Annotated in this window: 54 protein-coding genes (2 of these 54 cut by a window edge); 37 read left to right on the plus strand and 17 right to left on the minus strand. The window is 67.2% G+C overall.

The genetic code is table 11. The annotated features are described in order from the left end of the window. The 13 genes from IM760_RS04035 to IM760_RS04095 form a co-directional block, all read left to right on the plus strand. A protein-coding gene (locus IM760_RS04035) for a flavin reductase family protein (RefSeq protein WP_204427241.1) crosses the window boundary here: on the plus strand, positions 1-587 show its 3' portion. Its footprint begins 43 nt before the window's first position; only the last 587 of its 630 coding nucleotides appear in the window; its start codon lies beyond the left edge, outside the window; the stop codon is at positions 585-587. Beyond that, positions 584-1,432, plus strand: a complete 849-nt coding sequence (locus IM760_RS04040; protein WP_204427242.1) for an IclR family transcriptional regulator — start codon at positions 584-586, stop codon at positions 1,430-1,432. The genes IM760_RS04035 and IM760_RS04040 overlap by 4 nt, the downstream gene beginning before the upstream one ends. 17 nt (positions 1,433-1,449) lie before the next feature. Next, positions 1,450-2,136, plus strand: a complete 687-nt coding sequence (locus IM760_RS04045; protein WP_204427243.1) for a fumarylacetoacetate hydrolase family protein — start codon at positions 1,450-1,452, stop codon at positions 2,134-2,136. Further along, entirely contained in the window at positions 2,133-2,879 is a 747-nt protein-coding gene (locus IM760_RS04050) for a fumarylacetoacetate hydrolase family protein (protein ID WP_204427244.1), read from the plus strand. Before IM760_RS04045 ends, IM760_RS04050 begins: the two co-directional genes overlap by 4 nt. Further along, positions 2,879-3,682: a 2-oxo-hept-4-ene-1,7-dioate hydratase gene (hpaH, locus tag IM760_RS04055; RefSeq protein ID WP_204427245.1), complete on the plus strand. Its 804-nt coding sequence runs from the start codon at positions 2,879-2,881 to the stop codon at positions 3,680-3,682. Before IM760_RS04050 ends, hpaH begins: the two co-directional genes overlap by 1 nt. 11 nt (positions 3,683-3,693) lie before the next feature. After that, positions 3,694-4,491 carry a 4-hydroxy-2-oxoheptanedioate aldolase gene (gene hpaI, locus IM760_RS04060; protein ID WP_204427246.1) on the plus strand — a complete coding sequence of 266 codons (798 nt, stop codon included), beginning with the start codon at positions 3,694-3,696 and terminating at the stop codon, positions 4,489-4,491. Between the two features lie 44 nt (positions 4,492-4,535). Beyond that, positions 4,536-4,979: a tripartite tricarboxylate transporter TctB family protein gene (locus IM760_RS04065; protein ID WP_204427247.1), complete on the plus strand. Its 444-nt coding sequence runs from the start codon at positions 4,536-4,538 to the stop codon at positions 4,977-4,979. Between the two features lie 4 nt (positions 4,980-4,983). Beyond that, positions 4,984-6,495, plus strand: a complete 1,512-nt coding sequence (locus IM760_RS04070; protein WP_204427248.1) for a tripartite tricarboxylate transporter permease — start codon at positions 4,984-4,986, stop codon at positions 6,493-6,495. A gap of 6 nt (positions 6,496-6,501) precedes the next feature. After that, positions 6,502-7,932, plus strand: coding sequence for an aldehyde dehydrogenase family protein (locus tag IM760_RS04075; RefSeq protein ID WP_204427249.1), 1,431 nt, complete (start codon positions 6,502-6,504; stop codon positions 7,930-7,932). A gap of 93 nt (positions 7,933-8,025) precedes the next feature. Continuing rightward, positions 8,026-8,685: a DUF2238 domain-containing protein gene (locus tag IM760_RS04080; RefSeq protein WP_204427250.1), complete on the plus strand. Its 660-nt coding sequence runs from the start codon at positions 8,026-8,028 to the stop codon at positions 8,683-8,685. Beyond that, positions 8,682-9,008, plus strand: coding sequence for a thioredoxin family protein (locus IM760_RS04085; RefSeq protein ID WP_204427251.1), 327 nt, complete (start codon positions 8,682-8,684; stop codon positions 9,006-9,008). The genes IM760_RS04080 and IM760_RS04085 overlap by 4 nt, the downstream gene beginning before the upstream one ends. Before the next feature lie 75 nt (positions 9,009-9,083). Next, entirely contained in the window at positions 9,084-10,745 is a 1,662-nt protein-coding gene (locus IM760_RS04090) for a VRR-NUC domain-containing protein (RefSeq protein WP_204427252.1), read from the plus strand. Then, positions 10,742-13,057, plus strand: a complete 2,316-nt coding sequence (locus IM760_RS04095; protein ID WP_204427253.1) for an ATP-dependent DNA helicase — start codon at positions 10,742-10,744, stop codon at positions 13,055-13,057. Before IM760_RS04090 ends, IM760_RS04095 begins: the two co-directional genes overlap by 4 nt. Here IM760_RS04095 and IM760_RS04100 read toward each other — a convergent pair. The 3 genes from IM760_RS04100 to IM760_RS04110 form a co-directional block, all read right to left on the minus strand. Continuing rightward, positions 13,054-13,743 (minus strand): haloacid dehalogenase type II, encoded by a 690-nt coding sequence (locus tag IM760_RS04100; protein ID WP_204427254.1) that lies wholly within the window; start codon positions 13,741-13,743, stop codon positions 13,054-13,056. The two genes, IM760_RS04095 and IM760_RS04100, sit on opposite strands and share 4 nt — an antisense overlap. A 65-nt stretch (positions 13,744-13,808) precedes the next feature. Continuing rightward, positions 13,809-15,332: an AMP-binding protein gene (locus IM760_RS04105; protein WP_204427255.1), complete on the minus strand. Its 1,524-nt coding sequence runs from the start codon at positions 15,330-15,332 to the stop codon at positions 13,809-13,811. Between the two features lie 28 nt (positions 15,333-15,360). Beyond that, entirely contained in the window at positions 15,361-16,140 is a 780-nt protein-coding gene (locus IM760_RS04110; RefSeq protein WP_204427256.1) for a crotonase/enoyl-CoA hydratase family protein, read from the minus strand. Positions 16,141-16,279: 139 nt separating this feature from the next. Here IM760_RS04110 and IM760_RS04115 point away from each other — a divergent pair, with 139 nt between their 5' ends. Continuing rightward, positions 16,280-17,062 (plus strand): PaaX family transcriptional regulator C-terminal domain-containing protein, encoded by a 783-nt coding sequence (locus tag IM760_RS04115; RefSeq protein ID WP_204427257.1) that lies wholly within the window; start codon positions 16,280-16,282, stop codon positions 17,060-17,062. Between the two features lie 43 nt (positions 17,063-17,105). Here the strand turns inward: IM760_RS04115 and IM760_RS04120 are convergent, their stop codons facing one another. From IM760_RS04120 to IM760_RS04140, 5 genes are read right to left on the minus strand one after another with little or no spacing between them, the layout of a single operon-like run. Continuing rightward, a complete protein-coding gene (locus IM760_RS04120) occupies positions 17,106-18,398 on the minus strand; it encodes an MFS transporter (RefSeq protein WP_204427258.1) in 1,293 nt (430 codons plus the stop codon). Next, complete coding sequence (locus IM760_RS04125) at positions 18,399-19,532, minus strand: thiolase family protein (protein WP_204427259.1); 1,134 nt, start codon at positions 19,530-19,532, stop codon at positions 18,399-18,401. Between the two features lie 16 nt (positions 19,533-19,548). Further along, complete coding sequence (locus tag IM760_RS04130; protein WP_204427260.1) at positions 19,549-20,946, minus strand: MATE family efflux transporter; 1,398 nt, start codon at positions 20,944-20,946, stop codon at positions 19,549-19,551. A gap of 10 nt (positions 20,947-20,956) precedes the next feature. Further along, positions 20,957-21,388, minus strand: a complete 432-nt coding sequence (locus IM760_RS04135; protein WP_204427261.1) for a PaaI family thioesterase — start codon at positions 21,386-21,388, stop codon at positions 20,957-20,959. After that, complete coding sequence (locus IM760_RS04140; RefSeq protein ID WP_204427262.1) at positions 21,385-21,993, minus strand: TetR/AcrR family transcriptional regulator; 609 nt, start codon at positions 21,991-21,993, stop codon at positions 21,385-21,387. The genes IM760_RS04135 and IM760_RS04140 overlap by 4 nt, the downstream gene beginning before the upstream one ends. Before the next feature lie 237 nt (positions 21,994-22,230). Here IM760_RS04140 and IM760_RS04145 point away from each other — a divergent pair, with 237 nt between their 5' ends. After that, the gene (locus IM760_RS04145; protein WP_204427263.1) at positions 22,231-22,614 is read left to right on the plus strand and encodes a DoxX family protein; all 384 of its coding nucleotides are present in this window, start codon (positions 22,231-22,233) and stop codon (positions 22,612-22,614) included. Between the two features lie 70 nt (positions 22,615-22,684). Here IM760_RS04145 and IM760_RS04150 read toward each other — a convergent pair whose 3' ends face one another. Together IM760_RS04150 and purT are read right to left on the minus strand one after the other, a co-directional pair. Beyond that, a complete protein-coding gene (locus IM760_RS04150) occupies positions 22,685-23,086 on the minus strand; it encodes an NINE protein (protein WP_204427264.1) in 402 nt (133 codons plus the stop codon). Between the two features lie 81 nt (positions 23,087-23,167). Continuing rightward, positions 23,168-24,349, minus strand: coding sequence for a formate-dependent phosphoribosylglycinamide formyltransferase (purT, locus tag IM760_RS04155; protein WP_204427265.1), 1,182 nt, complete (start codon positions 24,347-24,349; stop codon positions 23,168-23,170). Positions 24,350-24,546: 197 nt separating this feature from the next. On the opposite strand from purT, the gene tadA reads away from it, so the two are divergent. Then, complete coding sequence (tadA, locus tag IM760_RS04160; protein WP_204427266.1) at positions 24,547-25,029, plus strand: tRNA adenosine(34) deaminase TadA; 483 nt, start codon at positions 24,547-24,549, stop codon at positions 25,027-25,029. A gap of 117 nt (positions 25,030-25,146) precedes the next feature. Here the strand turns inward: tadA and mltF are convergent, their stop codons facing one another. Next, entirely contained in the window at positions 25,147-26,583 is a 1,437-nt protein-coding gene (mltF, locus tag IM760_RS04165; protein WP_204427267.1) for a membrane-bound lytic murein transglycosylase MltF, read from the minus strand. A gap of 267 nt (positions 26,584-26,850) precedes the next feature. Between mltF and purL the strand changes: the two genes are divergently transcribed. The 3 genes from purL (at position 26,851) to IM760_RS04180 (ending at position 31,931) form a co-directional block, all read left to right on the plus strand. After that, a complete protein-coding gene (purL, locus tag IM760_RS04170) occupies positions 26,851-30,738 on the plus strand; it encodes a phosphoribosylformylglycinamidine synthase (protein ID WP_204427268.1) in 3,888 nt (1,295 codons plus the stop codon). A 128-nt stretch (positions 30,739-30,866) separates the two neighbouring features. Beyond that, positions 30,867-31,574 carry a PaaI family thioesterase gene (locus tag IM760_RS04175; RefSeq protein ID WP_204427269.1) on the plus strand — a complete coding sequence of 236 codons (708 nt, stop codon included), beginning with the start codon at positions 30,867-30,869 and terminating at the stop codon, positions 31,572-31,574. Positions 31,575-31,607: 33 nt separating this feature from the next. Continuing rightward, positions 31,608-31,931 (plus strand): YqfO family protein, encoded by a 324-nt coding sequence (locus IM760_RS04180; RefSeq protein ID WP_204427270.1) that lies wholly within the window; start codon positions 31,608-31,610, stop codon positions 31,929-31,931. Between the two features lie 114 nt (positions 31,932-32,045). On the opposite strand, the gene IM760_RS04185 is transcribed toward IM760_RS04180, so the two are convergent. Together IM760_RS04185 and IM760_RS04190 are read right to left on the minus strand one after the other, a co-directional pair. After that, a complete protein-coding gene (locus tag IM760_RS04185) occupies positions 32,046-36,263 on the minus strand; it encodes an InlB B-repeat-containing protein (protein ID WP_204427271.1) in 4,218 nt (1,405 codons plus the stop codon). A 194-nt stretch (positions 36,264-36,457) separates the two neighbouring features. Continuing rightward, on the minus strand, positions 36,458-37,024 hold the full coding sequence (locus IM760_RS04190) for an NUDIX hydrolase (protein WP_204427272.1): 567 nt from the start codon (positions 37,022-37,024) through the stop codon (positions 36,458-36,460). Between the two features lie 172 nt (positions 37,025-37,196). Between IM760_RS04190 and IM760_RS04195 the strand changes: the two genes are divergently transcribed. The 4 genes from IM760_RS04195 to rssA are packed head-to-tail and all read left to right on the plus strand — an operon-like array spanning position 37,197 to position 39,525. Beyond that, positions 37,197-37,778, plus strand: a complete 582-nt coding sequence (locus IM760_RS04195) for a CoA pyrophosphatase (protein WP_228233391.1) — start codon at positions 37,197-37,199, stop codon at positions 37,776-37,778. Next, positions 37,775-38,311: a gamma carbonic anhydrase family protein gene (locus IM760_RS04200; RefSeq protein ID WP_204427273.1), complete on the plus strand. Its 537-nt coding sequence runs from the start codon at positions 37,775-37,777 to the stop codon at positions 38,309-38,311. The genes IM760_RS04195 and IM760_RS04200 overlap by 4 nt, the downstream gene beginning before the upstream one ends. After that, a complete protein-coding gene (locus IM760_RS04205; protein WP_204427274.1) occupies positions 38,292-38,513 on the plus strand; it encodes a DUF1289 domain-containing protein in 222 nt (73 codons plus the stop codon). The genes IM760_RS04200 and IM760_RS04205 overlap by 20 nt, the downstream gene beginning before the upstream one ends. Positions 38,514-38,523: 10 nt before the next feature. Then, positions 38,524-39,525: a patatin-like phospholipase RssA gene (gene rssA / locus IM760_RS04210; protein ID WP_204427275.1), complete on the plus strand. Its 1,002-nt coding sequence runs from the start codon at positions 38,524-38,526 to the stop codon at positions 39,523-39,525. Here rssA and IM760_RS04215 read toward each other — a convergent pair. Beyond that, positions 39,522-40,781 (minus strand): HlyC/CorC family transporter, encoded by a 1,260-nt coding sequence (locus IM760_RS04215; protein WP_204427276.1) that lies wholly within the window; start codon positions 40,779-40,781, stop codon positions 39,522-39,524. The two genes, rssA and IM760_RS04215, sit on opposite strands and share 4 nt — an antisense overlap. A gap of 72 nt (positions 40,782-40,853) precedes the next feature. Beyond that, positions 40,854-41,654, minus strand: a complete 801-nt coding sequence (locus tag IM760_RS04220) for a cytochrome C assembly family protein (RefSeq protein WP_204427277.1) — start codon at positions 41,652-41,654, stop codon at positions 40,854-40,856. A 165-nt stretch (positions 41,655-41,819) separates the two neighbouring features. Here IM760_RS04220 and ffh point away from each other — a divergent pair, with 165 nt between their 5' ends. From ffh to rplS, 5 genes are all read left to right on the plus strand, one after another. Continuing rightward, the gene (ffh, locus tag IM760_RS04225; protein ID WP_204427278.1) at positions 41,820-43,268 is read left to right on the plus strand and encodes a signal recognition particle protein; all 1,449 of its coding nucleotides are present in this window, start codon (positions 41,820-41,822) and stop codon (positions 43,266-43,268) included. A 147-nt stretch (positions 43,269-43,415) separates the two neighbouring features. Then, positions 43,416-43,676, plus strand: coding sequence for a 30S ribosomal protein S16 (rpsP, locus tag IM760_RS04230; protein ID WP_161383670.1), 261 nt, complete (start codon positions 43,416-43,418; stop codon positions 43,674-43,676). A gap of 2 nt (positions 43,677-43,678) precedes the next feature. Further along, a complete protein-coding gene (rimM, locus tag IM760_RS04235) occupies positions 43,679-44,209 on the plus strand; it encodes a ribosome maturation factor RimM (RefSeq protein WP_204427279.1) in 531 nt (176 codons plus the stop codon). 2 nt (positions 44,210-44,211) lie between these two features. Continuing rightward, positions 44,212-44,979, plus strand: coding sequence for a tRNA (guanosine(37)-N1)-methyltransferase TrmD (gene trmD / locus IM760_RS04240; RefSeq protein WP_204427280.1), 768 nt, complete (start codon positions 44,212-44,214; stop codon positions 44,977-44,979). 32 nt (positions 44,980-45,011) lie between these two features. Further along, the gene (gene rplS / locus IM760_RS04245) at positions 45,012-45,368 is read left to right on the plus strand and encodes a 50S ribosomal protein L19 (protein ID WP_204427281.1); all 357 of its coding nucleotides are present in this window, start codon (positions 45,012-45,014) and stop codon (positions 45,366-45,368) included. 201 nt (positions 45,369-45,569) lie between these two features. On the opposite strand, the gene IM760_RS04250 is transcribed toward rplS, so the two are convergent. Then, positions 45,570-45,821, minus strand: a complete 252-nt coding sequence (locus IM760_RS04250) for a GlsB/YeaQ/YmgE family stress response membrane protein (protein ID WP_204427282.1) — start codon at positions 45,819-45,821, stop codon at positions 45,570-45,572. 127 nt (positions 45,822-45,948) lie between these two features. On the opposite strand from IM760_RS04250, the gene xerD reads away from it, so the two are divergent. The 7 genes from xerD (at position 45,949) to IM760_RS04285 (ending at position 54,610) form a co-directional block, all read left to right on the plus strand. Then, a complete protein-coding gene (gene xerD / locus IM760_RS04255; RefSeq protein ID WP_204427283.1) occupies positions 45,949-46,881 on the plus strand; it encodes a site-specific tyrosine recombinase XerD in 933 nt (310 codons plus the stop codon). Between the two features lie 67 nt (positions 46,882-46,948). After that, positions 46,949-47,686 carry a DsbC family protein gene (locus tag IM760_RS04260; protein ID WP_204427284.1) on the plus strand — a complete coding sequence of 246 codons (738 nt, stop codon included), beginning with the start codon at positions 46,949-46,951 and terminating at the stop codon, positions 47,684-47,686. 130 nt (positions 47,687-47,816) lie between these two features. Continuing rightward, positions 47,817-49,007, plus strand: coding sequence for an alanine transaminase (alaC, locus tag IM760_RS04265; RefSeq protein WP_262730358.1), 1,191 nt, complete (start codon positions 47,817-47,819; stop codon positions 49,005-49,007). Positions 49,008-49,022: 15 nt separating this feature from the next. Continuing rightward, positions 49,023-50,324, plus strand: a complete 1,302-nt coding sequence (locus IM760_RS04270; RefSeq protein ID WP_204427286.1) for a homoserine dehydrogenase — start codon at positions 49,023-49,025, stop codon at positions 50,322-50,324. 95 nt (positions 50,325-50,419) lie between these two features. After that, positions 50,420-51,514 carry a threonine synthase gene (gene thrC / locus IM760_RS04275; protein ID WP_204427287.1) on the plus strand — a complete coding sequence of 365 codons (1,095 nt, stop codon included), beginning with the start codon at positions 50,420-50,422 and terminating at the stop codon, positions 51,512-51,514. A gap of 269 nt (positions 51,515-51,783) precedes the next feature. After that, positions 51,784-52,932 (plus strand): putative porin, encoded by a 1,149-nt coding sequence (locus tag IM760_RS04280; protein ID WP_228233383.1) that lies wholly within the window; start codon positions 51,784-51,786, stop codon positions 52,930-52,932. A gap of 109 nt (positions 52,933-53,041) precedes the next feature. Continuing rightward, positions 53,042-54,610: a BCCT family transporter gene (locus IM760_RS04285; RefSeq protein ID WP_204427288.1), complete on the plus strand. Its 1,569-nt coding sequence runs from the start codon at positions 53,042-53,044 to the stop codon at positions 54,608-54,610. Between the two features lie 85 nt (positions 54,611-54,695). On the opposite strand, the gene IM760_RS04290 is transcribed toward IM760_RS04285, so the two are convergent. Then, positions 54,696-55,922, minus strand: a complete 1,227-nt coding sequence (locus IM760_RS04290) for a serine hydrolase domain-containing protein (protein ID WP_204427289.1) — start codon at positions 55,920-55,922, stop codon at positions 54,696-54,698. 120 nt (positions 55,923-56,042) lie between these two features. Between IM760_RS04290 and IM760_RS04295 the strand changes: the two genes are divergently transcribed. Together IM760_RS04295 and IM760_RS04300 are read left to right on the plus strand one after the other, a co-directional pair. Then, positions 56,043-56,360, plus strand: coding sequence for an Mpo1-like protein (locus IM760_RS04295; RefSeq protein ID WP_204427290.1), 318 nt, complete (start codon positions 56,043-56,045; stop codon positions 56,358-56,360). Beyond that, positions 56,357-56,395 carry the 5' end (the start) of a globin family protein gene (locus tag IM760_RS04300; RefSeq protein ID WP_204427291.1) on the plus strand. 390 nt of this gene lie beyond the right edge of the window, so only the first 39 of its 429 coding nucleotides appear in the window; it begins with the start codon at positions 56,357-56,359; the stop codon falls past the right edge of the window. The genes IM760_RS04295 and IM760_RS04300 overlap by 4 nt, the downstream gene beginning before the upstream one ends.

A 56,395-nucleotide genomic window follows, 5' to 3' on the forward strand; every position in this document is an offset into this window, starting at 1 on the left:
GCCTGATCAGCGGCATCGTGGTGCCCAGGCCGATTGCCTGGATCACCACCCGGTCCCCGGAAGGCGTGGTCAATCTGGCGCCTTTCAGTTGCTTTACCTTCGTGTCCAACAGCCCGCTGATGGTGGGCATCAACATCGGTCGCAAGGCCGGTCGCGAGAAGGACACCGCCCGTAATATCCGTGCCCTGGACCAGTTCGTGGTCAACATCGCCGACTGGACCATGGTCGAGGACGTGCACGCCAGCGCGGTGGAATACGAGGCCCATGAAAGCGAGGTGGAAAGCCTCGGCCTGACGGTACTGCCCTCGGTGACGGTGGCCCCGCCCCGTCTGCAAAAGGCGCCCATCAGCCTGGAATGCCAGCTGCACAGTGTCACCGGCTACGGCGACACCGGCGCCGAGTTCTTCGTCGGCCGGGTGACCCGCATCCACGTCAGCGACCGCCTCTACGAGGACGGCCGCATCGACACCCGCGCCCTGCAGCCGGTGTGCCGCATCGCCGGCGCCAACTACGCCACCCTGGGCGAGATCCGCCAGCTCAAACCGGTGGCGCAGACGCCCAAGAGCGTCATCGAGCCGGGCTCATGAAGGGCGACGACGGCCTGCCGCCGGACACCGGGGTGATGGAACCGCCCCGTGGCGAAGCCGGCGAGGGCGGCAAGACCCTGGGCGCGCGCAGCATCCGCCGGGCGGTGGCGATCCTGCGCATCCTCGCCACCGGCCAGGAACACGGCGTGCGGATCACCGACATCGTTCACCAGACCGGCCTCAACCGGCCCACGGTGCACCGCATCCTGCGCGTGCTGATCGAGGAAGAGGCGGTGGAGCAGGACCCCAACACCCGCCGCTACATGGTCGGGCCGGAAGTATCCCTGCTGGGCCTGTCCCGGGCCGCCCGAGTGCCGGTGAAATCGGTGGCGGAGCCCTACCTGCGGCACATCGCCGAGCAGTGCGGCGACAGCGTCTTTCTCACCATCCGCAGCGGCTTCGACTCCATCTGCGTGGACCGCAAGACCGGCAATTACCCGGTCAAGGTGCTGTCCATCGAGGTGGGCGCGCGCCGGCCGCTGGGTGTCAGCGTGTCCGGCCTGGTGCTGTTGGCCTTCGCCGAGCCGGACGACAGCGAGGAAGTGCTGCAGGGCAACGAGCAACGCCTGGTGAGCCACGGCCTGAAGCTGGACGAAGTGCGCCGCCGCATCACCGAAACCCGCTCCCTGGGCTACGCCTACAGCGAAGTGGGCGTGGTGCCCGGCACCCGCGCCCTGGCGCTGCCGGTGTTCGACGCCGACCAGCAGCTGGTGGCGTCGGTGGCGGTGTCGGCCATGGCCGACCGCCTGAGCCCGGAGCGCCTGGCGATTCTGGTGCCGCTGATCCGCCGCCAGACCGAGCTGATTGCCCAGCGGCTCAGTGAAATTCATACCCGCCGCCGTTAACGACTTCAGGAGAAACCATGACATCCGTGACCCTGCGCCCCGGAGGGCGCCCGCTGAGCGGTGCCGTTTACGGCTGCCTGCTCAACGTCCAGGACGAACTGGACCGGCTCGGTGACGCCATCAACGAGGCGCCCTACAACGGCGCCCCCACCGGCCCGGTGATGTACGTGAAAACCCCGAACACCCAGGTGGCCGACGGCACCCCGGTGGTGCTGTCCGCCGACGTGGACCAGGTGCGCGTGGGCGCCACCCTGGGCGTGGTGATCAAGGACACCCTGACCCGCGCCAGCGCCGACCAGGCCCGCGCCGCCATCGCCGGTTACACGCTGGTCAACGACCTCACCGTGCCCCACGACAGCCTGTTCCGGCATCCGCTCAAACAGAAGTGCCGGGACGGTTTCTGCCCCATTGGCCCGTGCCTGGTGGACGCCGCCGATCTGCCGGACCCGGACGGTCTTACCGTGCGCGCCCTGATCAATGGCGAATGCCGTCAGCAATGGAGCCTGGCCGAACTGGTGCGCCCGGTGGCCACGCTGCTCGCCGACATCTCCGATTTCACCAGCCTCTACCCCGGCGATCTGATCCTGGTGGGTATGTCCCCGGACGCGCCGCTGGCCGGCGCCGGCGACACCGTGGCGGTGGAAATCGACGGCATCGGCCGTCTGCAAAATACGCTGGTGGCGGAAGGGGAGAGCGCCCGATGAAACAAGCACGTATCGCCTTTGAAGGCCGCGTACAGCAGGCCTGGGAAGACCACGGCAAGGTGCGGCTGGCGGATGGCCGCCGCCTGGACGAACGCGAAGTGACCTGGCTGCCGCCGGTGACCCCGGGCGCCATTTTCGCCCTGGGCCTGAACTACGCCGACCATGCCGCCGAGATCGCGTTCAAGGCACCGGAAGAGCCGATGGTATTCCTCAAGGGCGCCAACACCCTGGTGGGCCACCGCGCCTTCACGCCGCGCCCCACCGACGCCACCAACATGCACTATGAGTGCGAGCTGGCCATCGTGGTCGGCAAGCCGGCGCGCAACGTGGCCAAGGCCGACGCCTACCACTACATCGCCGGCTACACCGTGGCCAACGACTATGCCGTGCGCAATTACCTGGAAGGGTTTTACCGGCCCAACTTCCGCATCAAGAGCCGGGACAACTGCACCCCCATCGGCCCCTGGCTGGTGGACGCGGCGGACATTCCCGACCCCATGAATCTGCGCCTGACCACCCGCGTCAACGGCGAAACCACCCAGGAAGGGTCCACCAAGGACATGCTCTTCGACGTGCCCTTCCTGATCGAATATTTCAGCGCCTTCATGACCCTGCAGCCCGGCGACGTGATTCTCACCGGCACCCCCAAGGGCACCGTCAACGTGATGCCCGGCGACGAAGTGGTCACCGAGATCGAGGGCATCGGCGCGCTGCACAACACCATTATCGAGAGGAAGGCCTGATGCTGGACGATGCCGCCATTCGTGACGCGGCGGAGCGGCTTGACCGCGCCGAACGCGAACGCACCCAGATCGACCATCTGACCCTGCAATACCCGGACATCGGTTTCCCCGAAGCCTACGCCATCCAGCGCCAGTGGGTGGACATGAAGGTGGCCCGGGGCCGCCGGGTGATGGGCCACAAGATCGGCCTCACCTCCCGGGCCATGCAGATGTCCGCGCGCATCGATGAACCGGACTACGGCGTGCTGCTCGACGACATGTTCTTCGAGGACAACGCCGAGATCGAAGTGGACCGCTTTATCGTGCCGCGCCTGGAAGTGGAGCTGGCGTTCGTGCTGAAAGAGGACCTCAGCGGTCCCGACTGCACCGTGCTCGACGTGATGCGCGCCACCGAATACGTGATTCCGGCGCTGGAGATCATCGACGCCCGGGTGCGCCAGGTGGACCCGGCCAGCGGCGCGCCGCGCAAGGTGTTCGACACCATTTCCGACAACGCCGCCAACGCCGGCGTGGTGCTGGGCGGGCGCACCATCCGCCCGTTCGACATCGACCTGCGCTGGAGCGCGGCGGTGTGCAGCCGCAATGGTCTGGTGGAGGAAACCGGCGTGGCCGCCGGGGTGCTCGGCCACCCGGCCAAGGGCATCGCCTGGCTGGCCAACAAGCTGGCTCCCCACGGCGTCACCCTGAAAGCCGGCGAGATCGTGCTGGCCGGTTCCTTCACCCGTCCGGTGGCGGCGTCCGCCGGCGATACCTTCCACGTGGACTACGGCCCGCTCGGCGCGCTGGGTCTGCGCTTCGTCTGACAGGAGGCGTCATGGATCTTCCGGTCAATACCTTCAAACAGGCGCTGGTCGAAGGCCGCACCCAGATCGGTTTGTGGTGCGCCCTGGCGGATGCCTACGGCACCGAGATCGGCGCCGCCGCCGGTTTCGACTGGCTGCTGATCGACGGCGAGCACGGCCCCAACGATGTGCGTTCGATCCTGGCGCAACTGCAGGCGGTGGCACCGTACCCGACCCATCCGGTGGTGCGTCCGGTGAACGGCGACGCGGACACCCTTAAACCGCTGCTGGACGCCGGCGTGCAAACCCTGCTGGTGCCGATGGTGGAAAGCGCCGACCAGGCGCGGGCCATCGTCCAGGCCACCCGCTACCCGCCCCACGGGCGCCGGGGCGTGGGCGCCGGTCTGGCACGGGCCTCGCGCTGGGGCCGGGTGCCGGACTATGTGCATCGCTGCCACGAACAGCTGTGCGTGCTGGTGCAGGTGGAAAGCCGTGCCGGCCTGGACCACCTGGACGAGATCGCCGCCGTGGACGGCGTGGACGGTGTGTTCATCGGCGCCGCCGACCTGGGCGCCGATCTGGGCTATCTGGGCCAGCCCGGCCATCCGGAGGTGAACGCGGCGGTGCTGGACGCGTTCCGGCGCATTCAGGCGGCGGGCAAACCCGCCGGCGCGCTGACCGTCAACGAGGACCTGGCTCGCGAGCATCTCGCTGCCGGCTGCCGGTTCCTGGCCGTGGGCGCCGATGCCGCCCTGCTGGCCCGTGCCACGGACGCGCTGTCGCGCCGCTTCAAGGACCATTTGTCGCCGTCCCAGGCCGGCGGTTACTGACTCTGTTCTCACTACGCGCGTTGCGCCTCGGAGGAGAATAATAAATGGCACGTTCCATTAATTGGTTGCAGGTGTGCGCGGCGCTGCTGCTCGGCCTGCTTGGTCTCTACGTGATTGTCCAGGGCAGCGGCTACGACATGGGGTCGTTGCGCCGCATGGGCCCGGGTTTCTTCCCGGTCATGATCGGCTCGGTGCTGGTGCTGTTCGCCGTGCTGCTGGTACTGGAAGTGTGGCATTCGGAGAAAGAAAAGAATTTCTGGATTCCACGGCCGATTCTCACCATTACCGCCGGTTTCGTGGCCTTCGCCGCGTTGCTGGAGCGGGCCGGGCTGGTGCCCGCCACGGTGGCGCTGGTACTGCTGGTGTCGCTGGCGGAAAAGCCGGTGCGGCCGGTGGCGGCGGTGGCCACCGCGGTGGGGCTGAGCGTGCTCGGCGTCCTGGTATTCGTTTACGGCTTCGGCATTCCGGTGTCGGCGTTCGAGTGGTGATCTGATGGATATCCTTCACAATCTGGCGCTCGGCGCCGAGGTCGCGTTTTCCTGGCAAGGCCTGCTGTTCTGTTTCGTGGGCGTGCTGGTGGGTACCTTCGTGGGCGTGCTGCCCGGCATCGGGCCGCTGGCGGCCATTTCCCTGGCCCTGCCGATGACCTATTACCTGTCTCCGCCGATCGCGCTGATCATGCTGGCGGGGATTTTCTACGGCGCCCAGTACGGCGGCTCCATCGCCGCCATTCTGCTTAACCTGCCGGGCACGGCGTCGGCGGCGGTGACCTGTATCGACGGCAATCAGATGACCAAGCAGGGCCGCGCCGGCGTGGCCCTGTTCACCGCCGCCATCTCGTCGTTCTGCGGTGGCATCGTGGCGATCTTCATGGTGCTCGGGTTCACGCCCATGATCGCGTCCTTCGCCATGGACTTCGGCTCGATGGACTATTTCTCGATCATGCTGCTGGGCCTGGTGGCGGCGTCCACCCTGTCGGTGGGCTCGCCGCTCAAGGGCATGACCATGGTGATGCTGGGCATCGCCCTGGGCCTGGTGGGCACCGACGACACCTCCGGCACCGAGCGCTTCACGTTCGGCGCGCTGGCCCTGTCCGACGGCATCAGTCTGGTGGCCCTGGCCATGGGCCTGTTCGGGGTGGGGGAGATCCTCGCCAATCTGGGCCAGGAGAAGCGCGCCCCGCTCAAGGCCAGTGGCCTGACCTTCAAATCCATGCTGCCCAAACGGCACGAATGGCAAGGCCTGTGGAAGACCATCCTGCGTGGTTCCGGCATCGGTGCCTTCGTCGGCGCGCTGCCCGGTTCCGGTCCGGCGATTGCCGCCTTCATGGCCTATGCCTCGGAAAAGAAACTGGCCAGGAACCCGGAGAAATTCGGCCAGGGTGAGCTGCGCGGCGTGGCCTCCCCAGAGTCCGCCAACAACGCGGCGGTGCAGGCGGCCTTCATTCCCACCCTGAGCCTGGGCATTCCCGGCGACGCGGTGATGGCGGTGCTGCTTGGCGCCATGATTCTGCACGGTATCTCCCCGGGGCCGGAACTGGTGACCAGCAATCCGGAGATGTTCTGGGGCCTGGTGGTGAGCTTTGGCGTCGGCAACATCATGCTGCTGGTGCTGAACCTGCCGCTGATCCGGGTGTGGGTGCGCATGTTGTCGATTCCCTATCACGTGCTGTACCCGGCCATGCTGTTCTTTATCTGCATCGGCGTGTTCTCGGTGCGCTCCAGCGTGTTCGACATCTACACCGCGCTGTTCTTCGGGGTGATCGGCTATTTCCTGATTCGCCTGCGTTTCCCGGCGGCGCCGCTGCTGCTCGGCTTTATTCTCGGGCCGATGATGGAGGTGCACTTCCGCCGCGCGCTGCTGCTGTCCCGGGGCGATTACTGGACCTTCTTCGACAGCATTCCGAGTACCGTTTTTCTGATTCTCACCGCGCTGTTCCTGGTGCTGCCGCTGTGGGCCGCGTTCCGCAAGCGCACCGCGCGCACGGCCAACCTGGGAGATTGATCGACCATGCGTAACAACTTTATCGCCGGCGCCTGGACCCGGGGCGCCGGCGCCCGGCCCGACATCAACCCGTCCGATACCACAGACGTGATCGACGAGTACGCCCAGGCCGACGCCGACCAGACCCGCCAGGCCATCGCCGCCGCCCGGGCCGCCTTCCCGGCCTGGCGCCGCGCGGGTATCCAGGCCCGCGCCGAGGCCCTGGATTTCATCGGTCTGGAACTGGCCGCCCGCAAGGAAGAACTGGGCCGGCTGCTGTCCCGGGAAGAGGGCAAGACCCTGCCGGAAGGCATCGCCGAGGTGAACCGGGCGGCGCAGATTTTCCGGTTCTTCGCCGGCGAGGTGTTGCGCCCCGGCGGCGAGACCCTGCCGTCGGTGCGGCCCGGCCTGGACGTGCACATCACCCGGGAACCGGTGGGCGTGGTGGGCATTATCACGCCCTGGAATTTCCCGATCGCGATTCCCGCCTGGAAGATCGCGCCGGCCCTGGCGTACGGCAACTGCGTGGTGTTCAAGCCCGCCGACCTGGTGCCCGGCTCGGCCTGGGCCCTGGCCGAGATCATCAGCCGCAGCGGCCTGCCGGAGGGCGTGTTCAACCTGACCATGGGGCGTGGCGGCGTGGTCGGCCAGACCCTGCTGGAAAGCCCGGACGTCAACGCCATCACCTTCACCGGTTCCGGCACCACCGGCGCCCGGGTGATGGCCACCGCCGGCGCCCGCTTCGCCAAGCTGCAGCTGGAGATGGGCGGCAAGAACCCGCTGGTGGTGCTCGACGACGCCGAGCTGGAGCGGGCCGTGGAGGTGGCGGTGCAGGGCGCCTACTTCTCCACCGGTCAGCGTTGCACCGCCTCGTCCCGGTTCATCGTCGAGAAAGGCATTTACGGGCGCTTCGTGGACGGTGTGCAACAGCGCCTGGCCGGTCTGAAGGTGGACCACGCCCTGGGCGAGGGCACCGACATCGGCCCGGTGGTGGACCAGAGCCAGCTCGATCAGGACCTGGGCTACGTGGACATCGGCCGCGAGGAAGGCGCCCGTCTGGTGTGCGGCGGCGAGCGTCTGCAACGGGACAGCGACGGTTTCTACATGGCGCCGGCCCTGTTCGCCGACGCCGCGCCGGACATGCGCATCGCCCGGGAGGAAATCTTCGGCCCGGTGGCCTGCGCGATTCCGGCGGACGATTACGAGCACGCCCTGGCGCTGGCCAACGACACGGAGTTCGGCCTGTCGGCGGGCATCTGCACCTCGTCCCTGAAACACGCCAGCCATTTCCGCCACCACGCGGAAGCCGGCATGGTGATGGTCAACACCCCCACCGCCGGCGTGGACTTCCACGTGCCGTTCGGCGGCCGCAAGGGCTCCAGCTATGGGTCCCGGGAGCAGGGCCGCTACGCCGCCGAATTCTTCACCACGGTGAAAACCGCCTACGTGGCGCCCTGAGCGCCACCCGGGCCTGCCCGGACTTCGGCGTCACGGCGCCAGATGCTAAGCTGCCTTTCCCACATCGAAGCACGACGCGAAGGAAAGGACATCATGGACGATCGCAGAACCTTCCAGGTGTGCTCCGCGATTCTGCTGGTGGTGATGGCGCTGCTGGCGGTGTCGCCGGTGGAGCGGGGCACCTGGCTCATGGAAAACGCGGTGGTGGCGGTGACGCTGGTGGCGCTGTGGGCGGGCCGGCGCTGGTTCCGTTTCTCCGCCACCGGCTACGGCCTGATCACCCTGTTTCTGGTGCTGCACGAAATCGGTGCCCACTACACCTATTCGAAGGTGCCCTACGACGCCTGGGCCCAGTGGGCCTTCGGCTTCAGCCCGGATCGGCTGATGGGCTGGCAGCGCAACCAGTACGACCGCTTGCTGCACGGTCTCTACGGGCTGCTGCTGGTGCTGCCGCTGCGCGAGCTGTGCCGCGACGGCATCGGCATCCGGCCGGGCTGGGCCGGGTTTTTCGCCTTCTCCCTGATTCTCGCCTCGTCGCTGATCTACGAATTGATCGAATGGAGCGCGGCGGTGCTGTTCGGTGACGGCAGCGCCGCTTTTCTGGGCACCCAGGGGGACCCCTGGGATGCCCAGAAAGATATGGCCCTGGCCATGGTCGGCGCGCTCCTGATGCTGTCCCTGGCGGCGCTCGCCGCCGGCCGCCGCCGGCCCGCGGCGCCGGCCCCCGATGCCACCGGCAAGGAGTGGTCATGAGTTACCAACCGGAATACCTGCCCGAGACCCTGGACCGCGCCGCCGTGGACGCCCACGCCGGCCCGCGGGTGCTGGAGTTTGGCACCAATTGGTGCGGCCATTGCCGGGCGGCGCAGCCCGCCATTGAAGCGGTGCTGAGCGACCACCCGGACCTGGAACACATCAAGGTGGAAGACGGCAAGGGGCGACCCCTGGGCCGCTCGTTCCGCGTCAAGCTGTGGCCCACGCTGATCTTTCTGCGCGACGGCGAGGAAGTGGCCCGGGTGGTGCGCCCTCGTGACAGCGCCGAGATCCGTGAGGCCCTGGCGCGCATCACCGCCTGACCGCGGCTTCAGCCGCGATCAGCCCGGCGGCGGGCGACACTCGCATCACCGGAAACCCACCCCTATACTAGCCAAATGGACAGTATTGCCGCCCCTGCCACCCTGGACGATCCGCTCTACTACCTGCGCAACTTCGAGACCGTGCTGCGCTGGGTGAGCGAGTGTCACGGGGACCTGCTTGACGCCGCCGAACGGGCCTTCGTGGGCGGCGTGGCGGCGCTGCCGGTGGCGCCCAGGGCGCTGCTGACGCGCATGGTGATGCGCAGCGGTGAGCTGTTCCGCGCCGACAAACTGCGTTATCCGGAAATCGGTCCGGCCACGCCGGCACTGACGGCGCTGGAAGCGGTGGGCTGGGTACGTCGGGACGGCGACCTGACCCTGGAAGAACTGTTCCGTCTCTACACCAAAGCGGAGCTGGGCCGCGCCCTGGCAGCCCGCCTGGCCGCCGCCGGGCTGGACCGTCACGGCCGCAAGGCGGACTGGCTGGCGGCCCTGGCGGAACCGGCGCCGGCGCCACGCCCGCTGTCGGGCTGGGACCCGGACGGCCACCTGCCGCCGGCCTGGCGGCTCACCGTGATGCCGGTGTGCGAGCGCCTGCGGCTGATGTTCTTCGGCAACCTGCACCAGGACTGGCGCGAGTTCGTGCTCACCGAGCTGGGCACCTTCCGCTATGAACCGGTGGCGCTGGACGCCGCCAGCCGGCCCTACCGCAGCCGCGCCGACCTGGACGCCTGGCTGGACCTGCACGCCTGCCGCGAGCGGTTCGAGGCCGGCGAGCCGGCGGACGCGGTGGCCGCCGATCTGCCCGGCGGCGACACCGGCAACCCCTGGGTGGAAGAGCGCCGCCACAAGCTGCGCTACAAGCTGGCCCGCCAATGGGAGCGGGAAGATCAACTGGAACGGGCCGAAGCCCTGTACGCGCAATGCCAGTACCCGGACGCCCGGGCCCGGCGGCTGCGGGTGCTGGAGCGGCGCGGTGAATACCGGGCGGCGCTGACCCTGGCGGAGCAGGCTGCCGCCGCCCCGGAAAGCGAACAGGAACGGCAGCAGCTGGCCCGCCTGCGCCCGCGACTGCACCGCAAGCTGGGCCTGCCGAAGCCGGTGGTCGCGCCGCCGCCGACCACCGAGGCATGGACCCTGACCCTGCCGGCCAGCGGCTTCGTGGAAGGGGCGGTGGCCGCCCATCTGAGCCGCGACGACGGGCCGGTGTTTTACGTGGAAAACACCCTGTTCACCGGCCTGTTCGGGCTGCTCTGCTGGGACGCGGTGTTCGCGCCTCTGCCCGGCGCCTTCTTCCATCCCTTCCAAAGCGCCCCGGCGGACCTGTACCAGCCGGGGTTCCGGCACCGTCGGCGACGCTGGTTCGACGATGCCTTCGCCGCCCTGGCCGATGACCGGCATCGCGGGCCCATCCTCGACACCTGGCGGCGCAAGTACGGCACCGCCTCGCCCTTCGTGCATTGGGGCGCGCTCTCCGAGCCCTTGCTGACCCTGGCGCTGGAGCGGCTGCCGGCGGCCCATCTGGCCGCCTACGGCGAGCGGCTGCTCGGTGATATCAAGGCCAACCGGGCCGGCCTGCCGGACCTGATCCAGTTCACCCCGGACGGCGGCTACCGCCTGATCGAGGTCAAGGGCCCCGGTGACCGGCTGCAGGACAACCAGCGCCGCTGGCTGGCGTTCTTCGCCGAGCAGGGCATCCCGGCGGCGGTCTGCAAGGTGGAATGGGCGGGGCCATGAGCGAAAGGCCAGCGGAGAGCCATGCGCAAAGGTACACCGTGGCGGTGCGCGCCCTGTGCGAGTTCACCGCCAAGGCCGGCGACCTGGACCTGCGTTTCACGCCGTCGCCCACCGCCCAGGAGGGCATCGCCGGCCACGCCACCGTCACCGGCCGGCGCGGCGAGGGCTACCAGAGCGAGGTGTCGCTCCGCGGCGACCACCGGCATCTGACGGTGCGCGGCCGCGCCGACGGCTACGACCCGGCGCGCCGGCGGCTGGAAGAGATCAAAACCTTTCGCGGCGATCTGGCGCGGCAGCCCGCCAACCACCGCGCCCTGCACTGGGCGCAGCTGAAAGTCTACGGCGCCCTGCTGTGCCGCGAAAAAGGGATCGAGGAGATCGAGCTGGCGCTGGTCTATTTCGACGTGGTAAAGCAGAAGGAAACGCCCCTGCGCGAGACCCACGCCGCCCGCGACCTGGAGGCGTTTTTTCAGGATCAGTGCGAGCGGTTTCTGTTATGGGCGGACCGGGAACTGGCCCATCGCCGGGAGCGGGACGCCTGGCTGGCCACGCTGTCGTTTCCCCATGCGGACTTTCGTCCCGGCCAGCGGGTGCTGGCGGAATCGGTCTATCAGACCGCCTGCACCGGCCGCGCCCTGCTGGCCCAGGCGCCCACCGGCATCGGCAAGACCCTGGGCACCCTGTTCCCGCTGCTGAAGGCGGCGCCGGGGCGCGCCCTGGATAAAGTCTTTTTTCTCAGTGCCAAGACCCCGGGCCGGCGGCTGGCCCTGGACGCCGTGGCCACCCTCAGCGGGCCGGCGTCGCCTGCGCCCGGCGACCCGCCGCTGCGCACCCTGGAACTGATCGCCCGGGAAAAAAGCTGCGAGCACCCGGACCGGGCCTGCCACGGCGAGTCCTGCCCGTTGGCGGCGGGCTTCTACGACCGCCTGCCGGCGGCCCGCGCCGCCGCCGCCGGCGAGCCGATGCTGGACCGGGCGCGGCTGCGCGAGCTGGCCCTGGACCATCAGGTCTGCCCCTACTATCTGAGCCAGGAAATGGCCCGCTGGAGCGACCTGGTGGTGGGCGACTACAACTATTTCTTCGACCTCTCCGCGCTGCTGCACGGCCTGGCCACCGAAAACCAGTGGCGGGTGGCGGTGCTGGCGGACGAGGCCCACAACCTGGTGGACCGGGCCCGGGGCATGTATTCCGCGGAGCTGGACCAGATCGCCTTCCGGGCGGTGAAGAAGCAGGTGCCCAAGCCGCTGAAGGGCGCCTTCGACCGGCTCCACCGGCAGTGGAACGCGCTCAACAAGGACCAGGAGGCGGCGCAGCCGGATCAGGACTACCGGGTGCACGACGACCCGCCCCAGGCCTTTCTGCTGGCCCTGCAGCAACTGCTGGCGGCGGTCAACGATCACATGGCCGAGCACCCGGAACCGCTGGACGGGGACCTGACCCGGTTCTACTTCGACGCGCTGCACTTTTATCGCATCGCCGAACTGTTCGACGACGACGCCTTTCTGTTCGACAGCGAACAGCGAACGCCGGCCCGGGGCCGACCGGGCTCACGGCTGTGCCTGCGCAACGTGGTGCCGGCGGCGCTGCTGGCGCCGCGCTTCGAAAGCGCCGCCGCGGCGGTGCTGTTCTCCGCCACCCTCAGCCCGGCCCGTTATTACGCGGACCTGCTCGGCCTGCCGGAAAGCACCGCCTGGGTGGACGTGCCGTCGCCGTTCCGCGCCGAGCAGCTGCAGGTGCGTATCGCCCGGCGCATCTCCACCCGCTACCGGGACCGGCAGGCGTCCCTGGCGCCCATCGCCACCCTGATCGGCGAGCAGTACCGGCAGCGGCCCGGCAATTACCTGGCGTTTTTCAGCAGTTACGACTATCTGGACCGGGCCCTGGAGGCGTTTCGCCGGCAATGGCCGGACATTCCGGTGTGGGCCCAGGAACGGCGCATGGACGAAACCGCCCGCCAGGCGTTTCTGGACCGCTTTCGTGACGGCGGCGAAGGGGTGGGCTTCGCGGTCCTGGGCGGCGCCTTCTCCGAGGGCATCGATCTGCCCGGCCGGCGACTGATCGGCGCCTTCGTGGCCACCCTGGGCCTGCCCCAGGTGAACCCGGTGAACGAACAGTTCAAGGAACGGCTGGCCGCCCTGTTCGGCGACGGCTACGACTACACCTATCTGTATCCCGGCCTGCGCAAGGTGGTGCAGGCCGCCGGCCGGGTGATCCGCACCGGTGACGATCAGGGCGTCGTGCACCTGATCGACGACCGCTTCGGCCGCCGCCAGGTGCGCGCGCTGCTGCCGGCCTGGTGGCGGGTGGATTAGCGCTCGAACCGGTCCGCCATCGCCAGCAAATCCGGGAACAGGAAATCGTGGTCCTCGGAAAATTGCTTGGCTGGTCCGGTGGGGCCGTATTCCCGCGGGCGTTTGATATAAGCGGTGCGCAGGCCGGCGTCCCGGGCGGCTTCCAGGTCATCCTGGTGGGTGGCCACCATCAAAACCTCCCCTGGCTCGACCTGGAAGGTTTCGGCCACGCCCCGGTACATCGCCGGGTCCGGCTTAAAGGTGCCGAAGGTCTCGGCGGAGAGAATCCGGCTCCAGGCCAGATCCCCGTGCCGGGCCAGATCCTCCAGCAGCGACAGGTTGCCGTTGGACAAGGTGCAGGTGGTAAAGCGCTGTTTGAGCCGGTGCAGCGCCGGCGGACTGTCCGGCCAGGGATCCAGGCGATGCCAGGCCAGATTCAAATGCCGCTTCTGATCGTCGTCGAGGTCATCGATGCCGAACCGTTGCAGTATCTCTTCGAGAATCGAGAAGTGGATGTCGTCGATCAGGGCCCAGGGCGCCTCTCCCGAGACGATGCGGGCCATGGCCGGCTTGTAGCCCTCGCGCCAGGCGAGTGTGAACTGATCGGCGGGCACCGGCAGCCGCAGTGCCCGCACTTCCCGTTCAATGGAGCCGAACCAGTCGACCACCGTCCCGAACACGTCGAAGGACATTACCTTAATGTTCATTGTCTCGTTCCATGGCTGACCCGGTGTCACGGTACCATGGCGCGGGGCGGGGTGCCGCGTCCGGCTTACTGCTTGTCGTACTGGTCGCGCAGGGCCTTGCGGTTGAGCTTGCCCACCGCGGTTTTGGGAATGGCCTCGGTGAAGAGGACCCGCCGCGGCTTCTTATAGGACGCCACCTTCGCCGCCACGAAGGCGATCAGGGTGTCCTCGTCCACGTCCTGATCCGGCTTCAGCGCCACCACGGCGGTCACCGCCTCCACCCATTTGTCGTCCCGCACGCCGATCACGGCGCACTCCGCCACCGCCGGGTGGGCCACCAGCACGTCCTCCACTTCCCGGGGATAAACGTTGTAGCCGCCGGTGATGATCATGTCCGAGGTGCGGTCCTTGAGGTGCAGATAACCCCGTTCGTCGAACGCCGCCACGTCCCGGGTGCGCAGCCAGCCGCCCTCCATGAACATTTCCCGGTTCAAGGCCGGGGCATTGTGGTAGCCGGCCATCATCGATGGCGCGCGTACCGCGATCTCGCCGGGCTCGCCGGCGGGCACGTCCTGCCCGGCCTCGTCCACCAGGCGGATCTCCACATCCAGGGACGGCCGGCCGCAGGCGCCCAGCAACGCGCCTTCGTGGTCCTCCGGGCGCAGCACGGCGATGGTCAGCGGGCACTCGGTCTGGCCGTAGTATTGCCAGAACTTCTCCCGCCCCCACAGCTGCATGGCCTGCTCGATCACCGGCCGGGGCATGGGCGAGGCGCCGTAGATCACCTGACGCAGATGGCTCACGTCCGTGGACATGAAGCGGGGGTGGCCGAGCAGCATCTGCAGCATGGTGGGCACCATGTTCACGGCGGTGATGCGCTCTTTCTCGATGAGCGTCAGGAAGGCGTCCGGATCGAAGCCCGGCATGATCACCGTACGCGCGCCGCGCAACCAGAACGGCAGCACGAACACGCCGGACGCGTGGATCAGGGAGGCGGCGTGCAGCATGGCGTCGTCGCGCTGCACGTTGACCAGATTGAGCAGCACATTGCGGCAGATGCCGGCGTAGGAGGCCTGGGTGTGTTGCGCCGCCTTCAGGGTGCCGGTGGTGCCGGAGGTGAACAGGGTCAGGATCACGTCGTCCGGTTCCACCGCCACCCGCGGCGCGGCCCTGTCGCAGCCGGCGGCGGCGGCCAGCAGATCATCGCCCACCGCGTCGCCGCCGATGCCATGGCAGATCAGCCCGGGGCGGGCGTCGCGCAGGGCCGCCGCCCGTTCCGCCAGATCGGCGCCGTACAGCAGCACCCCGGCGTCGGTCTCCTCCAGCATGCGGGCGTGCTCGTCCAGGGACAGCCGGGCGTTCAGCGGCACCCGGTTAATGCCCGCCTTCACGCAGGCGAAATCCACCGGCACGCTGTACAGGCCGTTGTTGAGCAACAGCGCGACCCGGTCGCCCCGCTGCACGCCCCGTTCGATCAGGGCGTGGGCCAGCTGGTTGCTGAGCGTCTGGGTCTCGCCGAAGGTCAGGCTCCGGTCGCCGAACACGATGGCGGTGCGCTCCGGGTTGTAGCCGGCGCCGCGGTGAATCAGATCCAGATAGGTCGTGGTCATTGCGTCTCTCTCCCGTTATCGTTCTTGTTCATTCGAATTCACCGTGGCGGCCGGCGCCCTTGGCGAAGCGGTCCGCGCCGGCGATGGCTTCCGCGAACACGATCGGATAGCCGCCGGCGCCTTCCCGACGCAGGGCTTCGGCCAGATCGTGGTCCCATTGGCGGTAGGCGGAGGCGCGGTCCGCGTTCATGCATTGTTGCGGGAAGCCGGCGATCTGGCGGGCCAGGGCCTCGGCGGCCTGCACCGCCGTGCCGTCGTCCACCACCCGGTTGGCCAGGCCCATTTGCAGGGCTTCCTCGGCGCCCACCGGGCGGCCGGTCAGGATCATGTCCAGGGCCCGGCCCTGGCCGACGATGCGTGGCAGGCGCACCGTGCCGCCGTCGATCAGCGGTACCCCCCAGCGCCGGCAGAACACGCCGAACACCGCGGAACGTTCCGCCACGCGCAGATCGCACAGCAGCGACAGCTCCAGGCCGCCGGCCACGGCGTGGCCGGACACCGCCGCGATCACCGGCTTGCTCAGCATCATGCGGCTGGGCCCCATGGGCCCGGGACCGGTGCCCTCGGGCTCCACCTCGTTGCGGAGTTCGGGATCGCCCAGGGCCGCCAGATCGGCGCCGGCGCAGAACGTACCGCCGGCACCGGCCAGCACCGCCACCCGCGCCTCCGCATCGGCCTCGAACGCCTCGAAGGCGGCGCGCAGCGCGGTGGCGGTGGGGCGGTCCACCGCATTGCGTTTCTCCGGGCGGTTGATGATGATCGTGCGGACGGCGCCGTCCGTCCGGGTAAGCACGGGAGATGTGGACACAGGGGACTCCTCGCCGGGACCGCCGGGCCCCGGGCTCGTTTGTTACGTTATTTATCTATTGGTGTCAGGCTAAGATATATTTCAGGTGTTGTCCATGACAGACAAAAAGGGAAACTTAGAGCCGGCTTCGTCGGACACCATGCTCAGTGCCACCGACCTGGTGCTGGATTTGCTCTCCACCCACGACCGCCACGAATTGTCGGTGGCCGCCCTCTGCCATGCCGGCGAACTGTGCGGCCTGCGTGCGCAGAACGTGCGGGTGGCATTGAACCGGCTACAACGCCAGCAACGGGTGGTGAGCCCGGAACGCGGCCTGTACCGATTGGATACCGCCACCAGTGGTCTGTTCGGCGAGGTGGAAAGCTGGCTGCGCCGCGAGCAGCGCGTGCAGGATTGGCACGGCGGCTGGGCGGCGGTGCTGGACACCGCCGTGCCACGCCGCGACAAAACCGCCTGGCGCCGCCATGAACGGGCGCTGGCGCTGCGCGGCTTCCGTCCGCTCGGCGACAGCGGACTGCGCCTGCGCCCGGACAACCTGAGCGGCGGCGTGGCGGGCCTGCGCAAGGACCTGGCCCGCCTGGGGCTGGCCGGGGAGGCGCGTGTGTTCGTGGTCACCGAGCTGTCCCCGGCGGACGACAAACAGGCCCGGCGCCTGTGGGACGGCGCCGCGCTCAAGCAGCAATATCGCCGCCTGTCCCGGCAGCTGGCCGCCAGCCACAAAACCCTCTCCCGGCGCCCGGAAGCGGACGCCGCCGCGGAAAGCCTGCGGCTCGGCCGCGCCGCCATCCGTCTGATTCTCCTCGACCCGCTGTTGCCCGACACCCTGATCGACAACCGTCCGCGCCAGGAGCTGGCCGAGCGCATGGGCGCCTACCAGCGGGACGCCAAGGCGATCTGGATGCGGTTGCTGGAGCAGGTTTGAACCCTCGGACGGTCCGGTTCAGGTGACGACGGGGCCGGCCCCGTCAAGGGCTGGCGGTGGCCGGTTCCGCCGGTTTTCGAATCAGGAACACGAGGGCGGCGGCCAGCAGGCAGGCGGCGCCGGCGGCCACGAAGGCCGGGGTGTAGGTGAGCAGCAGGGTGCGCGACAGGCCGGCGCCGTAGGCGGCCAGGGCGCCGCCGAGCTGGTGACCGGCGAAGATCCAGCCGAACAGCATGCCCGCCCGCTGCGGGCCGAAGGCGTGCCCGGCCAGCTTCACCGTGGGCGGCACCGTGGCGATCCAGTCCAGCCCGTAGAACAGGGCGAACAGCGACAGGCCGTACAGCGTGAAATCGGAGAACGGGAGCCAGAACAGGCTCAGTCCGCGCAGGCCGTAGTACCAGCACAGCAGCTTGCGGTTGTCGAAGCGGTCGGAGAGCCAGCCGGACAGAATGGTGCCGACCAGATCAAAGGCGCCCATCAGCGCCAGCACCGAGGCGGCGGGCAGCGGCGACAGGCCGAAGTCGCCACAGAAGGCGATAAAGTGGGTCTGAATCAGTCCGTTGGTGCTCAGGCCGCAGATAAAGAAGGTGCCGAACAGCACCCAGAACACCCGGTTGCGCAGGGCGCCGCGCAGCAGTCGCAGCGGTTCCAGAAAGGACATGGGCGCGCTGGCCGGCGGCGCGCCCACCGGGGTGCCGTCGTCCGGGGCGCCGAAGGGGTGCAGGCCAAGCTGGTGCGGATGGTCGCGCACCAGCAGCCAGACCAGACCGGCCACCGTGGCGCAGCACAGCGCCACCGGCATCAGCGCCCAGCGCCAGCCGGCCTGCTCGATCAGCCAGGTGGCCAAGGGCAGAAACAGCAACTGCCCGGTGGCGACACTGGCGGTGAGCATACCGATTACCAGCCCCCGGTGCCGCTCGAACCAGCGGTTGGCCACCACCGCGCCCAGCACCAGGGCGATCAGCCCGGAGCCCAGCCCCAGCACCACACCCCACAGCAGCACCAGGTGCCAGAGGCGGGTCATTTGCGTGGACAGCGCCAGACCGGCGGCCACCAGCAACAGTGCGCTGGTCATGATGCGGCGCAGCCCGAAGCGCTCGATCAGCATGGCGGAGAACGGCGCCATCAGACCGAACAGCACGAAGCGCAGGGCCAGCGCCGAGGAAATCTGCTCCGTGTTCCAGCCGAATTCGTCGCCCAACGGACGTAAAAAAGCCCCCGGCATGCCCAGCGCCGCCGACGCGGAGAGCATGGTCATAAAGGTGACGCCGGCGATCACCCAGGCGTAATGAACGCCTCGTCGTTGCAAACGGGCAGCCAGGGGGGAAGAGAACATTTACAGGGCTTCCAGCAGGGTGGCCACGCCTTGCCCGCCGCCGATGCATTGGGTGGCGAGGGCATAGCGGCCGTGGTGGCGTTGCAGCAGGGCGGCGGCCTTGCCGGTGATGCGGGCACCGGTGGCGCCCAGCGGGTGGCCGATGGCCATGCCGCCGCCGTCCAGGTTGACGGTGGCCGGGTTCAGGCGCAGCTCGCCGATGCAGGCCAGCGCCTGGGAGGCGAAGGCTTCGTTGATCTCCACCACGTCCAGATCATCGGCGCGCAGACCGGCGCGGGCCAGGGCTTTTTGCGTGGCCGGGATCGGGCCCAGGCCCATCACCGCCGGATCACAGCCGGCGCTGGCCATGGCGAGGATGCGCGCGCTGGGCGCCAGCCGGTAACGGTCGGCGAACGCCTCGCTGGTGACCAGCACCGCCGAGGCGCCGTCGGTGAGCGGCGAGGAAGTGCCGGCGGTCACCACGCCTTCCGGGTCAAAAGCGGGCGGCAGTTTGGCCAGTGCCTCCAGGGACGTGGTGGGGCGGATGCAGCCATCCTCGGTGACCCAGTCCCCGCTGCCGGTCTGGATGCGCACGATTTCGTCGCTGAGCCGGCCCTGTTCCCGGGCGGCGGCCGCTTTTTGGTGGGATTCCAGGGCCATTTGCTCCTGGTCGGCGCGGGGGATCGAATAGCGTTTCGCCACGTTCTCGGCGGTGCGGCCCATGGAAATGTAGGCGTCGGTATGTTCCCGCAGCCAGGGGTTGGGGGAAAAGTTGAACCCGCCCTGGGGCACCATGGTCATGGATTCCACGCCCACGCACAGATAGGCGTCGCCCAGGCCGGCCTCGATCTGCGCGGCGGCGATGTGGATGGCGGACATGGAGGAGCCGCAGAAGCGATTCACGGTCATGCCGCCGACCTGCTCGGGCAGGCCGCTGAGCAGGCCGACGATGCGCGCCAGATTGTTGCCCTGGGCGGCTTCCGGATAGGCACAGCCGAGGATCACATCCTCAAGCAGCGCCGGGTCCAGGTCGGTGCGCGCCAGCAGGCCGCGCACCACCTGGCTGGCCAGGTCGTCCGGGCGCACCGGGGCGAGCCGGCCTTTGTTGGCGAAATGGAACGGAGAACGAGCATAAGCAGCGATCACGGCTTTCATGGTGTGTCTCCCGGTTTTAAGGGACCAGTTTCAGTAACGGGCCGCCGGGCAGCTGACGCAGCCAGGGCAGGCCATTGACCAGGGCGATGCCGATCAGCGCCGCCACCATCACCGCGCACAGCGCCGCCAGATCACCGGGGCGCAACCAGGCCATCAGGCTGCCGCCGGCGATCAGAATGCCCAGGCGCACGGCACTGCCGAGCAGCGGCCAGGTCATGCGTCCGGCGCCCTGGCTGGCGAAGTACAGAGCCAGACCCACGCCCAGGAAGCCGTAGGCCGGGGCCACGGTGCGCAGGTAGAGGGCGCCGGTGGCGATGGCTTCGGCGTCGTCGGTGAACAGCCGCAGCCAGGGTTCGGGAAAGAAGGCGGCGGTCAGGCCCACCGCCTCGGTGGCGATAAAGGCCACCGCCGCGCCGGTCCAGGCGATGCGCCGGGCGCGGTGGGCCTGGCCGGCGCCCAGGTTCATGCCGACCATGGCCACCAGGGCGGTGCCGAAGCCGAACACGATGGGAATCTGCAGGTACTCGATACGAATGCCCAGCCCGAAGCCGGCCAGCGCCTCCATGCTGGTGCGCGCCACGAAGAAGGTGGCGGCCATCACGCACAGGTTGGAGAGCACCGTGTTCAGCGACGACCACAGGCCGACGCCGAGAATGGCGGCGAACAGGTCGCGCCGAAGGGCCACGCCCCGGCGCAGGCGCACGCCGCCATGGCCGCGTACCAGCACGGCCAGCAGGATCAGGGTGGCGACCAGGTAGTAAATCGCCAGCGCCAGACCGGCGCCGACGATGCCCAGCGCCGGCAACGGGCCGACGCCGAAGATCAGCGCCGGCGACAGCACCAGCAGACCGGGCACGCCACCGGTGAGCACCCAGGCCGGGGCGCGCATATTGCCGGCGCCGCGCAGCACCGCCGACAGGCCGTTCATCAACCACAGAAAGGTGACACCGGAGAACAGCGCGGTGGAGTAGGCCACCGCCGCGTCCAGGGCGGCGCCTTCGCCGCCGAGCAGGGCGTACAGCGGACGCGCGAACAGGATCACCAGGGCCGAACAGAGCAGGCCCAGAACGGTGGCGATCACCGCCGCGTGCAGCGCCAGGGCGTCGGCGCGCTCGTGGTCACCGGCGCCCAGGGCGCGGGCGATGGCCGAGGAGATGCCGCCGCCGATGCCGCCGGCGGACATCATCATCATCAACATCACCAACGGAAACACCAGGGCGGCGCCGGCCAGGGCGTCCACCCCCAGCAGACCCACGTAGTAGCTTTCCAGAAAGTTGGCGGTGGCCTGGGCCAGCATCACCACCAGATTGGGGGCGGCCAGGGCCAGCAGGGTGGCCAGCACCGGGCCGTGCAGAATGCGCTGGGTGCGTGCCGGCGCGCGGGCGCCGGCCGGGGCGGTGGCGGCCTGGCTCATGGCGTGTGCCTCAGAGAAGGATCAGGGTGGAGGTGGCGCTGGCGTACAGCTTGCCGGCGGCGTCGGTGAGCCGGGCTTCGGCGAACGCCAGCCGCCGGCCCTTGGTGACCACCTTGCCTTCGGCGCGCACCGGGCCGGTGTCCTTGGTTATGGCCCGGTGGTAGGCCACTTTCAGTTCGGCGGTGCTGTAGCCCTGGCCGGCGTCCAGGGTGGAGTGCACCGCGCAGCCGCAGGCGGAATCCAGCAGGGTGGCGGCGTAACCGCCGTGCACGGTGCCGATGGGGTTGTAGACCTTTTCCGTGGGCCGACCTTCGAACACCACCCGGCCTTCTTCCAGTTCCACCAAAGCGAATTCCATGGTGTGGCCGATGCCCCGGTGGGTGTCGCTTTGAAGCGCATGCTGCAGGGCCTGCAGGCCGGTCATGTCGGAGAGCGTGGTCATGGCGATTCCTTTAAATGGGGGCAGGGTTTGGGCGCGGTGGTGCCGGGCAGTTCGGCGTGCACCGCGTCGAGGATTTCCCGGGACAGGGCGTCGTCGTCCACCGCCCGGGCCAGGATCAGGCCGCCGACCATGGCGGCGGTGGCGGCCACCGCCTTGCGGCGGCGCAGGGCCGCCCGGCGGCCGGGCAGCGCGCCGTCGATCAGATCGATAAAGCGGCGCACGCTGCGGGTGAAGGCGCCACGCACCGGCGGGCTCTGGCGGGTTGCCTCGCCGGCCAGGGCGGCCAGCACGCAGCCGTCGCCCGGGTGGTCCCGGTGGCGCCGGGACAGATAGCGGCCGGCGAGGGCGTCCATGGAGGGCCCTTCATCGCTGGCGAGCAGTTTCCGCCAGCGCTTTCCGGTGACGCCGATGGCGTGCTCACAGGCCTCCGCCATCAGTTGGTCCTTGGACTCGAAGTGGCCGTAAAAGCCACCGTGGGTGAGGCCGGCGTTGTTCATCAGTTCGGCCACGCCGATGCCGTCGAAGCCCCGTTCGCGGAACAGGCGGGCGGCCTGTTCGACGATGCGTTCACGGTTGGCGGCGGCCTGTTCCTTGCTGACGCGCATGATGGGCTCCTGGTTAAATGACGGTCGTCATGTATTTATTGATGATGATCATCATCCAAATTGCGGGCGCGGGCAAGGGGCGATTCGGACATCCGCCGGGGTGGGAAGCGACAGGGGGGCGGCGCGCAATCGTGCATAAATAGGCGCAAGCGCTGGCCGGCGGCTTTCCTTTTTCCAGGGAAAGCCGTTCAATAGAGCGCGATCGGCCTTCGGTTGGGAACCTTGAAAGGAGAGACCATGCAAAACGCGGACGTGGGCAAACTGGTGTTGCGCCTTGCCCTGGGGATCATGATTCTGCTGCACGGCATTTTTAAGCTGCAGCATGGCGTCGGCGGCATCGCCGGCATGTTGCAGGGCGTGGGCCTGCCCGGCTTTCTCGCCTATGGCGTGTTCATCGGGGAGGTGATCGCGCCGATCATGGTGATCATCGGTTACCAGACCCGCATCGGCGCGGCGATCATCGTCGGCAATATGCTGGTGGCGATCGCGCTGGCGCACATGGGGCAGGTGTTTGCCCTGGGCGGCAACGGCGGCTGGGCCATTGAACTGCAGGGCATGTACCTGTTTACCGCCGTGGCGCTGTGCTTCCTGGGCGCCGGTCGGTACGCGATGAAGAACTAGCTACAAGCCTCAAGCTACAAGCTATGAGCCGGCAGTGCCTGCTTGAAGCTTGTAGCTTGCGGCTGCCCCTCTAAAGCGACCCCTGCATCATATTCTTGGTGCTCACCTGACCGTTCAGCGTCCAGAAATCATACAGAATCCCCAGGCCGAACAGGCCGGCGGTGAACAGATAGAGAATGCCGGTGATCCACTTGCCCAGGTAGAAGCGGTGCAGACCGAAGATGCCCAGGAAAGTCAGCAGAATCCAGGCGATGTTGTAGTCCGTGGGCCCGGAGCGGTAACGCAGATCCGCGTCCCGGTCCATGCCCGGGATCAGGAACAGGTCGATGATCCAGCCGATAAAGAACAGACCCAGGGTAAAGAACCAGATGGTGCCGGTGATCTGGCGACCGTAATAGAAACGGTGCGCGCCCATGAAGCCGAAGATCCACAGACAGTAGCCGATGATCTTGCTGTGGGTGTCCCGATACATGAATAACCTCTCCTTGAGTTAAACCGTGGGGCCTTGAGTGAAACCCTGGGGCCTGGCGTTAAACCACGGGCCGGGTGGATCTCAGAGATCCACTTTGATGGCCGCGATCACTTTGTTCGCTTTCACGCGCGCTTGTTCCACGCTGTCCGCCCGGGCCAGGCCCACGCCCAGCCGGCGGCTGCCGCTCACTTCCGGCTTGCCGAACAGGCGCAGGTCGGTGTCCGGCTGGGCCAGCGCCTCTTCCAGACCACCGTAGCGCATGTTCCTGGAGTCGCCCTTGACCAGCAGCACGGACGACGCGCTGGGGCCGCGCTGCTCGATCAGCGGCACCGGCAGGCCCAGGATCGCCCGGGCGTGCAGCGCGAACTCGGACAGATCCTGGGACATCAGTGTCACCAGGCCGGTGTCGTGGGGACGCGGCGAAACCTCACTGAACCACACCTGATCGCCCTTGATGAACAGCTCCACGCCGAACAGGCCGCGCCCGCCCAGAGCGTCGGTGATCGCGCGGGCCTGGCGCTCGGCCTCCACCAGGGCGGCGTCGTTCATCGGCTGCGGCTGCCAGGACTCCCGGTAGTCGCCGTCTTCCTGGCGGTGGCCGATGGGCGCGCAGAAACTGGTGCCGCCCACGTGACGCACGGTGAGCAGGGTGATCTCGTACTCGAATTCCACGAAACCTTCCACGATCACCCGGCCCTGGCCGGCACGGCCGCCGGACTGGGCGTAGTCCCAGGCGGCGTCGATGTCGTGCTCGGTTTTCACCAGGCTCTGGCCCTTGCCGGAGGAGGACATCACCGGCTTGATCACGCACGGCAGACCCACTTCCTTCACCGCCGCCAGATATTCGTCCTTGTCGCCGGCGAAGCGGTAGGGCGAGGTGGGCAGGCCCAGTTCCTCGGCGGCCAGCCGGCGGATGCCTTCCCGGTTCATGGTCAGGCGGGCGGCGCGGGCGGTGGGCACCACATGGAAGCCTTCCTCCTCGAGCTTGATCAGCTCATCGGTGGCGATGGCCTCGATCTCGGGCACGATGTAGTGGGGTTTTTCCCGCTCCACCACGGCGCGCACCGCTTCGGCGTCGAGCATATTGATCACATGGCGGCGGTGGGCCACCTGCATGGCCGGGGCATTGTCGTAACGGTCCACGGCGATCACCTCGCAGCCCAGTCGGGTCAGCTCGATGGTGACTTCCTTGCCCAGTTCCCCGGAGCCCAGCAGCAATACACGGGTGGCGCCGTCGGCGTAGGGGGTGCCCAGAGTCGTCATGGTGGCGGCTCCTCAATGTCGCGAAGGGTCGCCGCGGGCGCGCGGCGGGTGAGGGACGATTGTAGCGGAAAGCGGGCGACAAGCGGCAAGCTCTCGAGCCGCTGGAGGGCCGGCTTTAGCCGCGAAAGCGCGAAAGCGCTTTGATCGCGGCTGAAGCCGCTCCTACTATGGCCCTCGTTGAACGAGGAAACCAATTCATGGGCGACGACGAGTATTGGATGGACCGGGCGTTGGCGCTGGCGGAGCGGGCCGGGGCCGAGGGCGAGGTGCCGGTGGGGGCGCTGGTGGTGCGCGACGGCCAGCTACTGGGAGAGGGCTGGAACCGGCCCATCGGCGCCCACGACCCCACCGGCCATGCCGAGGTCAATGCGCTGCGTGATGCCGCCGCCCGCCAGGGCAATTACCGGCTGCCCGGCGCCACCCTGTACGTGACCATCGAGCCCTGCACCATGTGTTTCGGCGCCCTGATGCACGCCCGCATCGCGCGTCTGGTGTACGGCGCCCGGGAGCCCCGCGCCGGCGTCTGCGAGAGCCAGCTGGGCCTGCCGGAGCGGACCTTCTACAACCATCGGGTGGAGGTGGTGAGCGGCGTGGCGGCGGAACGGGCCGCCGGGTTGCTGCGGGATTTCTTCCGGGAGCGGCGGGTCCGGGACGCGGATCGCGGGCCAGATCGCGGCTAAAGCGGAACGCCGCCGGGTCGCTCCTGCCGGGGCGGCGGGCGCATATCGCGGCTGAAGCCGCTCCTACGGTGGAAAGGAGGCGGTAGGAGCGGCTTCAGCCGCGATATTCCTTGGGGATTATTCGCTGGCCGCCACCAGGGTCTGGCCGTGCCGCTCGGAATTGTCGGCGCGCACCAGCAGGTCGTAGTAATGGCGGATGTGGCGCACGTACACCGCCGCCTGGCCGCCGGGGGCGGCGCCGTACCGCAGCTGGTTCACGTAGGCCGGGTGGTCGAGCAGGGTCAGGCGGGTTTTCACGTCCGCCCAGCGGTCCGGGTCGCCGCCCTGGCGCTGGGTCAGCACGCGGGCGTCTTCCAGGTGGCCCATGCCCATGTTGTAGGCGGCCAGGGCCATCCAGGTGCGGTCCGGTTCCTGGATGCGGTCCGGCACCCGGTCGTGCAGCTGGCGCAGGTAGCCGGCGCCGGCGCGGATGCTCTGGGCCGGGTCGGTGCGGTCGCTGACGCCCATTTCCCGGGCGGTGCGGGTGGTCAGCATCATCAGGCCCTCGACCCCGGTGGGGGAGATGGCCTGGGCGTCCCACAGGGATTCCTGGTAGGCCATGGCGGCCAGCAGACGCCAGTCGAACCCGGCGCTGTCGGCGGCCTGACGGAAGTCCGCGGTGTAGTTGGGCAGGCGGTCGTCCAGATGGCGGATGAAACTGCGCGCGGAGTACAGATCCATCTGCTCCATCTGCCCATAGAAGCGCTGGGCCAGGCGCTCGGCGGTGCCGTCCGCCTTTACCTGGGTCAGGTAGCGCTGGGCCGCCAGATAGAGGGTGCGGTCGCCGCCGTCGTTGAACGCCCAGGCCAGCCCCTGATCCCGGTTCAGGGTGAAGCCGGAGGCCAGGTCCGGGAACAGGGCCCGGTGCATGGCGTAGGCGTTGGAGTTGACCAGGCCGTAATCCGCCTCGCCCTGTTCCAGCAGGGTCAGCACCTGCTCGGCGGAGCCTTTTTCCACCACCTTGAAGTCCAGGTCCGGGTGTTCGGCGCGGGCCCGGGCGAGCATCTCGGCGTGGCGGCTGCCGGCGCGCAGCACCACGGTCTTGCCGGCCAGGTCGGCGAGGGCGGTGGGTCGGGCGCTGCCCAGCCGGTACATCACCAGGGTGTCGACGATCTGATAGGGGGTGCTGTAGCGCAGGCCCTGGCTGCCGTCCTCGCCGGCCAGCAGGGCGGCGGCGGCCAGGTCGGCGCGGCCACCGCGCACCGCCTTGCGCAGGGCGGCAGTGCTGTCCACCTTGAGCAGGGTCAGCTCCACGCCCAGGCGCTCGGCGAAGCCCTTGGCCAGTTCGTACTCCATGCCGGTGAGGCCGTTGGAGTCCCGGTAGACGGTGGTCAGGGAGGGGCGCGTGGCCACGACGAGCTCGCCCCGCGCCTGGATGCGTTCCAGGGCGGTGGGGGCGGGGCGCAGAGCCATGGTGGCCGCCACGATCACCAGCAGGGCGAGCGGGGCCAGCAAATGCCTGGCCAGACTGTGGCGACCCCCTTGGAAAAGAGAGGGTTTAAGCAGTGTGGTCATGCCGTGCAGGGTCTCCGGTTGTGATCCCAATCACGTAATGCGGGCGGAATTTTGCATGGCAAGTGCTTAAAAATCCAGCAAATCCGTTCTCTCGAGGGGTAACCAAAGATGTATTGGCCCCATTGGCGCACCCTATGACCCGCCCCACAACCGGCGGTTCGGCGAATAGGAATTCCGCCCTCCATCCCTTATCATTGCGGCCCTTGGAGCCCTTGGCTCCGTCGTCTCCCCGTTTACCCACAGTCATCGATGGAAAAAGCCGATCCTATGCTGATCCTCCCAGGTAGCCCGGCGCTGTCCGCCTTTCGTAAGGAAAAACTGCTGGAAGCCCTGCCCCAGGTGGCGGCGCTGTCCGCCCGCTATGTGCACTTCGTGGAAGTGAGCGCCGATCTCGACGAACGGGAACGGCGGGTGCTGGACAGCCTGCTGCACTACGGCCCCAGCCTGGAAGAGACGGCGGTGGACGGGGACATCTTCGTGGTTGTGCCGCGGCCGGGCACGGTATCGCCCTGGTCGTCCAAGGCCACCGACATCTGCCACAACGCCGGCCTGGACAAGGTGGTACGGGTGGAGCGCGGCGTCGAGTACCGGCTGCGGCTGGACGGCGAAGTGCCGCGCCGGGAGCTGGCCGCCGCCCTGCACGACCGCATGGTGGAAGCGGTGCTGGACCGGGTGGAGGACGCCGACCGTCTGTTCACCCACCATCAGCCCCGGCCGCTGACCACGGTGGACGTGATCGGCGGCGGCCGCGAGGCCCTGGCCGAGGCCAACGGCGCCCTGGGCCTGGCCCTGGCGGACGACGAGATCGACTACCTGGTGGAGCGCTTCACCGCCCTGGGCCGCAACCCCTCGGACGCCGAGCTGATGATGTTCGCCCAGGCCAACTCCGAGCATTGCCGCCACAAGATCTTCAACGCCGACTGGACCATCGACGGCGAGGCCCAGCCGCTGAGCCTGTTCGCGATGATCCGCAACACCCACAAGCACGCCCCGGACGGCGTGCTCAGCGCCTACAGCGACAACGCGGCGGTGGTGGAAGGGCCGGTGGCGGACCGCTTCTTCCCGGTGGACCAGAACGGCGAGCAGGAATACCGCTACGTCAACGAGCCGGTGCACATGCTGATGAAGGTGGAGACTCATAACCATCCCACCGCCATCGCCCCGCACCCGGGCGCGGCCACCGGCGCCGGCGGTGAGATCCGCGACGAGGGCGCCACCGGTCGCGGCGGCAAGCCCAAGGCCGGGCTCACCGGCTTCTCGGTGTCCAACCTGCGCATCCCCGGCTTCGAGCAGCCCTGGGAAGACGACTACGGCCGCCCGGACCGCATCGCCTCGCCCCTGGACATCATGATCGACGGCCCCCTGGGCGGCGCCGCCTTCAACAACGAATTCGGCCGCCCCAACCTGTGCGGCTACTTCCGCACCCTGGAACTGCAGGCGCCGGGCATCAACGGCGAGGAGCGCCGTGGCTACCACAAGCCGATCATGATCGCCGGTGGCCTGGGCAACGTGCGCGACGGGCATGTGCACAAGAACGAGATTCCCGACGGCGCCAAGGTGATCGTGCTGGGCGGCCCGGCCATGCTGATCGGCCTGGGCGGCGGTGCCGCCAGTTCCATGGCCAGCGGTGAATCCGACGAGACCCTGGACTTCGCCTCGGTGCAGCGCGGCAACCCGGAAATCGAACGCCGGGTGCAGGAAGTGATCGACCGCTGCTGGGCCCTGGGCGACGACAACCCCATCGTCTCGGTGCACGACGTGGGCGCCGGCGGCCTGTCCAACGCACTGCCGGAACTGGTCCACGACCACGACCGGGGCGCGCGGCTGGAGCTGCGCAAGGTGCCCAGCGCCGAACCCGGCATGAGCCCGGTGGAAATCTGGTGCAACGAGGCCCAGGAACGCTACGTGCTGGCGGTGCTGCCGGAGGATCTGGAGCGCTTCAGCGCCCTGTGCGACCGGGAGCGGGCGCCGTTCGCGGTGCTTGGCGAGGCCACCACCGAGGAACACCTGCGGGTGGGCGACGAGCACTTCGGCGACGCGCCGGTGGACCTGCCCATGGACGTGCTGTTCGGCAAGCCGCCGAAAATGCAGCGCGCCTTTGATCGCGAGGACTTCGAGCGCCGCCCGTTCAGCACCAAGGGCATCAAACTGAAGGACGCCATCGAGCGGGTCATGCGTCTGCCCACGGTGGCCTCCAAGAGCTTCCTGATCACCATCGGCGACCGCTCGGTGACCGGCCTGGTGCACCGCGACCAGATGGTTGGCCCCTGGCAGGTGCCGGTGGCCGATTGCGCCGTCACCGCCACCGGCTATAACCAGCGCACCGGTGAGGCCATGGCCATGGGCGAGCGCACCCCGGCGGCCCTGGTCAACGCCCCCGCCGCCGGCCGCATGGCGGTGGCCGAGACGCTCACCAATCTGGCCGCCGCCCACATCGGCTCGCTGGCCAATATCCGCCTGTCCGCCAACTGGATGGCCGCCGCCGGCCACCCCGGCGAGGACCAGGCCCTGTTCGACACCGTCAAGGCGGTGGGCATGGAGCTGTGCCCGGCCCTGGGCATCGCCATTCCGGTGGGCAAGGACTCTCTCTCCATGCGCACCCTGTGGCAGGAGCGCGGCATCGAGAAAAGCGTCACCGCGCCGCTGTCGCTGATCGTCTCCGGCTTCGCCACCGTCACCGACATCGGGCTGACCGCCACGCCGCAGATCCGCACCGGCATGGACAGCGAGCTGCTGCTGATCGACCTGGGCCGTGGCCAGGACCGGCTGGGCGGCTCGGCGCTGGCCCAGGTGTACGGCCAGGTCGGGGACGAGGCCCCGGACGTGGATGATCCCCAGGATCTGATCGCCTTCTTCGACACCACCCAGGCGCTGCTCGCCGAGGGCCGTCTGCTGGCCTACCACGACCGTTCCGACGGCGGCCTGTTCACCACGTTGGCGGAGATGGCCTTCGCCGGTCGGGTGGGCATCGACATCGTGCTCGACAACATCGCCGGCGACGGCCCGGAAGCGGTGGCGGCCCTGTTCGCCGAGGAAGCCGGCGCGGTGATCCAGGTGCGCGCCGAGGACGTGGACGCGGTGCGCGCCCGTTACGAGGACGCCGGCCTGGCCGGCTGCGTGCATCACGTGGGCACCCCCAACGACGACGACGTGATGCGCCTGCGTCTGGGCGGCGCGGTGCTGCGCGAGCGTCCGCGCTGGGGCCTGCAGCGGCTGTGGTCGGAAACCAGCTACCGCATCCAGGCGCTGCGCGACAACCCGGATTGCGCCCGCCAGGAATTCGACGCCGTGCCCGATTCCAATGACCCGGGCCTGAACGTGCGGCTCACCTTCGACATGAGCGAGGATGTGGCGGCGCCTTACATCAACACGGGCGCGCGACCGGCCATCGCCGTGCTCCGCGAGCAGGGCGTCAACGGCCACATGGAAATGGCCGCCGCCTTCGACCGGGCCGGCTTCCGTGCCGTGGACGTGCACATGAGCGACCTGCTCGCCGGCCGGGTGGATCTGGCCGACATGAAGGGCCTGGTGGCCTGTGGCGGCTTCTCCTACGGCGACGTGCTGGGCGCCGGCGAGGGCTGGGCCAAGTCGGTGCTCTACAACGAGGGCCTGCGCGACGCCTTCAACCGCTTCTTCTTCCGCGAGGACACCTTCGCCCTGGGCGTCTGCAACGGCTGTCAGATGCTCTCCAACCTCAAGGACCTGATCCCCGGGGCGGAACACTGGCCGCGCTTCGTGCGCAACCTGAGCGAGCAGTTCGAGGCACGCACCTCCCTGGTGGAGGTGCAGGATTCGCCGTCCATCCTGCTGCGCGACATGGCCGGCACCCGCCTGCCCATCGCCGTGGCCCATGGCGAAGGCCGGGTGGAGATCAGCGACGACGCCCTGAACCGCAATGAGGAGCAACGCCTGCTGGCGATGCGCTTCGTGGACACCCTGGGCAACCCGGCGGAACAGTATCCGGCCAACCCCAACGGCTCCGCCCGTGGCGCCACCGGCTTCACCACCCGCGACGGCCGCGTGACCATCATGATGCCGCACCCGGAGCGGGTATTCCGGGTGCTGCAGAACAGCTGGATTCCGGACGACTGGCGCCGCTTTGAAAACGGCCCCTGGTTCCGGATGTTCGCCAACGCGCGGAAGTGGGTTGGATAAAAATTCAGTTAAAAGTTAAAAGTTGAAAGTTAAAAAGCGCGGGCAAGGCCTTGCCTTCGGCACTGCCCCCAACCGCGTTTCAACTTTTAACTTTAAACTTTTCACTTTCTTCCCGTATGGAAGTCCGAATGACCGATCAAACCTATAACTATTTCGACCTCCCCATCGGCGAGTCCCCCGAGCCGACCCCGGTCTCCGAGCAGCGCCGGGCGCTGGCCCGGGAGTTGCTGGCGATCAGTGAACAACTGGTGCGGCTGGACGCGGACGAGGCGGCGCTGGCCGATTACACCGCCCAGGCGCGGGCGCTGCGCGAGCAGCTGGAAGGCCACGGCCACCGCAGCATGCGCGATATCCTGGGCCGGCTGATCACCGGCCAGGGCAGCCGTCAGGACGCCCTGGACATGGCCGAGTTCGAAATCCTGTCCGGGCCGGCCAGCCCGTTGTCGCCGCCCATGACCCTGTGGGTGGACGGCGACACGGTGCGCGGCAGCGCCACCTTCGGGCGGGTTTTCATGGGCCCGCCGGGGAAGGTGCACGGCGGCGTGCTGGCCCTGGCCCTGGACATGCTGATGGCCAAGACCCAGGATTTCGTCACCGGCCTGGGCATGACCGGCACGCTCAATATTCGCTATCTGGCGCCCACGCCGCTGAATACGGAGATCCGCTTCGAGGCCCGTGTGAACCGTCTGGAAGGGCGTAAGCTGTTCACCGAGGCGAAGGTGTTCGCCGGCGACACCCAGACGGTGGAAGCCACCGGTATCTGGATTTCCGCCCGGGGCGATTACCGCCTGCGTGACCGCTTCGTGCATCTGGCGGAGGCCGACCAGCCGGCCTGACGCCACGGGCAACCGTAACGACAGGAGGCCATCATGACCGTCTACAAGCTCTGCTTCTACGTACCGGAAGACCACGCCGAGGCGGTCAAGACCGCGGTCTTCGAGGCCGGCGCCGGTCGCATCGGCAACTATGACCGTTGCAGTTTTCAGGTACGGGGGCAGGGGCAGTTCCGGCCTCTGGAAGGCAGCCATCCCCATCTTGGCGAGCACGATAAGGTCGAGACCGTGGACGAGTTCCGCGTCGAGATGATCTGCACCGACGACCACCTGAAAGCGGCCCTCAGCGCCCTGCGTCTTGCCCATCCCTACGAAGAACCCGCCATCGATCTGTGGCGGCTCGAGGACCTGCCCGGCTGATCGCGGCTAAAGCCGCTCCTACGGAGCTTCCGTGGAAAGGGCTTTAGCCGCGATCAGCCGGTTGCCGGAGCGGCCGGGCGGCGGACCGCCGTAACCGCGATCAAACCTTCCGTTTCAAGCGGCGCCCACCCGCCGGCGCCGCAGCGCCAGCAGGCCTAGCAGACCCACCATCAGTCCACCGGCGGCGCCACCGCCTCCCCACAGATCCTCGGGGCGGCCTTTGTCGTCGGCGCGCTTCACCGCCAGCGTACCCGGATCCCGGATCACGCCGTCGGCGAGACCGTCCGCGTCGTTGGGGCCGCCGTCCTGGATCAGCAGCCGCACGCAGGCGTCGCCCTCAGTGAGGCCCGGCGTCCAGCTGTCCGCCGATACCACCGGGCACAGGCCCAGGCCGTTCTTCGGCGCACTGTGCAGCTGGTTGAACTCGTCCTCCAGGAACAGATGCCAGCCGCCGTTCAGGTACTTGCGCCATACCGCGCCGGCCGGGATCACCGCCTCGCCCACCAGCGGAATCGCCACCGGCACGGTTTCGCCGGGCTGGTTGAGCGCCTGGATCTCGAAGTCGACCGCCACGCCCTGGTGCAGGTAGGCGCTGTCCCCGGGCAGGGAGGCATCGCTGACGCCCAGGCCGAACTCGCCGCTGGCCCAGGACTGATTGCTGCTGGTGGCGCCCAGGGCCAGCCGGAACGGGCCGGCGGTTTCCAGATAGGCGTTGTCCTCGCCGTCGCACAGTGACACCCGGCTGCCCGGGCACAACGCCAGGCGGTGCGCCTCATCGGCGAACGGGTTGGCGGACGGGGGCACGCGCTGCGCCAGGGCATAGCAGCCTTCCGTCGGGCAGGTTTCCACCACCTGCAGGGTGGCCAGCGCCACGCCCTGGCTATCGGCGGTGGTGGCGGTCACCTTGACCTCGTAGCTGCCGGGTTCCAGCGTTTCCAGATTGAAGGCGGCCTGGTTGCCATTGCTGTCCAGCGGCAGGCCTTCCGCCTGCCAGTCGTACTGCTCGACCTGCGCGTTGCCGGCATCCAGGCTCAGGATAACGGTGCCTCTGTCGAGACCCACCACCCGGGTGTCCATGAGCAGCCCCTGGGTCACGGTGAGCCGCAACGACAGCGGCAGCGGGTCGCTTTGCAGGGTCAGCGCCTGCTGGACCGGGTTGCCGGCCAGGGCGCCGTCCAGATCGCTGAGTTCCAGAGCGGCGCTGTCGCCGGCGCCGGTGGGCACGGCCAGTTCCAGGCGCCGCGCGTCGTTCTCGAACAGGCTCACCGTCTGGGTTTCGAAGCCCATGCCGCTGCCGTTCAGGGTGGCGGTGACCGGGTACTCGATGGGTTCGTCGCTCAGCCAGACGGTCAGGCCGCTGGTGTCGTCGCGCAGGGCGCGGCGGTGGCTGCTGGCGAACGCCAGGTAGGGCAGCACATCGATGGTCACCTCGGTGATTTCACCGGACACGGCGTCGCTGAACAGCAGGGTATAACGACCGGTCCGTTCGGCGACGAAGGTGTAGCTGCCGTCCTCGTTGAGGGTCAGCAGGGTATCCGCGTCGTCGCCGAACAGGGGCTCGTCAACGCCGGCGCGCATGCGGTAGACGGACGAGAGAGCTTTGTCGCCCGCACCGCCTTGCAAACGGAAGCTAACGCCTTCGGCACTGGCCAGCGGGGCCTCGCTGTCCTTCTCCGCTTCGGTGGACGGATAGATGGCGATGGTCAGGGTGCAGTCGGCGGTCAGTGGCTGAGTGGTCACCGTGTTGCCGTTTCGCAACGCGCCGCAATCACCGCCCACCACCACATAGTCGGACGGGTTGGCCAGGCTCAACTCGAAGCTGGCGGTTTCATTGACATAAAGGGTCTGGCTGGCCGGGGTGATCTGGCCGTCGCCATTCAGTACCGCGGTGGCGGTGTATTCGGGCAGCGCCTGCCATTGGGCGGTGACGCTGAGGTCGTTGGCGGGCATGGTTTCCGGCAGGGCTGGCTGCCAGCCGAGGAAGGTATAACCGGCGCGGGTCGGCGTGGGCGCGGCAATGGTATCCCCGAAATCCACCGCCAGATCATTCAGGGCCTCGCCGCCGTTGGTATCGAAGCTGACCGTGTACGAGTTGGTTTGCCACTGAGCGTACAGCGTGGCGGCCGATTGCGTCACGGTCAGGGTGTCGGTATAGCCGGTGCCGGTACCGTCGGCTTGCGTGTTCCAGCCCGTGAAGGTGTGGCCTTCGCGGGTGGGCGCGGCGGGCAGACTGACGGTGGTGTCGGCGAAGTAGAAAACGGTGTCGCTCTGACCGGTTTGCGTGTCGAAGGTGATGCCTATGTTGGGGCTCAAGATTGCCAGGTTTTGGGTCGGCTGGTTACCCACCGCGTTGAACGCGCCACCCACATAGAGCTGGTCGCCGCCGACGCCCAGGGCGTTGACCGCCTCGGTAATGCCCGGCTCCGGCCGTTGCCAGTTGTCGCCGTCGTACACGTACAGACCGGTGTCGCCGGCGGCGAACAACAGATCCTTGAACTCGACGGCGGAGTAAATGGCGGGGGTGGTTGCATCCGGCAGCGGTTCTTCCCAGTCCGTGCCGTTAAAGACATAGGCGTGGCTGGCGGTGGCGTTGGCGTCTGGAGCGAACACCATCAGCTGGTCCTGGTAGAGCGCCAGGGCGGTGAAGCGGTCAACTTCCGGAATACCGGGAAAGGAACCATAGCTACCGGTGCCAGGGTACGCGACCAGATTCATGTCGCTGCCATGGAACTGAATATTCCCGGCAAGAAACAGGATATCCTGATGCACTTCCAGGTCAAGCAACTCACCGGACAGCCCGGTGAGATTGAGACCCGCCCAGGTGCTTCCGGTCCAAGCGGCGAGCAGGGTGGTGGGAGCGCCGCCGGCCTGGGTGAAATCACCGCCTATATAGAGCTGGTCACGCCAGACCTGGAAGGCACGCACGGTACCGTTGACGCCGCTACCCAGGGGCTGCCATTGCTGGCCGTCCCAGCGGGCGACACCGGCGGCGGGATTGCCATCCGCTTCGCTGAAGTCGCCGCCGGCGTAGAGTTCATTGTTGAAGGTTGCCAGGGCCCGCACCGTGCCGTTGAATCCTCCGCCCAGGGCCTGCCACGTGCCGCCATCCCAACGCGCGATCCGATTGACCGATACCCCGACAATATGAGTGAAAGCCCCGGCGACGATCAGATCGTTGTCCTGGCGATGGATCGCATGGACCGGGCCGTCCAGGAACGCGGACTCGAAGCCTCGCCACTCGGCGCCATTGTTCAGGCGCACCAGATTAATGGCGCCGTTTTTATCGAGCAGGCCGCCCACCACGATTTCGTTGTTGAACTTGGTGATGCGATAGAGACGAATCACCGACCCGGCGTAGAGGCCGAGCCCATCGCCCACGGTGCTCCATTGGCTACCGTCCCAGGCGGCGATGCCCAGGGAACTGACGCCGCCGGCGGCTTCGAAGGAACCGCCGACATAGAGTTTGTCGTTGTCCGCGTACAGCGAGTAACCGGCATCGGACAGGCCGCCGCCGACCGCGGACCAGGTGTTGCCATCCCAGACCGCCATGTAATTCGCCGCAGTGCCCCCGGCGGCGGTAAATGAGCCGGTGGCGTAAAGCTTGCCCTGAAACACCACGGCATCGGTCACCGTGGTGTTCGTGCCGTCGCCGAAACCAGACCACTCGCTGCCGTTCCAGCGCACGATGTAGTTGTAGTTCTGGCCGTTGACCATATAAAAAGAGCCCGCCACGACCAGATCGCCGTTGTATTCCGACAGCGAGTTAACGGTGCCGTGGTCCGGGCCGCCCATGCCGTGCCACTGGCTGCCGTCCCAGCGGGCGATGCGATTGGCGGGCTGGCCCCCGGCTTGGGTGAAAATACCACCGACGATCAGCTCGCCGTTGTAGACGGTCAGGTCCACCACGCTGGAATCGAACCCGTCGCCCAGGGGCGCCCATTGCGCACCGTCCCAACTGGCGATGCGCGAGGCACTGACGCCACTGGCGGTGGTGAAGGAGCCGCCGACGATCAGTTTGCCGTCGTACACGGTCATGGCGTAGACCGCGTTGTTGACGCCATCGCCCAGCTTCTCCCACTGGTAGCCGTTCCAGCGGGCCACGTAGTAGACCTGCTGGCCGCCGACCTGGGCGAAGGTGCCGCCGACGTACAGCTCGCCCTGATACTCGGCCATGGCGCGCACCTGGTTATTGGGCGAGCCGGTATCCAGGGCGGCGAAGGCTTCCCAGTTGGCGGCACTGAAGGTTTGGGCGGTGGCGGCCTGGGCGATCAGGCACGCAGCGGCCACCAGCAACGCGGACAGGCCGCGTCGGGCAAAGGACAGGACGGTCACGAAAGGTTCCCCCGGAATTGGCGTTCCCACGCCAGCGCTATCGGCTAAGGGGCGCCTTCCAGCGCCCCCGGTCTAAAGTCGTTATCGACGTTATTGGGGATAGGTTAAGCGGCTTTTGTGACGAAGTGTATCTGCCATTTATTGCGAATGTTAACGGATACGACTTTGTTCGTAGATATCAGGACCGCTGGATGCTACAGGGCGTCATCCAGGGAGGGCTTGCGCCGCAGCGGCTGGATGTCCTGGGTGCGCACCGGAAAGTCGCCGTTGCCGGCCCGATCCTGGAAATAGAACTTCAGGGTACGGCCAATGGTGGGGAAGGCCAGCTCGTCCCAGGGAATCTGATCTTCCGTGAACAGGGCGGCGTCGGCGCTCTCTTCACCGACGCCGTAGTCGCCGTTGACCATGTCGCTGAGGAAGAACATGTAGACCTGATTGATGTGCGGCAGGTTGAACACCGTGTACAGGTCGCCGATGGCCACGGTGGCGCAGGCCTCTTCCCAGGTTTCCCGGGCGGCCCCTTCCTGGAGGGTTTCGCCGTTCTCCATATAGCCGGCGGGCAGGGTCCAGTAGCCGATGCGCGGCTCGATGGCGCGCTTGCAAAGCAGGATGCGACCTTCCCAGACCGGAATGGCCCCCACCACGATCTTGGGGTTCTGGTAATGGATGGTGCCGCACTGCCCGCACCAGTAGCGCGGACGATTGTCGCCTTGGGGAACGGAAAACAGGATCTCATTGCCACAATGGCTGCAGTATTTCATCGAAAGGCTCGGCGGCTCCGGGTCGGCGAACGGCCAGACTACTGACTTGCCGGGGCGCCGGCAATCGTCCATGACGTGAACGGCGCGGGTCGGTTCGGCTTGCCCGACGGGCGGCCTCTGTTCAAACTGTTGTTTGAAAAGCAGGGTGTGAATTGATCTCGGGAGCGTGGAAGTGTTGGATCTGTTGCGGCAGCGCATGGCGGCCTACCCCTATAACGATCTGCCGGTGGCACTGCCGGAGGCGGCCGTGCTGATGCCCTTCGTGGATCAGCCGGAGCCGGAACTGATCCTGACCGTGCGCGCCCAGGGGCTGTCCACCCACGCCGGCCAGGTGGCCTTTCCCGGCGGCAAGCGCGACCCCGAGGACCCGGACCTGAAAACCACCGCCCTGCGCGAAAGCCTGGAAGAGGTGGGGCTGCCGGACGATCAGGTGGAGGTGGTCGGCAACCTGTCGCCGGTGCCGTCGCGCTTTGGCATCAAGGTGACCCCGTTCGTGGGCCTGGTGCGCCCGGGGGTGTCGCTGGTCCCCGAGCCCGGCGAGATCGAGACCATCTTCCAGGTGCCGCTGAGTTTCTTCCTGGACCAGCCGCCACGGCTGTCGGCGCCGGTGGAGTTTTACGGCCGCCGCCTGCGCATGCCCAGCTATCATTATGAGGACAAGCACATCTGGGGTCTGACCGCGTTCATGATCCTGGACCTGATCAACCATGTGTACGACGCCGATGTGCGTTTCGACCTGACAGGTGAACAATGATCTATAAATTGGGAGATCGCCGCGTGGAACTGCGCGGCGAGGGGCAGTGGATCGCGCCCGACGCCACCGTGATCGGCTCGGTGGTGCTCGGCGAAAACGTGAGCGTCTGGTTCGGCGCGGTGATCCGTGGCGACAACGACCTGATCGAAATCGGCGACAACTCCAATGTGCAGGAAAATTCCGTGCTGCACGTGGACCCGGGCGTGCCCATGAAGATTGGCAAGGGCGTCACCGTGGGCCACAAGGTCATGCTGCACGGCTGCACCATCGGCGACAACAGCCTGATCGGTATCAACGCGGTGGTGCTCAACAAGGCCCGCATCGGCAATAACTGCATCATCGGCGCCCACGCCCTGGTGCCGGAGGGCATGGAGATTCCCGACAACTCCCTGGTAATGGGGGCCCCGGCCAAGGTGGTGAAGGAGATTTCCGACGGCCACAAGGCCATGCTGACCATGAGCAGCCAGCATTACGCCGCCCATGCCCGCCATTTCGAGGAGCATCTGGAAATCGATGAGCGCTTCCAGGACTGAGCCCCGGGTGGTGTCGCCCTGCGTCTCGATCTGCGCGCTGGACGGCGACGACGTTTGCGTGGGCTGCTTCCGCACCGGCCGGGAAATCAGCTATTGGGGCCGGTTGCCCTCGGATTGGCAGCGTGAAGTGCTGGCGCGCAGCCAGCGGCGCCAGGCCGGCGAGAATGCTCCCTGCGTGATGGAGGAAGTCAGCCTTCTATGAGAAAGCCCCGATGAAAGCCCCCATAAGTCTGCCCGGCCTGAAGAAGGTCGACGGCAAGGACGACAAAAGCGGGCCGCCGCCGGCGCCGCCCCGGCCCCGGGTGGGGCTGGCCCTGGGCAGTGGCTCGGCACGGGGCTGGGCGCACATCGGCATCATCCAGGGCCTGGAAGAAATGGGCGTGGACATCGATGTGGTGGCCGGCACCTCCATCGGCGCGCTGGTGGGCGGCGCCTACGTCAGTGGCGCGCTCGGTGACTTCGGTGCCTGGGTCAAGACCCTGACCACCCGCGACGTGTTCAGCCTGATGGACTTCACCTTCTCCGGCGGTGTGGTCAAGGGCGAAAAGCTGTTCGGCTTCTTCGAGCAGATGCACAGCAACCCGGACATCGAGGACCTGGACAAGCGCTTCGTCACCGTGGCCACCGATATGAAAAGCGGCCGCGAGGTGTGGATCAGCAAGGGGCCGGTGCTGGACGCCGCCCGCGCCTCCTGCGCGCTGCCGGGGCTGTTCTCGCCGTTCCAGCATCAGACCCGCTGGATGCTCGACGGCGGCCTGGTGAACCCGGTGCCGGTGTCCGCCGCCCGCGCCTTCGGCGCCGACGTGGTGATCGCCGTCAACCTGAACGCCCAGCTGGTGGGCGCCCACCTGAGCCGGCAGCGGCCGCCGGACGAGGAGCATCAGAGCGAGGAAGACCGCAGCCTGTGGCAGAAGATGACCGGCTATTTCGCCGCCGGTGAAGGGCAGAACCCGGGCTTTTTCGACGTGGTGGCGTCCAGCGTCAACATCATGCAGGACCGCATCACCCGCTCACGGATGGCCGGCGACCCGCCGGAGATCACCCTGATTCCGCTGCTGGAGGACTTCGCCCTGATGGACTTCCATCGCGCCAGCGAGGCCATCGACGAGGGCCGGCGCCTGGTGGATCGCCACGAGGGCGATATCCGCGCCTGGATCGGTTCGCCCCACGCGGTGGTGGATGCCACCGCCGACCGCGAGGATGAGGAGGGCTAGCTCGAAGCCAGTCTGACCCGGGCGGTTTTCACCATATTGTCCTTCACCTGGACGATCTCGATCAGATAGTCGCCGATACGGATCGAGATATTGGCGTCCGGAATGTCTTCCAGATGCTCCAGGATCAGGCCGTTGAGAGTGCGTGGCCCGCCGGTGGGCAGGTCCCATTCCAGGGAGCGGTTGATGTCGCGCAGGTGGGTGGCGCCGTCGATCACGAAGCTGCCGTCCTCCTGGGGGTGAATATCCTGGCTGCTGGCGGCCAGGTCGGTGGTGAACTCGCCGACGATCTCCTCGAGAATATCCTCCAGGGTCACCAGCCCCAGCACGTCCCCGTACTCGTCCACCACGATGCCGATGCGCCGCTTGGCGTTCTGGAAGTTGATCAGCTGCCGGTTCAGGGAGGTGCCCTCGGGCACGAAGTAGGGCTCCACCGTGTACTGCATCAGCTCGGCCTTGTTGATGTCTTCCTTGAGCAGCAGGCGGCTGAGTTTGCGCAGGTGCAGGGTGCCGAGCATGTTGTTCGGGTCGCCCCGGTACACCGGCAGGCGGGTGTGCTGGCTGGCGCGCAGGGTGCCCATGATCTCGTCCATATCGTCATCGATGTCCACGCCCACCATCTCGTTGCGCGGAATCATGATGTCCTCCACCGTGACGCTTTCCAGGTCGAGGATATTGAGCAGCATCTTCTGGTGCTTTTCCGGGATCAGGCCGCCGGCCTCGTTGACCACGGTGCGCAGCTCCTCCGGGCTGAGATGATCGTCCTCGCCCTGGCCGGTGGCGGTGCCGGCCAGCCGCAGGAACACCATGCTGACGCCGTTCACCAGCCACACCAGCGGCGCCAGCAGCCACTGCAGCGGCTTGAGCACGAAGCTGGCGGGGAAGGCCACCCGCTCCGGCTTCATGGCCGCGTAGGTCTTCGGCGTGATCTCGGCGAACACCAGCATCACCAGGGTGATCACCACCGGCGCCACCGCCGCGCCGGAGTCGCCCAGCCAGCGGATCGCCAGGATCGCCGCCACCGTGGCGGCGAAGTTGTTGACGAAATTGTTACCGATCAGGATCACCGACAGCAGCCGGTCGGTGCGGCGCAGCAGTTCCTCCACCCGCCGGGCGGCGCGGTGCCCCTGCCGGGCCAGGTGGCGCAGCCGGTAGCGGTTGATCGCCACCATGCCGGTTTCACTGCTGGAGAAGAACGCGGACGCGAGAATCAGGATGACCAGGGCGGTGAGCAGCCACCCGTCGGAGAAACTGTCCAAGAGGGAGTCGTTTGGTTGCTGATTGGCCGGCCATTGTTTGGGCGCCCGGCGGGGCTGTCAAGCGACGCCGGCTCAGGGCCGGTGGAGGATCACTTCGAGCACCAGCTGGGAGCCGAAGAAGGCCACCAGCAGCACCAGGAAACCGCTCAGGGTAAAGCGGATCGCGGTGCGCCCGCGCCAGCCCTTGAGATGGCGGCCGGCCAGCAGCACCGCGAAGATCACCCAGGACACCAGCGTCAGCACCGTTTTGTGCACCAGATGCTGGGCGAACAGGTCATCCACATAGAGAAAGCCGAACAGAATCGCCACGGTGAGCAGCGCCTCGCCCAGCCAGATGGTGTCGAACAGCATCGACTCCATCACCTGGATCGGCGGAAACACGCGCATCACGCCGCGGATATGGCCGTCCTTGAGCTGGCGGTGCTGGATCAGCAGCAGGATCGCCTGGCAGGCGGAAATCACCAGCACCGAATAGGCCAGGATCGACAGCAGCACATGCAGGCCAATGCCGTGTTCCATGGGGCGCACATAGCCGGTGTGAATCCACAGGCTGGCGGGCACGATCAGCGCCGAGAACGGAAACACCAGGGCGCCGATCCACTGGAACGGGCGGTACAGGCTGGACGCCACCACCAGACCGGTGACCGCCGCCGCCATGCAGGAGGCCACCGGCAGCAGACCCAGCATCAGCCCCCGGTCGGTGACCAGCAGGAAATACAAGGACACCGCGTGGGCCGCCACCGCCACCGTGGCGGGCGCCAGCAACAGCAGGCGCGAGGGGGCCGTCTGGCTGCGAAATTGCCGGTAAACCAGCAGCGCGGCCAGGGCGTAAAAGAAAGTGGCGATCAGGCCAAAGGCCTCGGCAGGACTCATAGGTCGCGATTTCTCCGCAAAAGCCGCCGAAGTCTGGCATAGGTCAGGGACCATTTGAAGCGCCCGCCATGACGGGCGGGGGGGCGGTGCCCTATAATCGGCCCCCTGTCGCGCCGCGCCGAGCAATCCGGCCCCGCGCGCCCGCAATTCTGGAGGTCGATGATCATGTTCGAGAATCTCACGGACCGTCTCGGTCAGTCGCTGAAGAGCCTGGCCGGTCAGGGGCAACTCACCGAGGACAACATCCGCGATACCCTGCGCGAGGTGCGCAAGGCGCTGCTGGAGGCCGACGTGGCCCTGCCGGTGGTCAAGGAGTTCGTCGAGCAGGTCAAGGAGAAGGCGCTGGGCCAGGAGGTGCTGAAAAGCCTCAATCCCGGCCAGGCCTTCGTCAAGATCGTCAACGACGAACTGATCCACACCATGGGCGACGAGAACGACGCCCTCAACCTGTCCGTGAAACCGCCGGCGATCATCCTGATGGCCGGCCTGCAGGGCGCCGGTAAGACCACTTCCGTGGCCAAGCTCGCCCGCTTCCTGCAGGAACGGGAGAAGAAGAAGGTGATGGTGGTGTCCGCCGACGTTTACCGGCCGGCGGCCATCGACCAGCTGGAGACCCTGGCCGGCGAGGTCAAGGCCGAGTTCTTCCCGTCGCGCAGCGACCAGGACCCGGTGGAGATCGCCAACGGCGCGCTGCAGGCGGCGCGCAACAAGTACATGGACGTGCTGATCGTCGACACCGCCGGCCGGCTGCACGTCGATGAGGACATGATGGCCGAGATCCAGCGCCTGAACAGCGCCATCAGCCCCACCGAAACGCTGTTCGTGGTGGACGCCATGACCGGTCAGGACGCCGCCAACACGGCGCGCGCCTTCAACGACGCCCTGCCGCTCACCGGCGTGATCCTGACCAAGGCCGACGGCGACTCCCGGGGCGGGGCGGCGCTGTCCGTGCGCCACCTGACCGGCAAGCCGATCAAGTTCATCGGCATGGGCGAGAAGACCGACGCCCTGGAGCCGTTCTACCCGGACCGGATCGCCAGCCGGATTCTCGGCATGGGCGACGTGCTCTCCCTGGTGGAGCAGGCCGAGCGCACCATCGACAAGAAGAAAGCGGACAAGATCGCCAAGAAGTTCAAGAAAGGCAAGGCGATGGACTTCGAGGACCTCAAGGACCAGTTCCAGCAGATGCGGAACATGGGCGGTCTGACCAGCCTGCTCGACAAGCTGCCCGGCATGGGCGGCATGATGCAGGCGGCCCAGGACCCGGCGGCCCTCAAGCAGATGAAGCACATGGAAGCGCTGATCGACTCCATGACCCCCAAGGAGCGCCGCAACCCAGACCTGATCAAGGGTTCCCGCAAGAAGCGCATCTGCAGCGGCGCCGGCCTGGAGGTGCAGGATCTCAATCGCCTCATGAAGCAGCAGAAGATGATGGCGAAGATGATGAAGAAGATGCGCACAAAGGGCGGCATGAAGAACATGATGCGCGGCATGGAAGGCATGATGGGCGGCGGTGGCGCCGGCGGCATGGGAGGCGGTGGCATGCCCCCGGGCGGTGGCCTGCCCCCCATGGGCGGCGGTGGCGGCGGTCTGCCGCCCACCGGTGGCCGCTAGCCCTTTATCTCCCGGGCGGATGCCCGTATAATCCGCCCCCTTCGCGACCCGTCCGGCCCTGACGCCGGCGGGGTTTCAAGCGGATACGATGGCCCGGCGGCACCGCCGCGGGCCGGGAAACCGGATTGAAAACAAGGTATTGCAATTATGGTAGTTCTTCGTCTTGCCCGTGGTGGCTCCAAAAAACGCCCCTTCTACCGCATCGTCGCCGCCAACAGCCGTGACGCCCGCGATGGCCGTTTCATCGATAACCTGGGTTTCTTCAACCCCATCGCCCGTGGCGGTGAGATCCGTCTGAAGCTGGACGTGGACGCGGTGGACGCCTGGGTTGCCAAGGGTGCCCAGCCTTCCGAGCGCGTCAAGGCGCTGGTCAAGGAAGCTCGCCGGGAAGCCCAGCAGAGCGCCTGATCATGCTGACACCCGACGAGGTGTTGGTGGTGGGCCGCATTGTGTCGGTCCACGGCGTGAAAGGGTGGGTAAAGGTCTATTCCCATACCGACCCGATGGAAAACATCTTCGATTACCAGCCCTGGCACCTGCTCGAGGGCGGCGTCTGGAAACCGGTGAAACTCACCGGCAAGCGCCGCCAGGGTAAAGGTCTGGTGGCCGGTTTCGAGGGGTACGAGGACCGCGACCGGGCCGCCCGCGAACTGGTGGGCCGGGACATCGCGGTGCCCCGTTCGCAGCTGCCGGAGTCCGGCGACGGCGAGTATTACTGGCGGGACCTGATTGGTCTGCGCGTGAAACTCGACGATGGTCGCGACCTGGGCCGGGTGCACGGTCTGATGGAAACCGGCGCCAATGACGTGCTGGTGGTGCGCGGCGACGCGGACAGCCTGGACCGTCAGGAACGCCTGCTGCCCTGGACCCCCGGTGAGGTGGTCAGCGCGGTGGACCTGGACGCCGGCGAGCTGCGGGTGGACTGGGACCCGGATTTCTGATCATGCGTATCACGCTGGTCAGCCTGTTTCCGGAGATGGCCCGCGCCGTCACCGACTTCGGCGTCACCCGGCGGGCGGTGGAAAACGGTCTGCTGACGCTGGACACGGTGAACCCCCGGGACTTCACCGAGGACCGGCACCGCACCGTGGACGACCGGCCCTTCGGCGGCGGCCCCGGCATGGTGATGAAGGTGGCGCCGCTGGAGAAAGCGCTGGCGGCGGCCCGGCAGGGCAACCCCGGTGCCCGGGTGGTCTATCTGTCGCCCCAGGGGCGGCCGCTGACCCAGGCCCGGGCGGCGCAACTGGCCGCCACGCCGGGGCTGATTCTGCTCGCCGGACGCTATGAAGGCGTGGACGAGCGGCTGATCGAGACCGAGGTGGACGAGCTGGTGTCGATCGGCGATTACGTGCTCAGCGGCGGCGAGTTGCCGGCGCTGGTGCTGATCGACGCGGTCACGCGTCTGTTGCCCGGGGTGCTCGGGCATCAGGACTCGGCGGCCCAGGACTCGTTCTCCGGGGAACTGGAGGACCTGCTGGACTGCCCGCATTACACGCGGCCCGAGACCTATCGGGATCGCAGCGTGCCTGAGGTGTTGCTCAGCGGCGATCACGAGCGGATCCGCCGCTGGCGACTGAAACAGGCACTGGGGCGCACCTGGCGGTGCCGTCCCGACTTGCTCGAGGCCCGCAAGGCGCGGGGCTTGAGCCAGGAAGAGAGCGAGTTGCTCGACGAATACATCCGCGAACATCAGGCGGACGGCGGCGAGTAGCGATACAGCGACAATGAACCGAGGAGCGCGCCATGAGCGGCAAGAAACCCCTGATTCAGGAAATCGAACAGGCACAGCTGAAAGCCGATGTGCCCGAGTTCGGCGCCGGTGACACCGTCACCGTGCAAGTAAAGGTAAAGGAAGGCAACCGGGAGCGTCTGCAGGCGTTCCAGGGCGTGGTCATCGCCCGCCGCAACCGCGGCCTGAACTCCGCCTTCACGGTCCGTAAAGTGTCCCACGGCGTGGGCGTCGAGCGGGTGTTCCAGCTGCACAGCCCGATCATCGATTCCATCGAAGTGAACCGTCGCGGTGACGTGCGTCGCGCCAAGCTCTACTACCTGCGTGAGCGCTCCGGTAAATCCGCGCGGATCAAGGAAAAAATCCGCTAGGATCCGGTTCCGCGACGACCGCGTCCGCGAGCCAAGTCGCTTCAGCCTTTGCTGTAGGGCAATTCGGAAGCGACCTCTGGTCCGGCACGGTCACGCCAACGCGCGAACCAAAAAGAAGGGCCGCCCCGTTGAGGGGGCGGCCCTTCTTTTTGGGGGCCCTTCCCTGCAGGAGCGGCTGAAGCCGCGCCTGCATCGAAAGGATCAGCGCGTCACCGCCCGGAACACGGCCAGCACCACCAGGGCGCCGACGATGGCGGTGAACAGGCTGCCCAGGCTGAACGAGCTCACCGGCCCGCCGATGCCCGCCATGGCCCCCAGCCAGCCGCCGACGATGGCGCCGATGATGCCCAGCAGGGTGGTCACGATAAAGCCCCCGCCGTCGCGGCCGGGAATGATCCACTTGGCGATGATGCCGGCCAGCAGGCCCAGAATAATCCACGACAAAATGCCCATGGGTAGTCTCCTCGCTCGATAAATGGCTCCCGCTCCAGTATGCCAACGGCCCCCGCCGGGCCCCGGTAATAAATGGTAAAACCCCGCCGCCGTTGAGTTTTTGCCGGCCTTCGCCAATACTCCCGCCATGCCGCCCTCCACCGCCAACCCGCCACCCGGGCCGCCGCTGCCGGACACCGAACAGGCTCTGATCGACGCCTGGCTGGACGGCCAGTGGCTGGAACGGGGCCTCAGCCGCCATACCCTGGAAAGCTACGGGCGCGATCTGCGCCAGTTCGGCCAGTGGCTGGCCGCCCGGGGCGGCGGGCTGGCCCGTTGCCAGCGCCTGGACGTGCTCGAATATCTGGCCGAGCGGGTGGGGATCAGCGCCCGCTCCCTGGCCCGGCAGCTGTCGGCCATGAAGAGTTTCTTCCGCTGGATGAAGCGCGAGAACCGCATCGCCGAGGACCCCACCCTGAATGTGGCGCGCCCGCGGCTGGGGCGCCCGCTGCCGAAAACCCTGTCGGAAGAGGAGGTGGAGGCGCTGCTCGGCGCCCCGGACCTGGACGACCCCCTGGGTCTGCGCGACCGGGCCATGCTGGAGGTGCTCTATGCCGCCGGCCTGCGGGTGTCGGAACTGGTGGGGCTGACCCTCGGCCAGGTGAATACCCGCCAGGGCCTGGTGCGGGTGGTGGGCAAGGGCGACAAGGAGCGGCTGGTGCCGCTGGGGGAAGAAGCCCTGCACTGGCTGGAACGCTACCTGCGCGACGGCCGGCCGGCGCTGCTCGGTGACGACCGGGAGGTGCTGTTTCCCAGCCGCCGGGGCACGCGCATGACACGCCAGACCTTCTGGCACCGGATCAAGCAATTGGCGGTGCGCGCCGGAGTGCAAAAGCCTCTCTCCCCCCATACACTGAGGCACGCTTTCGCCACCCACCTGCTCAACCACGGTGCCGATCTGCGGGTGGTGCAGCTGTTGCTGGGGCACAGCGATCTGTCCACCACCCAGATCTATACCCATGTGGCCCAGCACCGCCTGCGGGAGGTCTACGAAGCCCATCATCCGCGCTCGGGAACCTGATCCCCGGCGGCGAAGTCGTACATCAAGGGCCGCCCCGGAGGGCGGACAACACGGAAGGAGAACGATAATGAAAGCACTGACCGCCGCCGCCCTCGGCCTGTTGCTGGCCGTCGCGGCGATTGCCCGTGCCGACGGGGGGATCGACGAAAAAGCGTTCCGCGCCGAGTTCAAGGCGGCGTTTCCGCGCGCCGACATCACCGCCATCGACCCGTCCCCGGCGGACGGCCTGGTGGAAGTTGAGATCAACGGCCGTGATATCGTCTACGCGTCCACCGACGGCAAACTGATCTTCACCGGCGACGTGATCCAGATGCGCGACGCCGGTCCGGTGAACCTGAAGGAAGAGCGCTACGAGAAGGTGCGCCGCGACGGCCTGGCCGGGCTCGACAAGTCGCGCATGATCACCTATCCCGCCAAGGGCAAGGAAAAGACCGAAATCTTCGCCTTCACCGACATCACCTGCGGCTACTGCCGCAAGCTGCACCGTCATATCGAGGAATACACCGAGCAGGGCATCACCGTGCACTATCTGGCGTTCCCCCGGGGCGGGCCCTCTTCCCAGGCCGCCGAGGACATGCGCCATATCTGGTGCGACGCCAAACCGGCCCAGGCGCTCACCGCCGCCAAACTGGACGACAAGATCTCCAAGGCGGACCTGGGCGACTGCGCCGACCCCGTCGATCAGGACTACCAGATGGGCCTGGAATTCGGCGTGCGCGGCACCCCGGCGATCTACACCGCCGAGGGCCAGCAACTGGGTGGCTACGTGACCCCGGAGCAGCTCCGGCAGCGCCTCGGTCTGTAACCGATCCGGCGGCCCGCAGGCCCCGTCACACGGCGCTTTGCGCCGTCCCTGGCGGGGCCTTTTACATTGACGGCGAGGGGCTGCGCCGTTAATGTGTCCGGCTTCCGATTCCCCCCGCCAAGGTGATGCCGTGGAAGCTGATTTTCAGCGCATCAAGCGCCTGCCCCCCTATGTTTTCAACATCGTCGGCGAGTTGAAAATGGCGGCCCGTGCGCGCGGCGAGGACATCATCGACTTCGGCATGGGCAATCCGGACCAGCCGACCCCCCGGCACATCGTCGACAAGCTCACCGAAGCGGCCCAGCGCGGCGACACCCACCGCTATTCCCAGTCCAAGGGCATCCCGCGGTTGCGCCGGGCGATCACCGACTGGTACCGGCGCCGCTATCAGGTGGAACTGGACCCGGCGTCCGAAGCCATCGTCACCATCGGCTCCAAGGAAGGCCTGGCCCATCTGGCCCTGGCCACCATGGGCCCCGGCGACACCGTGCTGGTGCCCAATCCCAGCTACCCGATCCACCCCTACGGCTTCGTCATCGCCAACGCCGACATCCGCCATGTGCCGCTGGTGGAGGGCGTGGATTTCTTCGAGGAGCTGGTGCGGGCGATCAAGGAATCCTGGCCCAAGCCGAAACTGCTGGTGCTGAATTTTCCCGGCAACCCCACCGCCCAGTGCGTGGAGCTGGACTTCTTCGAGAAGGTGGTGGCCATCGCCCGGGAATACGGCATCTGGGTGGTGCACGATATCGCCTACGCGGACATCGTGTTCGACGGCTACCAGGCGCCCTCGATCCTGCAGGTGGAAGGGGCCCGCGATGTGGCGGTGGAGTTTTTCTCCCTGTCCAAGAGCTACAATATGCCCGGCTGGCGGGTCGGTTTCTGCTGCGGCAACAAGGACCTGATCCAGGCCCTGGCACGCATCAAATCCTACCTGGACTACGGCACCTTCACGCCCATCCAGGTGGCCGCCATCGCCGCCCTGGAAGGCGACCAGACCTGCGTCGGCGAAATCCGCGATCTCTACCAGCGGCGCCGCGACGTGCTCTGCGACGGCCTCCGCGAGCTGGGCTGGACGGTGGAAAAGCCCCGCGCCACCATGTTCGTATGGGCGCCGCTGCCGGCCCCGTACCGGGCCATGGGTTCCCTGGAGTTTTCCAAGAAACTGCTGCGGGAGGCCGGCGTGGCCGTCTCCCCGGGCATCGGCTTCGGCGAATACGGCGACGATCATGTGCGCTTCGCCCTGATTGAAAACGAACAACGTACCCGGCAGGCGCTGCGCGGCATCAAGAAGATGTTCCGTGCCGACGGCCTGCTGGACTGATTGAGAGGACAGCGTGTGAACCCGGTAAAGGTCGGTATCGCGGGCCTGGGCACCGTGGGCTCAGGGACCGTCAACGTACTGCAACGCAACGCCCAGGAAATCGCCCGGCGTGTGGGGCGGCCCATCGAGATCGCCCACATCGGCGCCCGGCGTGACAATCCGGACTGCGACATTTCCGGCGTGCGCCTGTCCCGCGATATTTTCGCGGTGGCCACCGACCCGGACGTGGACATCCTGGTGGAGCTGATCGGCGGCACCGACACCGCCCGCGAGCTGGTGCTCACGGCGATCCGCAACGGCAAGCACATCGTCACCGCCAACAAGGCGCTGATCGCCGAGCACGGCAACGAGATCTTCCACGCCGCCCATGAAAACGGCGTGGACGTGGCCTTCGAAGCGGCGGTGGCCGGCGGCATTCCGATTCTCAAGTCCCTGGGCGAGGGCCTGGCCGCCAACCACATCAACTGGGTGGCCGGCATCATCAACGGCACCGGCAACTACATTCTCACCGAGATGGAGCAGGGCGGCCGCGCCTTCGTCGACGTGCTCAAGGAAGCCCAGGAACTGGGGTACGCCGAGGCCGACCCGACCTTCGACGTGGAAGGCGTGGACGCCGCCCACAAGCTGACCATCATCGCCTCCATTGCCTTCGGCATTCCGCTGCAGTTTTCCAAGGTCTACATGGAAGGCATCGGGCGCATCACCATCGAGGACGTGAAGAGCGCCGCCCAGTTCGGCTACCGGATCAAGCACCTGGGCATCGCCCGGGACACCGGCAACGGCATCGAACTGCGCGTGCATCCGACCCTGATCCCCATCGAGACCATGCTGTCGGCGGTCAACGGCGTGATGAACGCGGTCATGATCGACGGCGACGCGGTGGGCCCCACCATGTACTACGGCGCCGGCGCCGGCGCCGAACCCACCGCCTCGGCGGTGGTGGCGGACATCATCGAAATGGGCCGCGCGCTCACCGTCGACCATGAAGAGCGGGTGCCCTATCTGGGCTTCCACGCCGACCAGATGTCCGACGAACGCATCCTCACCATCGACGATGTGTCCTGCGGCTTTTATCTGCGGCTGCACGTGCAGGACAAGCCCGGCGTGCTGGCGGACATCACCCGCATCCTCAGCGACAACCGCATCAGCATCGAAGCCATGGTGCAGAAGGAAACCGAGGAAGGGCTGGTGCCCATCGTGATGATGACCCACAAGGTGCTGGAGGGCGATATGAACGCCGCCCTGGCGAAGATCGCCGCCCTGGACACCGTGGACAAGGATATAATGCGCATCCGCGTGGAAACGCTGGACGCTTGACACAGCGCTGGCACGCAACACGCTGCACGCCAGCACGCTACGGGCGTGATGCGTGTTAGCGTGGTGCGTGTAAGCCGAACTTGAGAGACCAAGCCATGCCATTCCGTGACCGTTACACCGGCCTGATCAACCGCTACCGCGACCACCTGCCGGTCAACGACGACACCCCCGTGATCAGCCTGGGCGAAGGCAACACGCCGCTGATCCGGCTCAAGAACATCCCGCGCCTGCTCGGCAAGGACGTGGACATCTACGTCAAGTACGAGGGGCTGAACCCCACCGGTTCGTTCAAGGACCGTGGCATGACCATGGCCGTGACCAAGGCGGTGGAAGAGGGCAGCAACGCCATCATCTGCGCGTCCACCGGCAACACCTCGGCGGCGGCGGCGGCCTACGCGGCGCGCGCCGGCATCACCGCCTTCGTGATCATTCCGGAAGGCAAGATCGCCATGGGCAAGCTGGCCCAGGCGATGATGTACGGCGCCGTGATCATGCAAATCCGCGGCAACTTCGATCAGGGCATGCAGCTGGTCAAGGAAGTGGCTTCCCAGGCGCCGGTGACGGTGGTCAACTCGGTGAACCCCTATCGTCTGCAGGGTCAGAAAACCGCCTCCTTCGAGATCGTCGAGGAGCTGGGCCGGGCACCGGACTACCACTGCCTGCCGGTGGGCAACGCCGGTAACATCACCGCTCACTGGATGGGCTACAGCGAGTATCGCAAGAGCGGCGTGGTCAACGCCGCGCCGGTGATGGTGGGCTATCAGGCCAACGGCGCCGCGCCGTTCCTGCGCGGCGCGCCGGTGGAAGACCCGGAGACCGTGGCCACCGCCATCCGCATCGGCAATCCGCAGTCCTGGGACAAGGCCTGGAACGTGCGGAAGGAGTCCGGCGGCTGGTTCGACGAACTCACCGACCAGGAGATCCTGGCCGCGCAGAAAATGCTGGCGGAAAAAGAAGGCGTGTTCTGCGAACCGGCTTCGGCCGCGTCCATCGGCGGCGCCATGCGCGACATCAAGGCCGGCAAGATCGCCGAAGGCTCCACCGTGGTGTGCACCCTCACCGGCAACGGCCTCAAGGACCCGGATACCGCCATCGACCAGTGCCGGGACGAACTGAACAAGGGCTCGCGCATGGTCACCATCGACGCCACCCTGGACGCGGTGCGCGACGCCATCGTCAATAATATGTGAAGCCCCGGCGCGCGCCGACGGCGAACAAAAAAAACGCGGCGAATCGTCGCGTTTTTTTGGTCTTCTTGTTGCTGTATTTTGTCAGAACAGGGCCGGATTATTATGCATGGCGCGCAAAGTTCCTGCATTTTGCAAATTTTTTATAACGCGCCAAGGCCCTGCATTAGCAGGGTTTTTTGCCTTATCAAGGGTGTGAATAAGCGCCGCCTCGTTTGACATCGGCACGCTGATCCTTAGGCTTTCTCCTACCTGATGCTGGGGAGAAAATAATGAAGACTTTTATTAAAACGCCCGCGATGGGCTTGATCGCGGCGTCCACCGCGCTGGTGTCGATGACCGCGCCGGTGAGCGCGCGGGCCGGCGCCGAACTGAGCGCTGGCGTCTGGTGGGTTTACCAGAACGTCACCAAATCCGACTTCAACTCACCGGCCTTCAACGAAGACCTGGACAACGAAACCGGCGGCAACTTCGCCGACCCCGCCCTGATCATCTACGCCGACGACGACGGCAGCTACGGCCCCTGGCACTTCAGCGCCGAGACCCGTTTCGGCACCGGTTCCTTCAGCGATCCCGCCAGCAACAACAGCGGCGATAACCTGACCGTCCACAAAGCCTGGATCGGTTACGACGTCACCGACAACAGCAGCCTGAAAATCGGTAAGAGCCAGGTGCCCTTCGGCTGGAAGACCGCCAACTTCTGGCCCGGCGATGGCCTGCAGGGCGGCTACGGGGACCAGATGGACGTGGGTCTCAAATACAGCGGCGACGCCGGTGCCTTCCACTACGACGTGGCCTATTACCATCAGGACGATTGGGGCGAGGACTCCACCGACACGGTGGATGACAACGGTCACTGGGGCTCCAGCGACACCTACCGGAAAATCAAAACCGGCGTGGTGAATCTGGACTGGAATTTCCTGGAGCATCACACCGTGGGCGTATCCGCCCAGTACGGTCGCATGCAGGATCTGGTGCCGGTGGCGGCGGGCAACCCGTCGGCCAGCAACGATGACGGCAGCCATCAGGCCTACGACCTGCACTATGTGTTCGAGAAGGACAACTGGACCGCCAAGTACCGCTTTATCAGCGTGGAACGCGACTTCGGTGGCATGGACGCGCTGCTGGCCTCCGCCAGCGCGCCGGTGGACGAAAAGATCGAGAACCAGCGTCACGTGGTGGAACTGGGTTACAACCATGACGACTGGTTCTATTACATCGATGCCGGCATCGCCAGCACCGACACCACCGGCAACGACGCCGACGACGTGGAATTCTTCGCGCCGGGCGTGCGTTATCAATACGGTCCCGGCTGGATCTACGTCGAATATCTGCAGTCCGACGGCGACATCAACGCCTACGGCGACGTCTACGAATCCGACTTCAACGCCTTCTACGTCGCCTTCGACTTCTACTTCTGATCCGTCGTTCGCCGACCCTCCGCAAGCCGGCCCCCGGGCCGGCTCCGTCCCCGTGCGGAATCGTCGCTCGCCGCCACGGTTCCGCGCATGACACAACAGGAGTCATGCCATGAGCGTGGAATACGAAACCGACTATGAAGTGGGGCAGGATAATGTGCAGGTCCTGGGCATGGACATGCACAATCCGGTCTTCTTCATCAGCGCGGTGCTCATCCTGGCTTTCGTGATCGGTACGCTGATCTTTCCGGAAGTCGCCAACACCGCCCTGGGCGGTGCCAAAACCTGGGCCATCGAACACTTTGACTGGTTGTTCATGGTCGGCGCGAACGTGTTCGTGCTGTTCTGTCTGTTTCTGATCGTGATGCCGGTGGGCAGGATCCGCCTCGGCGGCGAAGGCGCCAAGCCGGAATTCTCGACGCTCTCCTGGTTCGCCATGCTGTTCGCGGCGGGCATGGGCATCGGCCTGATGTTCTGGAGCGTGGCCGAGCCGGTGGGCTATTACACCGACTGGTTCGGCACGCCGCTGAACGTGGCACCGAACACGCCGGAAGCCAAGGACGCCGCGCTTGGCGCGGTGATGTACCACTGGGGGCTGCACCCCTGGGCGATCTACGGCGTGGTGGCGCTGTCGCTGGCGTTCTTCGCCTACAACAAGGGCATGCCGCTGACCATCCGCTCCGCGTTCTACCCGATCCTGGGCGAGCGCTGCTGGGGCTGGGCCGGCCACATCATCGACGTGCTGGCGGTGCTGGCCACCATCTTCGGCCTGGCCACCTCCCTGGGTCTGGGCGCCAAGCAAGCCGCCGGCGGCCTGCACTTTCTGTTCGATACGCCCAACGCGCTCAATGTGCAGGTGGGCATCATCGTCGGTGTCACCGCGGTGGCGACGATCTCTGTGATCCGCGGCCTGGACGGCGGCGTCAAGTTGCTCAGCAACATCAACATGGCGATAGCGGCGCTGCTGCTGCTGTTCGTGATGATCGCCGGGCCGACCCTGCTGATCTTTACCTCCATGGGGCAGACGGCGGTGGACTACGCCGCCAATCTGATTCCGCTGAGCAGCTGGTTCGGTCGTGAAGACCAGGACTTCCTGCACAACTGGACCGTGTTCTACTGGGCCTGGTGGATTTCCTGGTCCCCGTTCGTGGGCATGTTCGTGGCGCGGGTGTCCTATGGCCGCACCGTGCGCGAGTTTCTGACCGCCGTGCTGATCGTGCCCACCGTGGTGACCATCATCTGGATGGCGACCTTCGGCGGCTCCGGTCTAGATCAGGTGATCAATGGCGTCGGCAAACTGGCCAACGGCATCGGCGAGTCCTCCCTGGCCCTGTTCCAGATGCTGGAGCAGCTGCCGCTGGCGGGCATCACCTCGTTCCTGGCGATCCTGCTGGTGCTGGTGTTCTTCATCACCTCATCGGATTCCGGCTCCCTGGTGATCGACTCGATCACCGCCGGCGGCAAGCTCGACGCGCCGGTGCCCCAGCGGGTGTTCTGGGCGGTGATGGAAGGTCTGATCGCCGGCGCGCTGCTGTACGGTGGCGGCGAGCAGGCGCTCAACGCCCTGCAGGCCGGCGCGGTGACCACCGGCCTGCCGTTCACGGTGGTGCTGCTGGTGATGTGCCTGAGCCTGTACCGGGGCCTGAGCGCCGAGCGCGCGGCCATGAAGGCCGCCGGCTGACACCGGCGCTTTCAGCCGCAACAAAGAAGGGCGCGTGATCACGCGCCCTTTTTTTATCCGTTCTTTATCGCGGTCGAAGCCGCCATCAGGCGCCGGCGGTGACCCGGTTGATGGTGTATTGCAGATTGAGCAGCGCTGGCAGGTGCGGGCCGACCAGGCCCTTGCCGGTGGTCAGCAGGGCGCCACTCAGCGCCCGGTCCGGGTCCGCCCAACAGAAAATGGTGATGAAGCCGAGGTGACCGAAGGCCCGCGGCGCCGCCGGGCCGAACAGGCCGATGCCCCGGTTGCCGAGCATGAAGCCGGCGGAAAATGTCAGTGGCAGCATCAGGGTGCGGTCCAGCCGGGGCCGCCGGGAGGCGGGCCGGCGCGCCTCGAGCACGGTCTCCGCCTGGAATATCCGTTGGTCTCCCCAACGGCCTTCGTCCAGCAGCATCTGGAAAAAGCGACTGGCCTCCTCGGCGGTGGCGTACAGATTGCCCGCCGGCACCACTGTGTCCTGGAAGCGGTCGTCGTTGGTGACCCGCACCACCTCGTCCAGGGTGCCGCCCACCGCGTGGTTGAGAAACAGATCGACCAGCTTCGCCGGGCGCCCGGTGGCCACGTCCCGGGCCCGCTCCGGACCGGTGCCCCCGAAGGTGAAATGGCGCATGCCCAGGGGCCGGCGCACCACCCGGTCCAGGGTGGCGTTGAGCGGCTCGCCGGTGACCGCTTCCAGCACCGCGCCGAGCACGAAACCGGCGGTGATGGCGTGGTAGGCCTGGGTGCCCAGGGTGGCCGGTTCGGCGCGACAGAGAATGTCGAGAATATCGTCCGGACGGTACAGAATGTCCGGGTCCACCGGCCGGTCCGGGCGCGGAATGCCGGCGCGGTGGGTGAGCATGTGGCGCACCGTGGTGTGCTGCTTGCCGGCGCGGCCGTACGCCGGCAGGTAGTGGCTCACCGGCCGGTCCAGGTCCACCAGCCCCTGCTCGGCGCCATGGTGCACCAGCATGGCGGTAATGGACTTGGACGCGGAAAACAGACAGATCGGCGTTTCCGGGGTAAGCAGGCGCTCGCTGACCGGGTCGGCGTAGCCGATCGTCTGGTCCACCACCACCTGCCCCCGTCGCCGCAGACACAGGGCGATGCCCGGGCTCATGCCGGTCCGGTACAGGCCGCGCAGCGCCCGGCGGATGGCCGCCACCCCGTCCTCGTCCAGGCCCGCCTGCGCGGGCGCCACCTCGGCGCCGGTGCGGGTCAGACGCCCCAGATCGCGGGGGATCGGCGTGCGGGTTTCGCACAGCAAACGGTTCAGACGGGGACTGAAAATCATGATATATCCTGTATACCGAACAGCGACCGGCCATTGTCCGGCGCCCTCAGACGTGGACAATGGCCGGAGGAACCCGGCACCCGGTGCGCGCCGCCAGTAGCGACCAGAAAGGTGAACACTATGAACAGCGTCAAACAATCGGATTTTCAGAGCTTCGAGGAGTTCTACCCCTACTACCTGCAGGAGCACAGCGACCCGACCTGCCGCCGCCTGCACTTCTTCGGCACCCTGGGCCTGTTCGCGGTGCTGGTGGGCGTGTTCCTGACCGGCAACCTTTGGGGCCTGCTGTTGCTGCCGGTGGTGGGGTACGGCTTCGCCTGGGTGGGCCACTTCTTCTTCGAGAAGAACCGCCCGGCCACCTTCAAGCATCCCTGGTACAGCCTGGCCGGCGACTTCGTCATGTTCAAGGACATGCTCACCGGTCGGCTGCGCTGGTGAGCGCGCCGCAACGGTTCGTCCCGGGCCAGGCGCCG

Source organism: Alloalcanivorax marinus, assembly GCF_016906305.1.
GTDB lineage: Bacteria > Pseudomonadota > Gammaproteobacteria > Pseudomonadales > Alcanivoracaceae > Alloalcanivorax > Alloalcanivorax marinus.

Bases quoted from the DNA above. Each gene is read 5' to 3' on its own strand.
- IM760_RS04040 (WP_204427242.1), top strand. From the start codon at position 584: ATGAAGGGCGACGACGGCCTGCCGCCGGACACCGGGGTGATGGAACCG.
- IM760_RS04045 (WP_204427243.1), top strand. From the start codon at position 1,450: ATGACATCCGTGACCCTGCGCCCCGGAGGGCGCCCGCTGAGCGGTGCC.
- IM760_RS04050 (WP_204427244.1), top strand. From the start codon at position 2,133: ATGAAACAAGCACGTATCGCCTTTGAAGGCCGCGTACAGCAGGCCTGG.
- hpaH (WP_204427245.1), top strand. From the start codon at position 2,879: ATGCTGGACGATGCCGCCATTCGTGACGCGGCGGAGCGGCTTGACCGC.
- hpaI (WP_204427246.1), top strand. From the start codon at position 3,694: ATGGATCTTCCGGTCAATACCTTCAAACAGGCGCTGGTCGAAGGCCGC.
- IM760_RS04065 (WP_204427247.1), top strand. From the start codon at position 4,536: ATGGCACGTTCCATTAATTGGTTGCAGGTGTGCGCGGCGCTGCTGCTC.
- IM760_RS04070 (WP_204427248.1), top strand. From the start codon at position 4,984: ATGGATATCCTTCACAATCTGGCGCTCGGCGCCGAGGTCGCGTTTTCC.
- IM760_RS04075 (WP_204427249.1), top strand. From the start codon at position 6,502: ATGCGTAACAACTTTATCGCCGGCGCCTGGACCCGGGGCGCCGGCGCC.
- IM760_RS04080 (WP_204427250.1), top strand. From the start codon at position 8,026: ATGGACGATCGCAGAACCTTCCAGGTGTGCTCCGCGATTCTGCTGGTG.
- IM760_RS04085 (WP_204427251.1), top strand. From the start codon at position 8,682: ATGAGTTACCAACCGGAATACCTGCCCGAGACCCTGGACCGCGCCGCC.
- IM760_RS04090 (WP_204427252.1), top strand. From the start codon at position 9,084: ATGGACAGTATTGCCGCCCCTGCCACCCTGGACGATCCGCTCTACTAC.
- IM760_RS04095 (WP_204427253.1), top strand. From the start codon at position 10,742: ATGAGCGAAAGGCCAGCGGAGAGCCATGCGCAAAGGTACACCGTGGCG.
- IM760_RS04100 (WP_204427254.1), bottom strand. From the start codon at position 13,743: ATGAACATTAAGGTAATGTCCTTCGACGTGTTCGGGACGGTGGTCGAC.
- IM760_RS04105 (WP_204427255.1), bottom strand. From the start codon at position 15,332: ATGACCACGACCTATCTGGATCTGATTCACCGCGGCGCCGGCTACAAC.
- IM760_RS04115 (WP_204427257.1), top strand. From the start codon at position 16,280: ATGCTCAGTGCCACCGACCTGGTGCTGGATTTGCTCTCCACCCACGAC.
- IM760_RS04120 (WP_204427258.1), bottom strand. From the start codon at position 18,398: ATGTTCTCTTCCCCCCTGGCTGCCCGTTTGCAACGACGAGGCGTTCAT.
- IM760_RS04125 (WP_204427259.1), bottom strand. From the start codon at position 19,532: ATGAAAGCCGTGATCGCTGCTTATGCTCGTTCTCCGTTCCATTTCGCC.
- IM760_RS04130 (WP_204427260.1), bottom strand. From the start codon at position 20,946: ATGAGCCAGGCCGCCACCGCCCCGGCCGGCGCCCGCGCGCCGGCACGC.
- IM760_RS04135 (WP_204427261.1), bottom strand. From the start codon at position 21,388: ATGACCACGCTCTCCGACATGACCGGCCTGCAGGCCCTGCAGCATGCG.
- IM760_RS04140 (WP_204427262.1), bottom strand. From the start codon at position 21,993: ATGCGCGTCAGCAAGGAACAGGCCGCCGCCAACCGTGAACGCATCGTC.
- IM760_RS04145 (WP_204427263.1), top strand. From the start codon at position 22,231: ATGCAAAACGCGGACGTGGGCAAACTGGTGTTGCGCCTTGCCCTGGGG.
- IM760_RS04150 (WP_204427264.1), bottom strand. From the start codon at position 23,086: ATGTATCGGGACACCCACAGCAAGATCATCGGCTACTGTCTGTGGATC.
- purT (WP_204427265.1), bottom strand. From the start codon at position 24,349: ATGACGACTCTGGGCACCCCCTACGCCGACGGCGCCACCCGTGTATTG.
- tadA (WP_204427266.1), top strand. From the start codon at position 24,547: ATGGGCGACGACGAGTATTGGATGGACCGGGCGTTGGCGCTGGCGGAG.
- mltF (WP_204427267.1), bottom strand. From the start codon at position 26,583: ATGACCACACTGCTTAAACCCTCTCTTTTCCAAGGGGGTCGCCACAGT.
- purL (WP_204427268.1), top strand. From the start codon at position 26,851: ATGCTGATCCTCCCAGGTAGCCCGGCGCTGTCCGCCTTTCGTAAGGAA.
- IM760_RS04175 (WP_204427269.1), top strand. From the start codon at position 30,867: ATGACCGATCAAACCTATAACTATTTCGACCTCCCCATCGGCGAGTCC.
- IM760_RS04180 (WP_204427270.1), top strand. From the start codon at position 31,608: ATGACCGTCTACAAGCTCTGCTTCTACGTACCGGAAGACCACGCCGAG.
- IM760_RS04190 (WP_204427272.1), bottom strand. From the start codon at position 37,024: ATGAAATACTGCAGCCATTGTGGCAATGAGATCCTGTTTTCCGTTCCC.
- IM760_RS04200 (WP_204427273.1), top strand. From the start codon at position 37,775: ATGATCTATAAATTGGGAGATCGCCGCGTGGAACTGCGCGGCGAGGGG.
- IM760_RS04205 (WP_204427274.1), top strand. From the start codon at position 38,292: ATGAGCGCTTCCAGGACTGAGCCCCGGGTGGTGTCGCCCTGCGTCTCG.
- rssA (WP_204427275.1), top strand. From the start codon at position 38,524: ATGAAAGCCCCCATAAGTCTGCCCGGCCTGAAGAAGGTCGACGGCAAG.
- IM760_RS04220 (WP_204427277.1), bottom strand. From the start codon at position 41,654: ATGAGTCCTGCCGAGGCCTTTGGCCTGATCGCCACTTTCTTTTACGCC.
- ffh (WP_204427278.1), top strand. From the start codon at position 41,820: ATGTTCGAGAATCTCACGGACCGTCTCGGTCAGTCGCTGAAGAGCCTG.
- rpsP (WP_161383670.1), top strand. From the start codon at position 43,416: ATGGTAGTTCTTCGTCTTGCCCGTGGTGGCTCCAAAAAACGCCCCTTC.
- rimM (WP_204427279.1), top strand. From the start codon at position 43,679: ATGCTGACACCCGACGAGGTGTTGGTGGTGGGCCGCATTGTGTCGGTC.
- trmD (WP_204427280.1), top strand. From the start codon at position 44,212: ATGCGTATCACGCTGGTCAGCCTGTTTCCGGAGATGGCCCGCGCCGTC.
- rplS (WP_204427281.1), top strand. From the start codon at position 45,012: ATGAGCGGCAAGAAACCCCTGATTCAGGAAATCGAACAGGCACAGCTG.
- IM760_RS04250 (WP_204427282.1), bottom strand. From the start codon at position 45,821: ATGGGCATTTTGTCGTGGATTATTCTGGGCCTGCTGGCCGGCATCATC.
- xerD (WP_204427283.1), top strand. From the start codon at position 45,949: ATGCCGCCCTCCACCGCCAACCCGCCACCCGGGCCGCCGCTGCCGGAC.
- IM760_RS04260 (WP_204427284.1), top strand. From the start codon at position 46,949: ATGAAAGCACTGACCGCCGCCGCCCTCGGCCTGTTGCTGGCCGTCGCG.
- thrC (WP_204427287.1), top strand. From the start codon at position 50,420: ATGCCATTCCGTGACCGTTACACCGGCCTGATCAACCGCTACCGCGAC.
- IM760_RS04280 (WP_228233383.1), top strand. From the start codon at position 51,784: ATGAAGACTTTTATTAAAACGCCCGCGATGGGCTTGATCGCGGCGTCC.
- IM760_RS04285 (WP_204427288.1), top strand. From the start codon at position 53,042: ATGAGCGTGGAATACGAAACCGACTATGAAGTGGGGCAGGATAATGTG.
- IM760_RS04290 (WP_204427289.1), bottom strand. From the start codon at position 55,922: ATGATTTTCAGTCCCCGTCTGAACCGTTTGCTGTGCGAAACCCGCACG.
- IM760_RS04295 (WP_204427290.1), top strand. From the start codon at position 56,043: ATGAACAGCGTCAAACAATCGGATTTTCAGAGCTTCGAGGAGTTCTAC.